The organism is Acinetobacter variabilis (assembly GCF_000369625.1).
GTDB lineage: Bacteria > Pseudomonadota > Gammaproteobacteria > Pseudomonadales > Moraxellaceae > Acinetobacter > Acinetobacter variabilis.
The window spans coordinates 850,293-904,158 of sequence record NZ_KB850113.1 but is presented as its reverse complement, the minus strand read 5'-3'; the positions used below and the strand labels follow the sequence as shown (position 1 = coordinate 904,158).

The following is a 53,866-nucleotide window of genomic DNA, read 5'->3' as shown; positions in this document are numbered from 1 at the left end:
TGTGCAAACTGCTCATCTCGTGCCTGACGACCGATCACCAGCATATCCCAACCAATAAAACTGGCTGCCGCATCCAAATGGACGATTGTTTCGGAACTGGCATTAGCCCCATCAAATAGCATAGTTTCTTGAGGTAGCCATTCAAAAATCGCATTGTCATTTAAACGGATATGAATGTGCTGAAAAGCCTGCTTGCCATTGGTTCTGTACCACTTACCCGCACCCGGTGTAGTCACCAAGGCATGGGCATTCGCATCCACCTGCATATCAAAAGTGAGATGATCTCCACCGGCGATCCCTGCTGGCGGATGCACGATAATGGCATGGCAAATCCCATTGGCTTCTGGCCATAACATTTTCTGGATGCGTACCGGTCCATGATGCTTGCGATGTTGCAAAATGGTTCGCGCAGTCTGTTGCTGCGCCTGAAATCCCATTTCCAGACGTGCATACCATAAGTTCTGCTGTGTGCTTTTTTCTGCCAGTTCGTGCATCAACAAATCAACTCAATTTCATCTGCGAATAATTAACGAAGCATTAAGCCAGGCCAATGACAGCAACAACTGCAGCTAGACCACCAACGATCTGCTTGCCATAAGGCACATATTTTTTTACGAATGCACCCAGAGCCAAGCCTGCACCATAAATCAAAGCCATTGCTGAAACCATGCCAACAATTAATAGGGATACATGTCCGCCTTGTCCCAATTCACTTCCATGCGCCACGCCGTGGAAGCTGGCCAATAAGATTGCAGCGACAGGCAAAACCTTATTCGATTTAGTCCACAGCGCAACAGCTAAAATGACCAGTGAAGCGATGATGCCTGACTCAGCCAGTGAAGTTGAAAGCAGACCCTTGCTACCGAGCACAAAGCCTGCAACCATCGCTACTGCCAGACCGATGAGACCCGTGATTTTCCAGCGCTGATTTGTAGTCCACATCAATACACCAAAAGCAATTGCCATCATCAGGTGATCTAAACCGGTAAAAGGATGGACAAAGCCAGACCAGAATCCATTGTGATGGTCATGTCCCGCGTGAGCCATTGCCAACATAGGTAAAGCAGCAATACCTGCGACCAGTAACTGTTTGAATAGACGCATGATGAATTTCCCCTTAAGACTTAAATAAACCTTGTTTTTCGATAAAGCTGATAATCTCGTTCAAGCCATCTTGTGTTTTCATATTAGAAAATAAAAATGGTTTATCGCCACGCATCCGCTTCGCGTCCTGATCCATCACCTCCAGGCTGGCACCGACCATTGGCGCCAAATCTGTTTTATTGATAATCAGCAAATCCGACTTGGTAATTCCAGGACCACCTTTACGTGGAATTTTCTCGCCACCGGCAACATCGATCACGTATAAAGTGAGATCAGATAATTCCGGGCTAAAGGTTGCCGCAAGGTTATCGCCACCACTTTCAATAATGATCAGCTCCAGCCCATCAAACTTTTCACACAAATCATCAATCGCAGCTAGGTTAATGGACGCATCTTCACGAATCGCAGTATGTGGGCAACCACCTGTTTCTACACCCACGATACGGTCTGGCGACATCGCTTCATGACGGGTTAAAAAGTTCGAGTCTTCTTTGGTGTAGATGTCATTGGTCACCACTGCCATATTGTATTTTTCACGCAGTGCAAGACATAAATTCAGGGTTAAAGCCGTTTTACCTGATCCAACCGGACCACCAATTCCAACGCGTAATGGACTACGTTCTGACATGTTGATTTCCTTTTTTACAATTTCTTGGCACCAGTTTTAATGATGCTTTTCAATCTTTTTACTGCTGCTCTGGTCTGAAGATTACGACCGAAATAAGCGTGAATACTGGGTTTCATGCGACATGCTCAACATGGCATATTGCGGTAATGCGCTGCTGATTTCATAATCGTTCAAAGCTAATGCAGCCTGTACAGCTTCAGGAATTTCCTGATGTAATTGCCAAATAATCCGCTGCCCGCTCATTTGCCCGAGTGGAATGGTTTTTACTGCTGCCAGCACCTGATTTTCCAAAACTGTAAAGCTATAAGCAGTTAAGACATCGGCAAGATCTAAACCCAACTCACCACATAAATGTGCGTACACCGGCACAAACCCTAATTGCTTTTTTACGCTCGGCGGCTGTTTTAAAACATCCCTAATCCATGCATTCAAGGAAAATGCCAACTGCTGTGATTCAGCCAGTAATTCTTTGGATTCTCGGCTCGCGCGGTATAGCTCTGCCCAATACTGAAACTGTTCAGGATTATCAAAAGACTCCACCAGACGCTTGAGTACTGGAAGCTCAAAACGCACCAGCAGCATTTCCAATACTTCCTGAAAATAGCTCACACAAGAGGCTTCATCATGTACCATGCTTTTTTCGATGGCGCTTTCCACCCCTTGCGAATAACAGTACGCTCCAATCGGCAATGCCGTTGAAGATAAAGTCAGCAAGCTGAGCAGTTGAGACGCATTAGTGATGGACATGATGCAAAGCCTTAATTGGGCTTAAACGGTGGTCATGCTGATGCTGTGCATAAGCACCGCTTTCTGGTTCAAATGGGTGCATGACTTCCTGAACTTCAAGGCCTAAACCCTGCACCATTTCAGCCAGTACATGATCCGGTTCAAAGTACAATGCAGTAGGTGTTAACATGAGAGGAACATGACGGTTCCCTAGGTGATAGGCTGCTTTTAATAAGTCAAAGCTATTGTTTGTAGTCACCTGCATCAATTTTTCAGGTTTCGCATCGACCCGAAGAATGTCACCCTGTTCAGTTGCTATAAAAGAACCACTACGCAAGATTCCAGTACGTGGTAAATCTGCACCAATATCGACACCATTTTTTAAAGTTGCACGAAAACGGCTCTTTTGTCGTGTATCGAATGTGAGTTCAAGAGACTCAAAATCACTTTCTGGTGCAATGTTTTCCAAACGTTGCGTATAAATTTTCATAACTACCCTACTGATGCTGATAAATCCTGTATTTGTTCCAAATTGAAACCAAATAATTTTTAGCATTTAAAATTTGCATCAAAATAAAGCAGTTATCGTGCCAACTTGGTTTTTTAAAGATTCTAAAATTGAATGAAAGATAAAATCTCAAATTTTTTTGTTGAGCTAATACGTAAGTTAAATTATTTTCTTGATTCAAAAATTTAAGCTAATATCTCTACAATGATTAAATAAGAATATGAGAAATAAATGGCAAAATTTTTAAACACAAGCGGAACAAATTTCTTTCTAGAAGAACTTATTAAAAATGCCAAAGAGCGTTTAATTTTAATTAGTCCATATTTGCGTCTCAATGATCGTATTAAAGAGCTATTGGAAGACAAAGATCGGCTAAAAATTGATATCCGTATTGTTTACGGTAAAAGTGATCTGCATCCTGATGAAATTAAATGGATGCAAAAACTGGATTATGTGCGTCTAAGTTTTTGTAAAAATCTACATGCAAAATGCTATTTGAATGAATCAGAGTGCATCATTTCAAGCTTGAATCTCTATGAATTTAGCCAAGTGAATAACAATGAAATGGGGATTCTAATCCGCAAGTACGAAGATAATGATGTATTTAAAGAAGCTTATGAAGAAGCACAACGGATTATTCGAATTAGTGATGAAGTCCGTATTACTTTAGATGAGGTAAAAGCAGAGACCATCCCAACTGAAGAGAATAAATCAGAAGAAAATACAGCGTTCACGAAGCTGACCACAGCGAAGCTTGCAGCAAAACTAGGCTTAAAAACAGCAGACACTTTTGAGAAATTGATTGCCAAAGGTTATCTAACACTCAATGAAAATGGAAAGCATTTTTTAACAGATGAAGGTAAATCTGCAGGTGGAGAATTCCGAACTGGACAATATGGCATGTATTTTTTATGGAGTGAGAATACAGAGATTTAATTATATTTATAAATCCCTCCAAACCTCCCTTTGTAAAAGGGAGGCTTTAAAAGCAGTATGACTAAATTGCTACCAGATCCCGAATACCTTTTTCCGGCATTTCACTTCCAATACCTTGAGCAATCACTTGCCCACGTGCCATGACGGTATAACCATCTGCCAGTTCTTCAGCAAAGTCATAGAACTGTTCCACCAGAACAATTGCTATTTCACCGCCATCAGCCAGCTTACGAATTACCCGACCAATATCTTTAATGATAGATGGCTGAATCCCCTCAGTCGGTTCATCCAAAATGAGCACACGCGGTTCAGATGCCAATGCGCGAGCAATCGCCAGTTGTTGTTGCTGGCCACCGGATAAGTCACCGCCGCGTCGATACTTCATTTCTTCTAATACCGGAAAAATCTCATAAAGATGTTCCGGAACTTTACGGGTTTTGGCTCCTTTAAATTTCGCCATGCCAATCAAAATATTTTCTTCTACTGTTAGGGTTGAAAAGATATCTCGTCCTTGTGGCACATAAGCCAAACCTGCCCGTACTCGCTGTTCAGGACTCAGTTTGGCAATATCTTTGCCATCTAAAAGGATCTGACCTGATTTGATGGGCAATATCCCCATCAGACATTTCAGTAATGTCGTTTTACCAACACCGTTACGACCCAAAACCACTGAGCACTCACCGACAGGCGCATTGAAAGACACATCACGTAAAATGTGACTACCGCCATAAAACTGATTTACATCTTTAACTTCTAGCATCAGTCAGCCCCTTAACGTCCAAGATACTTTTCAATGACCTCTTCATTGGCCTGTACTTCTGCCAATGTGCCCTCAGCCAGAATCGCCCCTTGTGCCAGCACCGTTACTTTTTCACTAATGGTATCGATGAAGCTCATATCGTGTTCGATGACCACCAGCGTATGATTCTTTTTCAGTTCCAGACACAGTTCAGCAGTCCGTTCGGTTTCGGCATCGGTCATCCCTGCCACTGGCTCATCCAGTAAAATGAGTTTTGGACGTTGCATCAGCAGCATACCAATTTCCAGCCATTGCTTCTGACCGTGCGATAAAAGCCCTGCAGGTTTGTGAATAAATTCCTGCAAGCGGATTTGCTGTAACGATTCATCCAAGGCATTTTGTGCATCCGGATCGAGCTTGCTGAAAAAGCTTTTTTTAACACGTTTATCTTTAGGTGCAGCCAAGAGCAAATTTTCCATCACGGTGAAATTTTCAAACACCGTTGGTTTCTGGAATTTACGCCCGATGCCAGCTTCTGCAATTTCTTCAGTACTCATTTTCGCCAGATTATAGGTTTGGCCAAAAAATGCAGAACCTTCAGTAGGACGGGTTTTCCCGGTAATGACATCCATCAACGTGGTTTTACCCGCGCCGTTTGGCCCAATGATGCAGCGCAATTCACCTTCTTCGATATACAGCGATAAATCATTTAAGGCACGGAAAGCATCAAACCAGACACTGACTTTTTCCAGATAAAGTGCGATCCCATGGCTAAAATCTGGCCCTTGCTCTTTTGGTCGGCCATAGCCTTCAGAAGCATGGCCGCCATGAGGTTGTAAAATTTCACTCATTCGCTACGCTCCTTTTTAAAACCGTCAAATAATCCAATCACACCTTTAGGCAGGAAGATGGTGACCACAATAAATAATGCCCCCAGAATTAATAACCATGCTTCTGGATACGCCACAGTAAAGTAAGTTTTAACTGCATTAATTAAGCCTGCACCCAGAATCGGCCCAATTAAGGTACCTCGACCACCAGCCGCTACCCAGACTGCCATTTCAATCGAGTTCACCGGATTCATTTCGCTCGGATTAATAATCCCGGCTTGTGGTACATACAGTGCACCAGCGATACCTGCAATCACAGCAGATAATACCCAGGCTGAAAGCTTGTACCATAAGGTGCGGTAACCTAAATATTGCAGACGGTTTTCACTATCACGAATCGCGCCAAGCACACGACCATAAGGTTTATTCATTAAATGGCGTAGACCAACAAAGCACAGCAATAACACCAGAGCCGTGATAAAACATAGGCTGGCACGCATCGGTGCTGATGTGATGTCCATGCCTAAAATGGTTTTGAAACCGGTAAAACCGTTATTCCCGCCAAAGCCTGTTTCATTGCGGAAGAATAAAAGTGCTGCCGCAAAAGTCATCGCCTGAGTAATAATCGAGAAGTAAACGCCTTTGATTTTTGAGCGGAAAGCAAAGAAGCCGAAAATAAAGGCAATTAGTCCTGGTACCAAGACCACAAGTATCATGGCCCACCAGAAATGATTAGTCCCCACCCAAAACCAGGGTAATTCAGTCCAGCTCAGAAAACGCATAAAGTCAGGCAAACCATCACCTGCTGATTGACGCATTAGATACATCCCAAAGGCATAACCACCCAAGGCAAAGTACAGGCCATGACCTAAACTTAAAATACCGGCATAGCCCCAGACCAGATCAAGTGCTAAAGCCACCAACGCCAGGCACATGATCTTGCCGATCAAAGTGACCCAATAAGCAGACAGATGCAGGCTCGAATCCGCTGGTAATAAATGTAACCATGGCAAGGCTAGTAAAATAACAAAACAGATCGCAATTGCGAGTGCGCTATAAGGTTTATCTGAAAGTAATGATGTGATTTTCATAGGCTTACTCCACAAAGCGTCCTTTAATGGCAAACAAACCTTGTGGACGTTTCTGAATAAACAAAATCACAAGAACCAAGAGAATAATTTTTGCCAATACTGCACCCATACCAATTTCCAGTACGGTACCACTGACACCCAGTCCCAAAGCGGCAAGAACTGCACCCCATACCTGACCAACACCACCGACAACAACCACAAGGAAAGCATCGATAATGTAGTTCTGGCCCAAATCTGGCCCAACATTACCCACTTGAGCCAAGGCACAGCCGGCAAGACCGGCAAGACCTGAACCCAGACCAAATGCCATCATGTCAATCCGGCTGGATCGGATACCGACAGCACGAGCCATTTGACGGTTTTGCGTTACGGCACGGACAAATAAACCAAAACGGGTTTTATTCAGTAGATAAACAAGTAGCAGCAAGACAGCTACAGTAAAGACAATAATTGCAATACGGTTATAAGGCAGCATCAGGCTTGGAGTAATCGAGATCCCGCCTGAAAGCCATGAAATGTTAGAAACTTCGACATTTTGTGCCCCAAAGATCATCCGCACCACTTGCATCAGGATCAGGCTCACCCCAAAGGTTGCCAATAAGGTTTCCAGTTGACGGCCATATAAAGGACGAATCACGGTACGTTCGATCAGCATGCCAATCGCTGCACTGACAATAAATGCCGCAGGAATCGCTGCGATCAGATACCAATCTACCAAACCACTAAAATGCGATTTAAAGAAACTTTGCACTACATAAGTGGTATACGCCCCGATCATGATCAGCTCGCCATGCGCCATATTAATGACACCAAGCAAGCCATATGTAATGGCTAATCCTAAAGCCGCAAGCAATAAAATACTGGCAGTACTTAAACCGGAAAATACATGTCCAGCCCATTCACTGGCCTGAATTCGGGTTTTGATACTACTTCTGGCATCGACCAGCGCAGCTTTTAAATCAGGATGCAGATTTGGCTGAGCCAGTTCATTTTGAACCAGTGCAAGAACGTCTGGTCTGTTGGAATCTTTTAAAACTTTTGCCGCTTCTATTTTGGTCAGGACATTTTCAGATTGATAATCCAGACGTGCTTTTAACTGGGCAAAACGTGATTTAACCGTATTGTTTTTTTCATTTAAATACATCTGATTGATGGCTTTAGCATCAAGTTCGGACAAGTTATTTTCCAGAATATCAATCGCCTCAAGTCGCTGAGAGGCTTCTTCTGAATTTAATTTCTTTTTTGCTAAACCAAAGGTCAGTGCTTTATTTAAGGTATTTACCAGCGTAATTTGCGATAAATCAGATGGCCAGGTTTCCACGGTTTTTCCGTCAGGATAGCTAACCAGTTTGTCTTCTGCTTCCAGAATATAAGTATTGCCTGAACTGTCAGTATAAAGCTGATCTTTTTCAACAAACTCTGCCAGCTGATCAAGTTGTTCAACACTGGCAGGCCACTGGTTTAATAAAGCACGACGAGTGGCAAAGTCCCCACGAACAAACTGCTGAATAGCATCAAGTGACTGTTGAGATGATTGCGATACGGTTGTTTCGCTAGATTGAGTTTCCGCATGCACCATATTGAGACACAAACACTGACTCAAAATTAAAAAAATGGCCGCGAGATTTAGGCGAGTGGACATGAGTGCCCTCCCTATTTATATATTTAACGCTGTCCCGTCCGGGAGATGAAAAACCAGAAAGGCCTACTGCCGGAGCAGCAGGCTTTGGAGGAAATTATTTAGGAATGTATGGGCTCCATGGCTCAGCAGCGATGGTTTTCGGTGTCTTATAAACCACATCAAACTGACCATCACCACGAATCTGACCAATCATCACCGGCTTATGTAAATGATGGTTATTAGCATCCATTTGTAACTGATAGCCAGATGGTGCATCAAAAGTCTGACCTGCCATTGCTTCACGAACTTTATCCACCTCAGTAGAACCGGCTTTTTCTACCGCCTGTTTCCACATATTGATACCCACATAAGTCGCTTCCATCGGGTCATTGGTCACAAACTTGTCTGCATTAGGCAATTTGTATTCCACAGCATACTGTTTCATCTTGCCGCTGAATTCGGTATTTTTCGGATTTTTCACGGACATGAAGTAGTTCCATGCCGCTAAATGACCAACCAATGGTTTTGTATCAATACCACGAAGCTCTTCTTCACCTACAGAGAATGCCATAACTGGAATATCAGAAGCTTTAATGCCCTGGTTACCCAATTCACGATAGAACGGTACGTTTGAATCGCCGTTGATGGTTGAGATCACCGCAGTCTTTTTGCCTGCAGCAAATTTTTTCACATTGCCGACAATGGTTTGATAATTACTATGACCAAATGGTGTGTACTCTTCCATGATGTCAGCATCAGCGACGCCTTTAGATTTCAGGAAAGCACGGAGAATTTTGTTAGTCGTACGTGGGTAAACATAGTCTGTACCTAATAAGACAAAGCGTTCTGCTTTACCGCCTTCTTCACTCATCAAATATTCAACAGCCGGAATCGCTTGCTGGTTAGGTGCAGCACCGGTATAGAAAATATTTTTAGACTGTTCCTGACCTTCGTATTGGACTGGATAAAACAATAAGCCATTTAACTCTTCAACCACTGGCAATACCGATTTACGTGATACCGAAGTCCAGCAACCAAAGATGACCGCAACTTTATCCTGAGTGATGAGCTGACGTGCTTTTTCAGCAAATAGTGGCCAATCAGATGCTGGATCAACGATAACCGGTTCAAGCTTTTTACCTAAGACACCCCCATTGGCATTGATTTCATTGATCGCCATCAACGCTGTGTCTTTTAATGAAGTTTCAGAAATGGCCATCGTGCCAGATAAAGAATGCAAAATACCAACTTTAATCGTTTCCCCATTAGTTGCAGCTGCTTTCGGCTCAGAGGTAGCGGCTGTTTTATCTTCAGGCGACTTTGAACAACCTGTTAAAGTCAGTATTCCCAACATTGCAGCAACAATTAAATTTTTAGAAAACTTTTTTTGTTCGACTTTCATGTACTTCTCTCCAACCTTAGTTAGGCTTTTTTAGAAAATTTGAGAGAAGCTATTCAAATACTGTGCCACTTTTAATTTATAATTTTAACCCACTGAATTTCATTATGATTATCTATTTAAAATAAAAATAGAGATTAAATTTTGCACCAATAAATACATGTTGCCCTAAAATAGAAAATAAATTCTGAGGCGAAAAATCAATTAATTATCCTAAAAACACATCAAAATAGCGCAGGCTTTTAAATCAAAATATTAAAATGCTTACTAATGATGCATAAATAAAATGAGCAGAAAATACATCTGCTCATCAATATAATTTATTTTTCATCAATAAAATTTTGCATATGCTGCAAAACTTCCGCCGTCTTTTCACCATGTAGCCAGTGCCCTGCACTTTCAATCACTTCAACCTGTGCATGAGCAAACTGCTGATTGATGGCTTCAAAATGTTCAGGTGTAGAGATATACGATGAATTTCCACCTCTTAAGAATAATGCTGGAAGTTCATTTTTTTCTATCTTATTCCAAGCAGTAATATCTTCATAATGATCAAACAGTGCTTGCACATTAAACAACCACTGCCCTTTATTAAATGATTTTAAAAGAAACTGGATGACCATTTCCTCTTGAATATATTCACGCATAATTTTTGCTGCTTCATTTCGTGAAGCGACTTGCGCCTGTTGGACTGCAAACAAGGCTTTAAATATTTCAGAATGATGATTTTCTTGATATTGAATTGGCGTGATATCTAATACAACCAGTTTTTCAATCAGATCAGACGCCAGGTCTGCCAGCTTCATGGCAATTTTTCCGCCCATTGAATGCCCGACTGCAATAAATTTTTTAATATTTAAACTGGCTAAAGTTTCTAAAATATCTTCGGCCATGATTTGATAATTCACTTCATCAGAATGGCCAGATAAACCATGATTTCTGACATCAATTTGAATCGTAGTTGCCTGCTCTGAAAAATGTCGGGCTAACATACCTAAATTACTTAAACTACCAAATAAACCGTGAATAAATACCATTGGGGCTAAAGTTGATGTTTCATGGGTTTGTATTTGATAATTCAGGATCATTTGAGAATTCCGTGATTTCCTATGTTAGGTGTTAATAGTGGAGTTATATTGGAAGTTAATCAATTGCCAATGACATAATTTAAAATTTTGCTTAGGCTATTTTTATGGAAATAAAATATGCTTAGGCTAAATTGCAATATCTGCTCATAATTGAGTGTCACACTAGATCATTAATAAAAAAAATATTTTAAAATTTTTAGGAAATATACGAGTTTTAGAGGTTTATTTGGTATTAAGTTTTAATTATGGGATATAGATTTTGCGAGAATAAATATAAAGTAGAAAATTGCTTAGGCTATTTTAGCGTGCAATGATTTTACCGCCCTTCTTTTGAGTAAAAAAGAAACACATAAATATTTAATATTTCTTAATAAATTTCAAAAGTAGCTGATATATACCCGGTAAAATTTGTATATAAATAGATTTTTATAAAGTTTATTTAATGAGTAATTTAAAAAGCACTGAAATCCTTATGCTACGTATCAGAGTATTTATGCATTTTATAAGCAAGCTGAGAGTCGAAAAAACGAGCTAATTTTTTGGCCCTACCCTTTTGATTCATATACCTTCATTCAGGCCAACATCCCTAAATAAGATATGAATATTTAATTTCATTAGCTTCTATATACTTCATATCTGATAGTTTAAAGTAGTGTATAAAATGTATTCTAAGGCTATCTTATGAACAATTTAGTTAAAAAAAGCATTGAATTCTTAGTGGAACAAGACGTTGTTGAATCAGCTGAATGTGTAATAGCAGAAACGGGTTTAACTCCAGCAGAATTGATCACGATAGTTTATGGTGAAATTGTTCGAACAGGTCAAATACCTATTATTCCTCAAGTAGGGACTAAGGATTTCAATATAGCTCGATTAACAGCAGCGAGTTCCTTTATTCCAACTGTCAAAGTTTCCACTCCGGAACAGAAGGATGCATTTTTAAATGATGATGGTGGCTATTAAAACTCAAGACGATACTCTTGCTTTTATAGCTTAATTACACTTCCCTACTCTTACAAAATACTGCGGTGGTCATACCTGAATTATTCATGCTCTGTGCTTGTCGATCCAGAAAGCTTTTAGCAATCATCGCCATTGTGGACGCCATATTGAGTTCATGATTTTCTTCAGAAACTTTTTGAATATCTTCATAAGCCGTTAAACGCTGGCAGAATGCCTGACGTTGACTTTGTGCATCAGCATTCTGATCTGGCTCATCTAAAATATGTTTGGTTTCATTGACTATTTTTGTTTGCGTAGCAATAAACTGATCATAGTCCGCTTGTGAAAGCTTTTCGGCAAAAGCCATATTGTTCAATTGCATGCAAATAAAGAAAGTACATATTAAAGATGAGGATTTGATCATTTCGAAGGTCTTCTTTTAGTTTTCTTCTTTCCAGACATCTTCATAATCATCTGCATCAATCATGAAGCGGTAGCCCTGCTCTAAAGCCAGATAAGGTAAAACTTCAGGGGCGATATCCTGTAACTCACGCACAGTCATGGTTTCAAAAGCATCTTCATTTGAAGCCAGTTCACCACCATAAATATACCAGCTAATATTTTCTTCTGTCTCAGGCTTTCTACGGATTCCGACAATTGGATCCTGCTTCAATGTATGTACAGCCACTGCAACGACATCACCACCACTTACTTCTATATAGGCAGAACCGACCTCTTCACACAGCAATTTCTGCTCTGCAATCAGTTCCTGTAATGGTGATAATTTCTGCGTGTTTTTCGACATTCGTTTTGACTCATTAAATTCTTTAAATACCGCTTTAGTTTAGCCTAGTTTTAAAAAATCTAATGCGTATTTTTATAAACAACCTGAAGATCTGTCCTTAAAAAGGATTAAAGACAGATCGGAAATTAAGCTTATTGGAAAACTTTGAAGCGTTGATCATCTTCCAGATAATCTTTCGCACGCGCTTCGCCTTCAACTGAACCAAATACCAGTTGAGCACGAAGTTTCCAGTTTTCTGGAATATCCCACTCTGCATGAACCTGCTCATCTACAATCGGATTATAGTGTTGTAAAGATGCACCCAGGCCTTCAGTATGCAAGGCAGTCCAGGTAGAGAACTGAGCAATAGCAGTTGAATGTTCTGCCCAGATTGGGAAATTCTCGGCATAAGATGGGAATTGCTCTTGCAAGCCTTTTACTACATTTTGATCTTCAAAGAATAAAACTGTACCCGTACCAGCAGCAAAGGTTGCCATTTTTGCAGTCGTTTTTGCAGCACTTTCTTCATCTTTGGCATAGCTTTTTAATTTATCAGCGACAAAGCCCCAGAATTTTTCATGTTCGCCATTGAATAAAATAACGGCGCGAGATGATTGCGAGTTAAAAGATGACGGACTTTGCTTGATCGCATTTCGAATCAAATCAGTTAAATATTCAGGAGACTGTTCTACATTTTTACCAATGGCATAAATAGTACGGCGTTTTGTAATTAAATCTAAAAACTGATTCGACATTCGGTTAAATCCTTGGATATATCTTCGGGAAAACTGGAACCTTCACTTATTTTTATGAAGGAATTCTAATGAATAAGAATTCTGTGATTCATTTACTCACAAGTACTGATAGCTTAAAAAAATATGACTGAAATAGCTATATTATTAAAGTAATATCTTTATATATTCTTTTGATAAAGAATATTTTTTTAATTTATTTTTTATCAAACGATAAAATAAATGCCCTTTTCTGAGCCAATTTCTGTTTTAAAATAAGTCACCATGTTCAATGATGTAGCAGAAAATTGTTTTGATGATAAATATAGAAAATTGCTTAGGCTATTTATTGTCATAAGGGAAATGTCAATTCTTAGAAATCGCTATAAAAAAATCATCCCCCAATTTGGAGGATGAAATTGAATGCATCAGCTTGAATTTACTTAGAATTTGGCATTAAGCACTTGAGCAGAGACTTTATTTTTCCAAAGATCACGTAAGGTTGGTAAATAGAATTTTTCACCGAGTTCTACCAGTTCAGCATCAATCAAGCCATGCACATCATGCATAAATAGATAATCCAGATCCACACTAGAAAGCTTAAGATGTTTCTTCTGATATTCTCTGCGTTTTTGCTGTGCCTCTTTCACCAACTGATCTGCAAATGTCTTATCTTTATACTGGGTGATCGCATTTAAACGCAATTCAATAATGCCCCACCCTGTTAATAACATCTGAAATGTCTCAAAGTCCTGAGTGGTTGATTCCCAGGTCATTTCATCAAGATTTTCATTTTCTGGGAGAACAGGTAAAAGAAGTTCCATTACGCTTGGAAAAATCTTTTTAAAATTCAGAATAAATTTAACAGGATGCTCACCTGGATAATCCTTGAATTGAACCTTTTTTTGAACATCTGTTAAATAAATATCAAGCATTAAATTTTCCTTAAACAACCTGCTATTTTATGGATGTTTATTCATAAGCCCTAGAAACTCATGCTGAATAAACGATAAAACAGCAGTAAAAACGAACTGCATTTTAGCAGCTATATACGCTTATTCAATGTTAATTCGGTATGAGAAGCCATGAGGATAAGCTTTAGCACTAAAAAAACTTCAATAGTTATCTCTAAACATCCTTCTAATACGATTTCACCCGTAATTTTAAATTCTTTCTTTTATTTGCTCATGAATCTATAAAATTAAGAACTCCTGATGAAGAGAATAAAAAAGCCCACTCATAGAGCAGGCTTAATAAACAATTATGAGTTGAGTTAATCTATCTCACCAGTTTTGCCGGTTCCCATACATTCGATACACTGTTTAGCTTCCACAACGTTATAGCCGGTACCGCTACAGCTGCTACACTTCTTTTTTGTATAATCTGGATATAAATCCTCATCTGGATAGGGTTCGTCCAGATCAAAATCATCATCAAAGTCAGTCATCACCCTTACCTCATTTTTCTAGTTATCAGGGAATTTCTATTAGTAATCCTTCATTGCATATCTGTCAAAACCTGAACGATAGATGGTTCATAACATTTAAAAAACAAGCTCAATTGAATGAGAATTTTCCAGCAAAAACATGTGCTTGTTATTTTATTAAAATTTGTATGAATAATCCTTAGATATTATAAAGCCCTCATTTAGAGGGCTTTATTACTTAACCATATTAGAAAAGACTTATTTTACGTTTGGAGCCACCATATTTTCAGGACGAACCACCTGATCAAACTGTTCTGCAGTCACCAATCCAAGTTCTACTGCGACCTGTTTTAAGGTTTTACCTTCTTTATAGGCAGTCTTGGCCACTTTAGCTGCATTCTCATAACCAATGACTGGATTCAATGCAGTAACCAGCATTAATGAATCATGCAGGAAGTGTTCAATCTTGTCACGATTAGGTTCGATTCCGACTGCACAATTATCGTTAAAGCTGTTACATGCATCGCCAAGCAGTTGGATAGACTGCAACAGGTTATAAGCAATTACTGGCATAAAGACATTTAACTCAAAATTTCCTGATGCACCGGCCACATTAATCGTCGTGTCATTTCCTAGAACTTGAGCAACAACCATGGTCATGGCTTCACTTTGGGTTGGATTCACCTTACCCGGCATAATACTTGAACCCGGTTCATTTTCAGGAATACGTAATTCACCAAAACCACAACGTGGTCCGCTCGCCAGCCAGCGAATATCGTTGGCGATTTTATTCAGGCTAACCGCTAAAGTCTTTAAAGCACCTGAAGCAAATACTGCTGCATCACGGCCGGCCAAAGCTTCAAACTTGTTAGGAGCAGTGACAAAAGGCAAACCTGTTAATTCCGCTAGAGTATCCGCGGCCTTAACAGCATAGTCTGGATGGGCATTCAAGCCTGTACCGACGGCGGTTCCACCCAGTGGCAATTCATATAACCCTTGCAAAGCCTGATACAGACGAATCATGGCATGATCCAGTTGAGAAACATATCCACTAAATTCCTGACCTAAAGTTAAAGGTGTGGCATCCTGAAGATGGGTACGCCCAATTTTTACAATCTCAGCAAATTCCTGGGATTTGGCATGCAAGGTATCACGTAAACGTGTCACTGCCGGTATTAACAGTTCATTAATCTGTAAGCTGGCTGCCACATGAATCGCGGTCGGAAAAGAGTCATTGGTCGATTGAGCGCGGTTGACATGATCATTTGGATGCACAGGCTTTTGTGCGCCTAAAGGATTGCCCAGTTTCTGGTTAGCAATATTGGCAATAACCTCATTGCAGTTCATGTTACTTTGCGTGCCCGAACCGGTTTGCCATACAACTAGCGGGAACTGATTATCCCATTGACCGCTAATCACTTCATCCGCAGCACCGATGATATAGGTCGATAACTCATGAGGAATCTGGTTTAACTCGGCATTGGAGATTGCAGCTGCTTTCTTGACCAAGCCCATGGCACGAATCATGGCGCGCGGCAGATGCTCATTGCCAATCTTGAAGTTTTGTAGACTACGCTGTGTTTGTGCGCCCCAGAGTGCTTCACTCGGTACAGCGACTTCTCCCATCGTGTCATGTTCAATACGTGTTTGCATGCTCAACCTCAATTGTTATTCCATGTTTTACTCATTTAGACAGCAGCTTCAATGCTGTACCCTATTCATTCATCTTAATGAGTTTGATTAATTTTGCAAATGATAATTATTATCAATAATTAGCTTATAGGATTTTAAATCACTGCCCTCTTAACGCATTCTGATAGAACAACCATTCATCCTCTAACATTTTCCTTAAGGTATAGCGTGGCTGCCAATGTAACAACTGTTGGGCTTTATCCGTATTAGCACCCAGTTGATCCATTTCGGCATGTGGATATGGCAAAGCATCTACTGTAGGAACAGCAGATTGGGTGACTTCTGTAACCTGATCCAGCAAAGTCTGCATTGAGATCAGCTCTCCAGCAATATTAAAGGCTTCGCAAGTCCATTGTTGCTGTTGAGAAAGCCAATGTAGTGATTTGAATACCGCATCACAGACATCCATCACATGCAAAAAGCTGCGTTCTACCGTATAGTCTTCGGTCTTGGCCTGACGGCGCAATTCCAGATATTCACGCTGCTTCGCACCCACCTGCATGGCCAGAGGCACAATATTCTTTGGTAAAGGTGGCACCCATTCACCTAAAATGCCATTTTCAAAAGCACCCGCGACATTGGAAAGACGTAACATCGCAATACGCCATTCATTATCTGTCTTGGCAGTATCCCGGATGATTTCTTCCACCATCTGCTGTGATTTAATATAAGGGTTTGGATAAGTGTAATTGAAAGCCTGATCTTCTTTTAAATCTGTTCCGGAATGGCCATATACAGCCAATGAAGATAAATGTACCAGATTGCGCACTCCGGTACGCTGCATGGCACGCATCAGGCTCATGATACAGCTGACATTATCATTATAGTATTCAAGTGGTTTTAAAACTGATTCTTCTAATGATTTAAAGCTTGCAGTATGAATGACAGCCTGTACCGAATTCTGTTCAAAAACTTTATTTAGTGCTGGAGTGTTACGGATATCAATTTTGACAAAAGGCACATAGCGGCCAGAAATAAATTCAAGGCGTTCTAAGGTCTGGAGACTGGCATTGGCCAGATTATCGACCACAATGACCTCTAGTCCTTGTGCCATCAGACTTAAAGCAATATGTGAGCCTAAAAAGCCTAAACCACCCGTCACTAAAATCATTGTTTATCAACTCCATATACAAATCAATTACTTATAATTGTTTGGTGCAAATTTGGTGTTTACAATGACTTATCCACAGACTCTAAAACATAAAAAACCGACTCAAAATTTCTTCTGAGCCGGCTAATCTGCTCAATAAGTATAATTCATATTACAGAGTGGATAAACCGTAATTGTTGGTCTTGTGAATAATTAATGTATCCTTAATCTGTCCACTAATTGAAAAGTCCTCACCGAGAGGACTTTTCTACAATTGATACAATCGCTTTATGTCTGTTTTTGCAATCTACATATTTTCGCCGGTCATCAATCATTACCCGGATGATTTCTTTTGCTTGGCCAGATTTAAGTTCCAGCAGATCAGGGCATTCAGTTTTCAGATTTTCCGGAATCACCAGCTGCGTTGACCAAATGCACCCCGTCATCATCGAAACAAGTATTGATATAAACAGGACGCTCAATGACCGTTTGCACTTCACGTGTAATGGTTTCTGATTTGGATCGCTCAACTTCTTTTTGTTGTTCATAATTCTTTGCTGCCTCGTTTGCATTTTTCTGCCCCTGTTTTTCAGCATCAAGGTATGGCTTCAGTTTTTTATCGATCTTGTCCTGACAGATAATTTCTGCATTCAGTACCTTGTATTCTGCCTGGGTGCGTTTGTACTTCTGCCAGCCACCCCATAAACCAAACCCAATCAGCATTGCTAAAAGAAAATAAATAATTAGTTCATAAAACTTGGCGATAAAGGCTGACATCAGTTCACCCCCATGCACTTGTTGTAACGCTCAACTTGTCGGGTCCACACGCCATAGCAATTGTTAGAACGAATACTGCAGTCGCGCTTGGCCACATACTTCCATTTCAAAAGTGATTTACACGCCTGGATATATTCACGCGCTTTCAAATGACGAAGCATTGACGATCCAGACCAGGCACTTGTGCCGTATTGATATGTGAAATCTAGATACAGATCATATTCAGGCTGTGAAATTGGAATATTTAAGACGGTTTTGTTGAAGCGTTGCGCATCTTTATCCATATGCAACTTGAGATATTCAAACGCCTGTTTGCGGTCAATTGCTGGATCTGTCATTTTGACGCGCACACCATTTGGATAAACCGTGGTGCCGTGGCCAATGGTCGGCACATCACCCTTAACAGGAATCACTGGCTTAGGTGTATAGCCTTCTTTTATTGCTGTGGCTTGCACCTGTTCATCACTTGGACCAGTGATCCACATCCCGGCAGCAAGCACCAGAGAAGAACCAATCACGTAATATTTAGTTTTATTTGACATTATGCTTCCTCTCTCCACTGCTTGATCCGGAGCTGGTGAATTTCATCAGCACGTTTATTCTCCAGTCGCTTGTAATACCAGTTCACAGCAAAGCCACCCAATGCAATAGCGATACCCAGCCATGCCAGGACGTCGATTGATGCAAGGTATGCCACGAAACCAGAAGCGGCCCCTGCATATGTTGTTTTTGAAGCAGCGGAGGAAACGGTTGCTGCCATCTCCATTACTGCTGATTTCTGATCGGACATGCCGCCCCCAATTTTTGACATTAAAAAACCCTGATCTAATTAAAGATCAGGGTTGATAGTGATTTGTTGTGTGGAAAACACTATATTTATTTATTAGGCATCAATAGCTCCGAATGCTTTCCACACTCCTGGACTGCCGCCTGTTGTGCAAACCCAACCAATTTTCCCGCCATTGGACGGAGATTCATTCCAAACAATATTTCCTTTATCCCATGTGCCTGTAGTTGGTGCAGCAGCACCTACAGTTTGATAGTGTGTATTACCCATTGTTAAACCATTATTAAACCATGGACGGCTAACCTTGAGCGTGGTGTTAAAATCCTCTAGGAAGAATACAATACCACCCCCATCATTGACGCCCATTACAATACGGCCACTTACATTTGATAAAATACCAAATGAGGCTGTCTTGACTATATCGCTACCGATTTTAATTCCGTTTAAGCCAACTTTCGTGAACGCTCCACCTTTGCCATCATAGATATGCTGTGCGGATGTTGCTGCTGAAATTTGTTTTGTCACTAATCCAACGATTGTTGGTAATAAATGGCTTTCTGTATCGGATAACGGTTTACCACCTAGTGCGTTGATAACTAGCGAACGAGCATTAACACTATATGTTGAGTCGCGTTGACCCTCCGCATAGCATCCGTTGTATAAATTATTTGCGGGTGTCTGTGGTAGTCCGCTATTATCATGCAACCCACCTTGCATTACATAATCACCCAACGTATTAACATGGGCTTGGCAGGCTGTATAAACACTACCGAGCAAATTACCACCATAAAAACCAAATTCACCATTATAAGCTGCGCCACAAGTGTCATAATTAATCACATTCGAGTCGTCACCGTATTCGGCAAATCCGCTTTTACCATTCCACCCTGCCACACATTGTACGTTTGCACCTTGATTTGCAATACCGTCTATACGACCACCGTACACTGTTGCAGCAGCATTAACATTGGCGGCAGTTAAAATACCATGTTTTGCATTGTGCATTGCTGCAACACCAAAGAAGTTACATGGGGCATTTTTGATAATACCGTGTTCACTTGAGTTAATGACTGCAATATTTTCTAAAACCGCACCTGTACCTGAGACAACAACTTGACCAGTCGGCTTATTAATAATTCCGTATTGTGTATCACTCCATGTAAAAGCATGTACAACAAAAATAGCTGCCTTATATGTAGCTGTACCAACAGGGGTTGCACCAGCAAAATTAAAGATCGTTTTACATTGCTCACCTTGGCCAATACCTCGAATTTGGTGTGGTCGTGTTATATAAAACCCTTCTGAGAAATTATATTCCCCAGCAGGTACAAATATATCCAAAGCCCCACGCTCAGGAAAGGCATTATTTAATTTGAACCAGTTTGATGAATTTAACTCTGGTGAGTTTGTTGGAAGAATACCCCAATCCCGTGCGTTAATCTGATCCTTGTTTCGTTCAGCTTGAGCTGCGTTTAGGTTTTCTTGGTGCTCAAGAACTCCCTGAAGGTTTTTATCTTTGTACACAACAAAAGAGGCGTCCCATCCCTTATTAAAGAAATCCACGAGAATAAAAGCGCCATTTCTATTTTTAATCGCAATGGAGTGTTGTGCTGTCTTTAAGTAGACCTTAGTTGGGCTTCCGTTGCGCACTGGGTAGCCATTGCGCGTGCGGATTGGGTGTGTGGCAGGCACAGTAAAGTCAGCATCCCAAAACACCTCCACTGGAAAAAGTTCTGGGTCTTTTCCGTACTCCCCAAAAAACAAAAAACCCGCATCAAGCGGGCTTCCATCAATATCAGCAATGGCTGTGTATGGTGCTAAAAACATGGTCATAGCGTAAATTCCATTATTAAAATTTTGGCAATAAAAAACCCGACCTTAATGGATCGGGTTTGATTGATTTGTTGAGTGGCTAGAACTTGCCTGAGCCTCCGGCTGGCTTTTCAAATTGCTTTATGATGGCATGTGCCCTTGCTACCTCTTTTTTACCTTTCATATGCTTCACCGCCTCTCGCAATGCAAGCGTTACAGGTACAGGCACAGGCATTCCGGTGAAAACCGTTCCAATAGTGGCATCCATCATCGTTGCTATCAGTGTCCCCGTGTTTGACCAGTTGACACCAGTGCCTTCAGGAACGGTTTTGATGATCTTGGCAAGTTCTACAGCATTGCGAATCTTTTCAGCTTCCTGTTTTCCAAGGAGCGTATCGAGTCGCTGTGTAGTGCCATCAAGAGTCTTAACCACCTTTTCCATTTTTGATGCAAGTAAAGCATTATTACCCTGGGCGTCTTGAGCACCTGAGAAGGCTTCGTTACGGATCTTGTCGATGATCGATGCTTGCAAATCATTCCAAGCCTGCTCACCACCTTCAGACTGCAGAATCTTTTTCTTAACAAATTCTAAGTCTTTTTGTGAGGTGGTTGGCTTGATGATTCGATTCACAATATTTTCATCAATAATCTTCCGGTCTCCACTGTTAACACCTTTCTTCATTGCAACCAGATCAGAAAGAACGGCTCGCCCCTCCCAGCTTTGTTTAAACTGAGAATACTCTTTGCGAACTGCACGGAAAGCATTACTGCCGCTGTTATCTAGAGAGTTATCTATCAGTTTTTTAAGTCGTGTTTTGATGCGAATATCACCATCATCTGAGTTGCTGCCCAACTCATTGATAAGCTGGCGCCATTCTTCAACCTGATTAACGTTTGGCTCTTGTCCTTTAGGTTTAGGTACTAATCTCCCATCTACTTCATCAGCAACGCCAAGTCGCACTGCTGCGCGTTTTGCATCTCTATAGATTGCAGTAGTCTCAAGATCAACATTTTCATTAATTAAATCCAGTACGGACTGGCTATCTAGTTGAATACCACGCTCATCAGCTGCCTTGATATCGTCTTCTGCCCACTTTGGTCCATTACCAAGATTAACTTTTGTTTGTGCGCCTTCAGACTCGCGAACTGCCTGGTATTTTTTATTTACGGCAGCTCTCTCCACTTTAAACTGAGTTCCAAGCACATCATTTATACGATCACCAACTTCGGCTGCATTGGTTGTTGTTGCACCTTTGCTATAAATCATGTCATCAATAGCACTTCCAAGAGCTTGCTGCTGTGTATTCAAGTGCTCTTGAATGATCTGGCCAGCCTCACCACCTTTACGCGCTAAATTGTGCATTTCTGCCAAGTCTGTAGGGTTGCGTGATACCTGGGCTGTTGTAGAAGGCACATTGAATTCATCAAACAGAGCCTGACGAGTGGTTTCTATTGGCACCGCTGCAGCACCCATGCTACCACCGGTATCGGCAGTACGAAGACCGGCAGCCTCACTAACTTTATTAACAGTGCTCTTAGCCGCTTCTGTAATTGCGGTTACAGGTCGTTTAGCCTGCTCTACAGCTTGAGCAATTACAGGTTTAGCAGCTTGTGCCACTTCCCTAGCTGCTGTGGTCGCCACTGGAACAGATGCACGTCCTAAGGTTGCAGTAGCAGTACCAACACCACCCCCCAAGACAGGCGGCAAGGTATCAAGACCACTGTCTTCAATAAACTCACCCACTGCACCTACAGCACGCCTACCGCCTGCCGTGTTTGGTTCATAGGTTAGAGCATTAGAAAACTGTGTAGCTCGATTTACGGCATTCTGTGCGCCTTGCTGAGTACCAAACGTGCCATCAACGACAGATTCAGCAATACCATGTAGACCACCAGCAGCCTGACCAATCGCCCCACCGATTGCACCAGTTGCCAGAGTTGCACCGGCTTCTAGGCCACCAATGATTTTATCCATAGTGCTGAGCGGCTTTTCTTGTGGTTTTGGTTGTGGTGGCTGATCTTCTCGAATCACGCCATTTTCATCAAAATCAGGTAAGCCAGAAGGCTGTGCTTTTTGCGGATTCTGTTTGTCGAAAGCGTCTAGCAATCGATTCACATTAGCTTGTTTTTTCTGAGGATCAATCTGTTTTTTGGTGGTGCTGGCTTTGGCCTGTTTGTCATAAGCAGCAACCAGCTGATTGATCCGGTTTTGAGCTGGTTTGCGATCCGGTGCCTTTACTTCACCAACCATATTCTGGATATCCCTCCAAGACTTCTTTGGTTGTGCATAAGGTGATGATGGCAAAGACGCCCATTCATTGCCTAATTTACCCACAGCTTTAGTGAAGTCACCTTTCATAACATCACCCAAAGCACCACGGCCTAAAATCAAAGCCACTGCTGCCAAGTCTTGGTTTTTCGGTGAGAAGTCTGTTAATCCGTATTTTTTGGAAACCTTGTCCCATGTTCCCTTTAAAAACTGGTAGCGGCCAGCTGCTGTGGTTGAGTTCTTTTTGCCATCAGTCTGGGTGAATTCTTTTTTGACATTCGGATGGGCTTTTAAATCATCAGAACGCTCATTACCAAATATGGTGTTATACCCATGCTTTACGCCTTCAGCATTCGCAATAACATCCAGCATTTTTCGAACATTCGGATTGCTCAGAGCTTTTTCAAGTTCTTGACGTGTAGCCATACACTTTCCTTTGGGTAATAAAAAACCGCCCGAAGGCGGCTTGTTTGTTAATTCATATCTTACATACTACAACCTTTACTCTCGATTGCATGTCTAACAGCTTCTTTTTCGCCTCTAACATTGGCAAGTTCTGAAGCTTCTACGCCATCACCTTGACCATATCCCCACCACATTGCTTGCATTGTGCTGGTCTTTATCCTTTGCTCTTGAGCTATTACAAGTTGGTTTTCTCTTCTTGCTAATGAGTTCACTTCATTTGCTAATTGTGAGCAATTAAAATTCTCATAACGCAATCCAGATGTATAGGATCCAGTTATTTGTGAAGGTTGAGTTGGCATATTCATGCAACCAACAAGAGTTAAAGCAAACCCAGATAGAATAATATTTTTCATGTGACACCCCTACTTATTATAAATAAAGGTTATCACAAAATATTTAATCAATCCCTAACTGATTAGCAATCTGTTGCATTTCTGCTGGAGATACACCACGCGCTTTTGCAGCCGCCACCACTTCAGCAGAATAACCTTTGCCTTTGGTTGCATAGATCTGAGATTTCTTATTTGCAGTCTGAGCAGCTTTTGAAAGTTGTTTAGCAACTTCCGTCAAACTTTCCTGCACTGTTTTTGGGTCTTGGTTTGGGTTAATGGATGCAATGGATGCTTTTAATGCAGCACCTTCTGATTCTGTTAAAGCACCAAGGCCACGCATCTGATCAACTTGAGCCAGGAAGATTTTAGACTTCATGGTTTCTAGCTTCTGATCAAAGGTGTATTCAGCAGTACCTGGAACATTACGCATTGCTCTGTTCCAGTAGCCACCAGTCGACTCATTAAGGGCTTTCGCATCATTAGCAAGCTGAGCTGCCAATTTGGCACCTTCGGATGCATTTCTGGCTGCTGTCGCAAAGCCTTCAACCTTTTCCAGTCGTTCCATGCGCTGCTCAGGTTTTTCTTTCACATTAAATACAGTCTGGGCAATCTTTCGCTCTTCCTGATTCAATTTTTCATAGAACTGCTGCTGATCCTGGTCAAGCTTTGAATAAAACTGATCGTTATCTAACTGCATTTTTTGCTGTTCAAGAACACGACCTGTTTTACGGTCCTCAATTTGAGACTCAATATTATCAATCTCAGCCTGAGTTTTATCACCGTACCAAAGCGTTTCAGTTTCGGTTTTTTCGGTTTCAGCTTTAGCTTTACCAGTCTGAGCTTGTTTGTTTTCGATCTCAAATGGCGTTAAATCATTTTGATTTAATGCACCCAATACATCTTTAAACTGGCTTGGATTGGTTGAGGCAAGGGTAAGTCCGGTTAATGTTTGCAGCCCTTCAGGGTCTGTTTCAGCCATAGTTGCCATCTGACGCAAATAACCAGCCGTTTCTTTATCACCAGAATTCTCATAACCAACCGCTTCATTTTCCAGAATTGATTTGGCCAAGTCAAAGCGCTTACTTGCTGTCGCTGCATAAATACGTGACGCTGTTTTAAAGGTAGCTTGTTGTTTACCTGAATCCAGAACATCATAAGATCGTTTGAAATCTTCTGCTAAAGCCGGGTACTTCGCCATGATGCTTGCATAGTCATCATGGGTTTTATTCGGTTTTGACGCAAAGGCTGATAGCTCCTGTTGCATCTGCTGCTTCTGAATGGCTTCACGTTCAGCTTGCTCTTTGGCTTGCACAAACTGGCCGATCTGCATGCCTTGAGTAAGACCGGTTACTGCAGTTTGAACAGGATTTTGCACATCAAGCATATAATTAATAGGTTGCATAATTAAAACATCCCCATCATCTTCATACCGCCGATCTGACCAATCGCACCAGTTAGGCCATTCCACATGTTTGCGCTAGCTTGGCCGCTTGCCAAGGCTGCGCCAGCTTGTGCGGCGCCAGACTGTTGATAAAGGTTTGAAATATTACTTGCAGCCTGCATGCCCGCGTTACCGGTTCCAGCTGCTGCGTTCTGACCAAGTGAGGTCATGCCTGCTAGATTTTGATAGCGCTGGTTAATCAATTGATTGAGCAGTTGCGGCCTAAATTGAGCCAATGCAGCCTGAGTGTTGCCACCACGCAGACCACCGGTAGCGGATGCATTTTGCAAAATAGCGTTTTCGCCCTGTTGTAAGTAGGTTTGCATTTCAGCGCTATTATTGATGTTGTTAATCGCTGCTTGTTGGGCTGTATTACCATTGATTCCAAGCAAATCTTGCTGACCAGTCAAACCGCTAAGGCCTGCATCCGCATAAGGTTTTAAGAGCTTCTGAACTGCATCAAATTGTCGACGCTGTTCTTCAACGCCCATTTCAGATGATTGGATCTGAGCATTGGTTGCTGAGTTCGCTGCCTTCTTTTGAGCTCGGCTTGAAAGTACGCCACCAACAACCCCTGCGCCAACTACTGCTGCAACTGGCATAAATACTCTCCTTTGGTCAGTCCGACCACCACTTGATCAACCAACACGCCATTTTTTAAGAATGATTGAGTTAAAACACCTTCTTTTTTAAATCCAAGCCGAAGCGCATAAAATAGAGCTTTTTTATTGGTCGATGGTGTATAAGAAATTGCTTTTTGATAATTACTGAATAGGTAATCAAGCAGTAATTGCCCTGCCTGAAATGCTTCTTTGCCACGCAGCAATAAACAGGTGTGAATTTCTGCAGTTACTGCATTTTGTGGAACAAGCATAAATAGGCCTTTGATTTCTTCATCCTGGTAGATTCCAAGGCACTCAAAGGTGTGAGGTAGTTGCTGTAATTCGTGATTTTTAGTTGCATCATCTGAAATATCATCATTCACTGCAGCATCTAAAATCACACGGTTTATAAGGTTCAGATCATTCAGAGGCTGCAATGTAATCATGTGACCTCTCGACCTGATGCACGAATCGTGAGTGAATCCGCAACACTTGCAATCATGCTAATCGCATCGCCAGATTCAAGAACATGGCCAACTAACTCAGGGCAAACATAGGTTTCGCCAGTTGCTACCGCCTTATCCTTAATGATTGCATTGCCATCACCTACAGCACCACCAGACGGCACCAGATTACAGCTAAACGTCACTGCTGCGCCTGTTGTATTAGTCACCGTCACCTTGTCAATCATGGTTTTAACCGATGCAATGTGCTGGTTGGTTTGTGCGGCTTCCAGACGTTTAGAAGGGATTATATTTTTTACTTTGACAGCCATTAGATCAGCTCCAATGAGTTAATTTCTTGATATTGAATTTGGGTGGGTTCGATGTGGTCTGGTGTGACATGCTCATAACGTGGCGTTAAGTCATCATGCTGGCAGTTGCATTGATGTGCTGGCTCCATGGCCTTCACTTCTGCCAGTGCTTCAACCGCACCAATGAGTGCGATAGCCAAAGCCGCCTGAGTGGTTGCGCTATCTGCAGCAAACAACACTTCTTCAATGTCATCGTCTTGTCGGTTAAATTCACCGGGCACCACATCAAACACTTGCTCAAAAGCTTTTAACACCCGCGGATCTTTAAAGATCTTGGCAAGCTCTTCACGGCTTGGTTTTTTAGGTCTAACTAACATTTAAACCCCCAGTGGCTCTACTTTTGCCTCTAGTCGTGCAACTGATAAGCGTGCTGCCGATGTGCCTGTAAATCGCTGTATGCGCCAGTTTTGCATATAGCCTTGCTGAAACCACACAAGGCGCTTTGTGCGCTCTCCACGCTTACCTACACTGATAAATTTAGGCATGGACCACTCAATACCATCAACAGAGTACTGCGTATAAATACGGGTTTCTTTATTGAAGGCATTACGACCAGTTAAGGCCACCAATTCGAGCTGATGGAAGATTGCACCGCTGGACTCGTTATAAACAATCGCCGTGCCAAACTGCCACTCAACTTCATTCCCCCAGTGTTCACCGGTTTCATCAGTTAGAGTGCCAAGCTTCGGCTCAGTGGTATGACCTACGAACCATTTGTTATAGGCATGAGTCATGTTTCGTGCCGTGTAGCCGTTACCACTGTTTAGAATAAACCAGGTTGGTTGACCAGTGGCCTGCGAAGCTAGTGAGTCATAAACCAAAGTCTGATTTGGTAGGTGGATGTATAACCATGAATGGCCGTCGATCTGACGTGATTCAATCAAACAATCCGCTAATTGTGCTTCAGTGTAATTCGAAAGGATCTGCTCAACTTCACGGGTTGCTACCTTTTGAGTCGTTCCAGATCCAGCAACGTAAACACTGATTGCTTCATTTCGCCCACTACCAAGCATAGCGATTGCATCCATATAAACACATGCAGTCTTTTTGCTTAGTGTACCTTTCATAGTTTGAGCGCCATCAATGCGCTGGAATGGGAAGTATTCACCGCCGACGTTATCAAACACTTCAATAGTGTGTCGGTTTAACACATATACTTCATTTCGAAGCTTGATTAGACCAACGATAGGATCGGGATCGACTTCTGAAGAACCATATTTAAGCGGATTCACTTCAAATGGGTTATTTAGTTCAGTGACAACAATGTTGTTGCTGTCGCTTGTCATGAAATAACCATCCACCCAGATCACATCGCAGACTGTACCTAAATTTGGGTCTGTTACTTGCTTAAGTGTGCCGTTATATAAGTACAAGGCACTCCCTGCATTTATGGCTAGATAATCAAATGAGTAGTCAAATGAACATAGCCCGCCTGATTGCACATCACCCAACTCAACAACCTGACCAGATGCTGTGATTTTTACAAACTTGGTGCCGCAAACTCGATAATGCTCACCACGCCAAACAATTCCACCACGATCTACACCAGGCAGGTCTGCGACATGATTAATACCCTCGGCTGGCCGTAAGTATCCAGCGGAAATCCCCTGCCCTTTTGGTACCGGAATCAGGTTGACAGGATAAGCTGTGCGAAAATCAGAGTTATTGTCAGTATAGATTCCATCCAAAATAGGGATTTGCATATTTACCCCACTCGATACCAAGTATTAGAGAGCTTGTCGTACTTCAATTTAAAGAAACCGTTTGCAGCTAAGGCATTTGGCGCACCAATCACAAGTGCATTATTCCCATCAACCGAGAAATTATTCACTTGTTGAGAACAAGCAACCAATAAGACTTGCCCATCAGTCACAGTGTAACGCTCAGGCAGTTTGATTGAGCCTGTGGTTATGCTTACCGATGGGTTTAAAATCAGATAGGTACCAACCTCATGGTTTTCGATGTCGAGTGTGAAATCTGCATTCGGGTTAAAGTGTTGAATGTTGATTGGTGGATAATCAACTTTCTTAATACTTTCCTGAATTTTCTCAATTAGTAACTCAGCCGGCACACCACGAAAGTCACCATTGTCACCACTCCAAATCACCACAGAATCACATGGACCAATACGATCCGTATTACTTAATCGTTTATTCATTCGAGAAACTCACAGAGGTATCAGGTGCAAAAACTGTTTTGGTTGGAGTGCTTTCGATGAAAGGCAGACAACCGCCTTTATGACCAGCACCACGCGGTAAAGAAGGGTTAAGCCGAACTCTAGGTGGATTACTAAGCATGGCTAATTGAATCGTTTCAAACGCATCCTTCGCCATGGCTTTTAACTCAACCGGCACAGCCTTGCCAAATGATCCAGCCAGCCGAATCGCCAGATTTAAGCGAACTGCTTCAACTGCATAATCTGGAATATGAGTTTCTTCATCCAGATCGCCACTCTTGGCACTTGAGCCCAATGGATAGCCAAAGCGAATATCTTTGGCATCCCATAGGCCCATCATGTTGTCGAGCTTGAGCTTTGCGCTTTCAACCTGCTCCGGCTGCATATCGAACACATAAGATGCAAGTCCTAGTTCCTCAAGAGCCTGCTCAACGATTTGTCTTTTAGTCCAGGACATTTAGCACCTCTTAATTATTCAGAGTCTTTAGACTCATGATCCAGTACCAATTGAGCTAATTCTGGCTTGCCAGCATTGGCTTTGTATTTAATTTCAGCTTTATCAAGAATGGCTTTAAGCTCATCTGCTGGCTTATCTTCCAGTTCCTTGAAACGGATCTTTTTGCGTAGCTCTTGGTTTTCTTTTAGAGCTTCAACCAGTTCTTCTTTCAGCTTGGTGTTTTCTTTAATTTGGGCGTCCAATTGCTCTTGTAGCTCTTTATTTTGTTTGGCTGTGCTAAAACCATCTGCACTACCTGATGCATATTTCATGTCTGGTGATGCATCTGGCAATTCACCAAAACCCACCCAGCCAGAATCAAGCAGCTCTTTTTCCGATTCTTCATTTGATGCGGTTTGGTGTTCGTATTTAGCTTTATTGCCCTTGTAGAGCATTTTTGGATAATTCGACATTTCACTACTCCAAAAATGACGACGCCCGCATATAGCGGGCATTTGTCGTCACGGTTTTATTGTTAGGTCTGATTTTCCAGCATGATACCGGCTAATTCAGGGTTAAGCACTTCCACGTTCGCCCACACAAACAAACGGTAGTTAGCCGCCAATGTATCGACGTTGGAATCGGACAACATCACAATCTGAATGCCGCTGTCAGTGGTTGCTTTACGAACACGCTTACCAGAAGCTTCGAACGGTTCTGTGTTGAAGTCAGCATGCACAATTTCAATCGCTGATTTTTCATAGAACACGCTTGCTGCAGAGGTCTTTTTGTTCAGGATGGTGATTGCCGCATCAGCTGCCGCGCCAGTGGTCACGTTTGCATAAGCCTTTTGAGCTGCTGCCGCGCCATCAGCCGGAACAATTGCAGGTGAAATTGTCCAGTTATTGCCGCTAATGCCGATAATACGGAAGGTTTTAAGCTGACCAGTAGACTGCTTGTTGATATGACCAACTGCGTATACACCTGCAATTGTGAACACATCGCCAACCGCAGCACCTGTACCAGTTTTAACTGCTAAAGTTTGAGTACGGTTATCAGCCGGGATGCCATTCGCATCAGCAGAAACTGGCGTGTAAGACTGTGCACCGCTGACAAGGTAGCCAGAACCCGCAGAGCCAGCAATAGCGCGGCCATAGTCAACACGGAAAGTATCAAAACCTGCAATCGGTGGCAAAGTTGAGCGTTGATATGCATTCATTTGTGCTGTATTCATGGTTTGACGCGCAGCCAAGTTACCAGCAAGGTTTTTCGCCATACGTGGATTTAACAGCATGATACGCTCGCCACGAGTCGCTTGTTGCTCAAGCATCAGGGCATCAGCTTCTGCAGCATCATCGTAGGTATCAATCGCACCCGAATTGATCACTGCTAGAGTGCCGCGCTCTGCAATACGGTTAGCAACCAAAGTATCCAACTTGTTAGAAAGCAGGATGTTTGAGGTTTTAACAATATTGTCAAAAGCATACGGGTTGTTCAGATCCACACCGGTCAGCTTCACCGGTACGTTACGGATATGCGATTCAGTCAACGTTGCTGGAACGGTAAGTTCTACCAGATCCTTGTACTGGCCAGAGATATCGCGACCATCAACGATTTCTGTCATCAAAGGCATTGGACGGTGGAAAGTCTGACCATTCAAAGCAAGTGCTTCAGCAGGTGCTTTGTATTGAGAAACGTTTTTAGAGCTAATGTTGGTCGCATCAAAGCCAGCCACAACATCATCAAAGAAAACATCAATTTTTTTAGCAAAAGAGTTTGGCATATAGAATTACCTTATTTCTGTAGAGATTTTTTGTATTTGATCAGTTCGGTACGATCACCAGTTTTCGCTGCTTTCGCTTCGAGTTGCGCTAACTTTTGATCTACCGCACCAGCTAATCCAGCTGAACCGCTTGGTTTCTTTTCTGGTTGAGTGGCTGGCTTACGTGTCTGAATTTTCATTTGAGAGTCCAGTTTTGCAGCTGCAAAGGCGAATAGAACCGGGTCAGTAATCGCTGAAAGCTCCTGGGCTTTCTTCGGGTTTTTGCCCAGGTGATACATGATCAGTTCAGGGTTTTCGGCCGCATGAATCAAGATGCCCTGCTGGGTTGGTGTGAGCTTGTCTTTTGCAGCTTCTTCTAATTCCCCAAAGTCTTTAACTTTGGATGCTACATTTTGACGACGCTCTTCATAGCTTTGCATTTTCTGCTGCCATGCCTGCTTAGCTTTTTCTTCTTCAGCCTGTTTTGCTGCCTGTTGCTGTTCAACTTGGCGTTTTCGCTCATGCCATTGTTCAACTGCGCTTTCGAATTGATCTTCGTCATAATCAAAGTCGGCAAGCTTTGGTTTAGGCCCAACTTCAATCGGCTTATCAGCCGGTTTAGCCTGTTGCACCTGAGCCTCTAGCTCCTTGATGCGTTTTCGTGCTTCCCGCTCTTTTTTGCGAAGTTCTTTTACCCATGTCGGTGCTGGTTTACCGCTAAAATCATCATCATCGGATGGTTCAGGTTCTTCATCACCCACCGTAATGACAAATTCTTCATCTTCAGACGTCTCATCCTCGGACTGGTTTGATTCATCTTGGGTTTCTTCTGGATCTTCTTGGTTTTCATCTTCCTGGTTGTCTTCAATCGGGTCGATGTTGTCTTCTTCATCCAGTTCTGTACGCAGGTCTTCAATTGACATATTGCATTTCCTCGTTCTGTATAGGCTGAACGGTTGCCTGTTGTGGTTGCATACCTAGCTGGCCGATTGCTTCAAGCACTGCTTGCCGCTCGTCCATGTCCAGGCGTGTCATTAAATCGATTGCTTTGGCTTTGGTTTCTTCTGCTCTTGCTATCGCGAGTTCAGTGTCTGCCTGTGCTTTAATTGCGAGTGATTTATTCTTTTCGGCTTCTGACTGCAGATACAGCGTATTTGCATCAGGCTCTTGATTTTGAGCTTCTTGCGCGAGTTGCTGAGCTTCTTCCTTAGTCGGCTCTACAACGCCCATACGCAGCAATTTCTTGCGATAATAGTCGCGCACTTCATTAACACCTTCGCCTTCCATGTTCATCATAATCATGGATGACAGCACTTGTTGGTCCATTGGATCAGATACCAGTGGAAGCATGTTTGTTAGTGAGCGTACGGTTGCATTTCGCTTGCTAGTCGATGTTGGTCCAATATCAATTGAGACATCGAACTTGGCTTTGGTTAAGTCGTTTGTGTGCTCAACTTCACCTGAAGTCGGGTTATAAACAGGTTTGAATAACTCAATGGAGTCAATCTCGTCCTGGTTCCCCACGGTCTTCATGGTTCGACCATCTTCAATATAGAGTTCAGAGGCCATGGACAGCCAAATTTCACCAGAGCGACGCACTGCTTTGGCAAAGTTCGAAATGTAGATGAAAGATTGCATGCCAAGCTGGTTTTGCACCAAATCAATAGCTTCTGCACTCACATTGGAGCTTATCTTTTCACCCTGCTCTTGATTCCCTAGAAGATCTTTAATATCCACTTCTGTTAATTGAAGTAACGCACCCATTGCTGGCGGTACGCTTGGCGGTTTGGTGTAAGCTACTGGGCCTTGAGCAACAACATTACCCGCCGCATCTTTGAGTGGATGAGCTAACAAGTACGGATAGTTTTGAATATTGTCATTCGCCCACATGTGCGAAACGCCAGCGACCTGTTCAGGCGCTAGAATCGGCTTCTCAACGCTCGAAGAAGCACTGATTTCACCAAGCTTGGACAGCTGCATGTTCTTCAGTCGCTGAGCATCTTTGCAAAGCCGGACATGGCCCATGCAACGCTCTACGTTGTCGATGTACCAGCGCTTGCCATATACCGGCACAATCGGGATATGACGACCAGCGATATAGCCGTAATCCTCAAGAACACCCAGACCAGACATAAGAAGCTTACGAACGCGCTTACGTTCAAAATCACGTACCCGGACTTGTTGTGCACCAGTTGCATTCAGTTCATCAAGAATGCTTGGATCCTCTTCAAGCTGTTCCGCTGTATAACGTTCTTCAGAGCCATCGATTAAACGGAAGATGTGAATCTTTTCCTTAACCTTTTCGACCTTGTAGTATTCAGCGACGTAAACAGAGTCTTTTGAAGCCCAATCAAAGTGACTATTGGTAATAGTCTTATCCCATGAGGATGGATCTTGATCTTCACCATATTCCTCTTTGAATGCATCGCATGACATTGAGGTCAAAACAAAGCAGTATTTGGCATCTGCTTTATCCTGGCGTTTAGCGTCGGGATCAAAGAAAACGCATGTATCAGCATCAAAAATAGGTTCTATTCTGATTCGCTGATGCTCGTTCTCTTCATCATCCTCATCTTCATATTCGGCACGTAAACGCCAAGCACCAAAGCCACCACCTACCGCTTCTTCAAACGCATTGTCATAAGCTTCATCTGCGCCTGAGTCCTGCTCATCTGCACGATAAAGCTTTGCACAGGTATCGGCCAGATCGTCATTACTCACACCGTCTTTGCTAATGAAGTTCACACCGATGCGGTTATTGCGATACTCATTGATAATACGAATGACAGCCAGGTGAATCTTATTGACTTCAAATTTAGGCTTATTTTCAAACTGCTCGCCTAACTTGCCTTCCCACTGAGCCCCAGCAATAGAATAAAATCGACGATCCTCCAAGCACTGCTGACGTTCATCAGCAACAGCACCTTGAGCTTTATCAAATTGTTTCTTTGCGGTTTCGTGGATTTTGGCAAGTCGATCTGCTTTATCAGTCACGACTTGACTCCATTTGATTACCAACGATTGACGGTTGGGATTGGGTTGATTATTGGTGTATTTTGTTTTGGTATGTCATCAACAGCGAAACACATAGATAAAGCATCAGCCATGTTTGGCGATGGAATACCTTGTTTTTTCATTTCCGCTTTACTGACCAACTGAATTAATCTTGAGCCTGATGTTCTTTTTCGTTGCTGTCTGATTAGCTCTGATTTAAGTTGCTCTAAATCTTTTTTATCCATGCTTGCAGATGAAATACTAATCAGTAGTCGTGGGTCTATATATTCACCCTTTACAACAGCCTTATAAGTATTCTCAAAACGATCTCGAAGCAACCACCAATATTGAGCGCGCTTATTTAAAAACACATCCTGATTGGCTTTGTCATCCTTGTAGATACCTGGTGTTGGCTTATCACCACCACCAAAACCATGAACAATGATTGATTTATTTGCTATACGCTCTTTTAGCCCGACCTTGACACCAGCACCTACACCAACAGAGTCGTAAACAAGGATTTCAGAGCGGTTCTCAAATGCCTCATCAAATGCCCAAGCGATAGCATCATCAATATCACCATCTTTTTTTTGCTTAACACCCAAAACAACTGAGCCATGCCTAAACGCAATAGCTTTAGAATCCTTGCCCTCATCGGCTGGATCGAATGCTGTTACCAGCTCGCCACGTGGCTGTAAGTGTTGAAGCTTTAAATGTGCATCAATGGCAGCGTCCACCCACTCAGACTCAATGATTGAGTCATCAAAGGCTGTTCTAGGCTCACCACACCAGATGTTTAAATATTCTTTGTAATTGGTCGACTTACAGCGTTCCATTTCTGTTTTTAATGGGTCTGCAAAGTAGGGGTTGTGCCAATAACAGACTTTTGCTGTGTAGATATATTCATCTTCATAAAAGCCATTCTGATTGATTTCATCAATGTAAGGCGCTGCTAGCAATTGATAGGTATGACTTCCAGTGTCACCAGTGTTCCAAGTGGCGATGATTTCAGAATCTTCTTCACGGATCGTAGGAATCAAAGTGTCCCAACTAAGCTTAGAAACAGTTTCCGCCTCTTCAACCCACATGCCGTTATAACCAAACTTTGATTTAAACGACATAATGTTTCGAGCAAGACCTACAAAATCGAACTTACCACCATTATTTTTGTGCAGGATTTTAGTTGCCTGAATCTCGAATTGATCCTCAATTCCGAGTTCATATATCTTGTGAACAAGTAGTGAGTAGCTTGAATCCTCGATAGAGTTTTGAAACTCACGAGCACACACCCATTTTTCACCAAAGAAAGCCACTTTATAAACTAAATGCTTAGCCACTTCTTGCGACTTTGCTGCACCACGACCACCAAAGAATGACTTGATACGTTTAGGTGAATACAAAGGCACAAAAGCCTCAATCACACTTAGTTCTATCTCCATCAGGTTTCACCACTTTAATTGTAAGTGTTGCCTTTGTTGCAACTTGAACAGGACCACCATCAGGACCAGAGTGTTGCACTTTCTCGGTAAACATACCCAAGTGCTTGCCAAGATGCGCCCAAGCAGAAACACGTGCTGATTGTGTAGAGCCTTCTGCATAGTCTTGAGCTTCTTTAAGTAAGCCATTCACGACCATTTCAACAGTGACCTGAGCTTTATTTGAGAGTTTTTCCTGAGCCTCGGCAATGGCTTTTGCAATGTTGGGTTTTGCTAGGTTTTCACAACCAATGTCTCTTGCCGTCTTTTCGCTATACCCCGCACGAATCGCGGCTTGCGTTGCATTTAGGTCTATCAGATATTCTTCGACAAACCGCTGCTGTTTAGGCGTTAGGTTCGCCATATCTTTACTCCTGATAACACCACTTCAAATCATCCGGCACAGTCAAATGCACATGCAACTGAGTCACAGCAAAGTCATGCACATAATTCAAATACTCGGTCATTTGCTTAACTGTCGCCTTGGTTGTACTGCAAAGCCTGATGACCTGTTCACCGATAGCCTTATACTCATCTGGTTCGGTTTGCTTTACCTTGGCAATGGCATGACACATTTCACCAAACTGCTGGTCATCTCGACGATAGATATAAATCAGAAACTTCTTCTTGAACTCGTAATGGAGTGAATCTTCATCCTGACCAATCTTTCTTCTAATCTCACCAATCCATTTCCAGTAAAGCCTATTCTGCGCTGCTGACCGCTCATCTGGTGTTTGATTGATCCTCACCACCAACGGCTTACCCTCATTAATCGCTTGGTTGTAGTGGGTATGCATGTAGTTAATGGCTTTAGTGATGTCGGCATGCGATTGGATAGGAAACACGGCTTTTTGCATTTCCTATCTCCACTAAATTACTTCTTTGGTAGTTTTGGTATTGGCATCCAGTGCGTTGCATTTGATGTGAAGCCAGACCAGTATTCGGTTGTTAGGTCGCCACGCCCACCTTTGCAATAACGCTGAACTTCCGGGTCCTCATCGCCTCCTGATTCCACCGTTAAAACAGGTTCACTCCAACCCGTCACCCGACCATCTTCAATAATAATTTCAGGCTTTTGCTTTTTGATACTAATCCACTTCATCAAAACACCTCTTTATCTTCCACTACCAACATCCGATTCACTTTCACCAACCACTGATCAAACATTGCTTCACTCTCTGCCCGATTACCCAATTGAAAGGTATCAAACTGGAAATGACAGGAATGGCATAAAGGAACAGTGAACTGATCTGAACTTTTGATCGACCTGCCCTTACCATGCTTAGCATTATTTGAATGAGCAGCCTGGCTATTGGGATTACCGCATCGAATACATGGCAGCTTTCTGATTGCTGCTAATCGCTTTGCATCACGCATACAGCGCTTCACGCAAATTCTTAATACGCTCTTTCAGCTTAATCATGATGCCGTCAATTGCCAGTAGCTCATTTCGTGTCAATCCCGATCTACTGAGGTTCTGATACTTAGACAGCTCAGCACTGCAAAATTCTAAGTCTTGTTTAGCTTGTACTTTGTCTGTCATGAGTACCACCAATAAGAAAAGAAAAACCCCTCAACATCTAGAATGCGAGGGGCTTTGTTTGCCGTAATACGTCCGGCGATTTTGAAATAAAAAAGCCCGCTTAACTCTCTCCAATTAAACGGGCTTGACTTGCATCACAACGTCTTTCTTCTTTTGCAGAGCAACTATATTGCTTAAATATTGCAGCTTTATGAAACAGCTCTTTGCTTGAGTGATTGTTATTTAACTTCTTTCAAACAATCACGACACACCTTGATTTCTTCATCATCAACCGTGTAGTCGATCTCAGTCGCACCGTGTAGACCGAATAAACACATTAAGAATCGGAGCATGCTTTTCTCCAGACAAAAAAATACCTCCTTTATGGGAAAAGGAGGCAGAAACTTGAAAAAGAAACTACAGCGATAGAATCTGGGCTGAATTATATACTTTAAAATATTATATACAAGACCATGTTATTAACTTTTACTTTCAAATAAAAAACCTGCTTAGCTGGAGGGCTAAACAGGCAGGATTTAAATCATCTTTTATTTGTTTTCGTAAGGTTCTAGGAATGAACACAAGATATCATTTGCTCATCACAACTAAGTATAAGAAATATATGCAGAATGTTTTAACACGTAATAATTAAGTTATATTTATTAATAACTTGATCATCATTTACTCAAAAAGATCACTTAATAATCAATCTTGTCTATCTGGCACGCCATGCAGGACTCGAACCCACACCACCGATTTTGGAGACCGATGCTCTACCAGTTGAGCTAATGACGCATTAAGAAAAGCCCTCTCCGCGGGGCTAGACGCTACTCATTAATCCATCATCTCGAAATGGGCTATCAATCTGACTTCTTAACTTTCGTTCTGTATGGGTCGGGTTGTCATCCCAGATCTAGTATTTCTCTTAGGCCCACTCAGCACGTGACTAAATCATGCTGGATTCAAACCACTTATACGGCTGGTTTCTGCATCACACCGTTTGTGCTGATAGTTGAGCAAATTAGTGCACAACGTCACAAATCCAAGTTACCTAATGGCTAACGTTATTTCATAAGGTCACCAATGAGTCAGGTTTAAGAAATTTTAGACAACAAAAAAGCCCACCATTTGGCGAGCTTTCCTTGATGCTTAAACCTATTTTTGACATTTCACGTTAAACTGGTATTCGTCTTGAGTGACCTTAATTTTAATATTTTTATATTTTCGTTTGTTTGGATCCATTGCCGAGCCAGCCACTTCCTCAAAAAAACTACGATCATTCATTAGCTCGCCATACGCTTTATAGCCTAATAAAATCTTTACAGGCTTTTCGCCTTCAGTCACTAATTTACAGAGAGTATCTTCTAGTTTTTTAACAGTTAAAATCGCCATTTCAATTAGAGCTCAAAAACAAAAAGGCATTATCACTTAATTTTATGAATAAATAATGTCAAAAAAGCCCACCTTTCGATGAGCTTTAATGACTTGGTCTCGGTTGAACCGTAATACGACCAGTATAGATAAACTATACCTTGCGTCCATATAGGATGTCAAATATTCGTTTTCCTTAAATTTTTCCGATATTCTCCTGCGTAATGTTCCACCTCATCACGCAATTCATTGAGTAGCAATTCAACCGCATTGCCTAACCATGCATAGCGCTTCGAGTAAGTATTTGGCTCAATATAATCAATTCCTGAAAATACCAAGCGGCCTTTCAATGTGTGATATTCACGCAGCTTTGGACGCAATGAATAGAACAGCTCCATACGTGCAATGTGTTTGCAGAATTGCTGCATATCAAAACTTTCACGCTGCTTATCCATTTCCTCCTGCACCATGCGCCACAAATAATCAGAAATGTATTTTGTGACCACGGAATAATTATCTGTATTGTCCCGGTAATCACCCCATACCAAAATTGACGCATAAGCCTTGGTTTCGTCATTTGGCATCAGAGCAATTGCACCACAGCGATCTTCCCAATTGACAGGGATTTCATTTGTTGGTGGTGTATCTGCTTCATAATTCGCAGTCTTTGCTCTTAACTGCTGCCCCAACCATTCAATGTTTGTCATCTTTTCAGCTACCATCGCATTCATCCCTATTCCCTCTTAAATCACATTCAATGCTTTCAATAATGCAAAAATCAGCAGACCCTGAAGACCTAAAGCACATGCCGATGCAATCTTATGTATCCAGACTTTTTCACCACGATTAAGTTGGTTGTATTGGTTTTCGTGGTACTCCATGCGCTTTTTAACCTGCTTGCCCCGATATATCGTGTAATACAGCGGGTCAACCAGACCGATGCAGTTCAAGAAAAATTGATATGCAATCGACAACACCAAAACCCATAATGCTATTTGCTCTAATTCCATCCCATCCACCCTCAAACCCTTAACTTTTCAACTTGAATAATCAGCTTCCCGCCTTTTTCTGATGGCAACCGCTTCACAAGCAATTCATCCACCTGAGAATCATCCAGAATCAATCCACCTTTCGATAAAGCATCAAAGCAGGGCTTCACGATGTTATCGATGTCGCGTATTTTCGTATCAGGTGGCGCGTATTCGATCTTTACGCGAACTCTGCCCTGATACCCTGCTGGCTCAATAAAACGCTTCATAACGTCAATAAAGTGGATTGCACGCTTACTTAATCGATTGGTCTTGTTTGCCCCACGAATCCAATAGTGATTCACCGAAGGAGGTGTAATTAAAACTTCACACCAAAGCAATTCATCATTCATCACACCAAATCCTTTCCCTTCGACCAGATGAGCCGGAACCTTTGGCATTGGATCTGGATTGGATTTCTTTTTCCCCGACTTGGTTGTTACACCAAATCGAGGACCAATACCGGCTTTTCGTGCCTGTGCTGCGGTGATACGGAGATTAGTCATTAGCACCTCGCAGGGCTTTCTTGATCTCACCAATGCAATATCGAATTGCAAAAACTCGCTCGGATTTTCCAGACTTCTTGTTCTGCTCTAATGCAAATTCAAGCTGCTTGATTAAGCTCGCAGAAGAAGTTCTTAAATTGTCATTTTCCTGCTTAGCCTGGTGAAGTTCCTGAGCCAAACGATCTACTTCTAAAATAGCCTGCTCTCTTGTGAGTTCCTGATCCGCAAAGCACTTTCCATCAGCATGACAATAACCATCACTGCCACAATAACCAGAGCCATGCTTGCATCTCATTACAGCATCTGCCCAGACATTGTGGTTCTTGCTTAGCAAGTCATGTTCACACGGTATTTTTATTGCTTTCATGACCTACCTCGCAGAATTTCTCTCGCACAATTAATTGGTCTAATGTCGGTTCTTGTTAGCCAGGTTAAAGCTTCATCAATCCGTTTCTGCTGGTCCTCAACCTGCTTCTTCTTCTCGATATAACAAGCCTCCATGTTGTTGAGCTGCTCTTTCAGCCCCTCAATCTGCTTCTCATACTTCCGCAGGTCAGCATCCTGCAGCTTGATTACTTCATCCATTTCTTGGATGGCAGCTACTTTAGCCTTCAACATGTCGAATAGCTCAGCTACAGTCTTATGTGCTACATCTTTAAAATTCATCCCACTCACCCCGAATCAAATCTTCATACGCCTTACTTTCTTCATCTGCCGACTGGTGCATCATTTCAAACTGCTGCTGAAGCAATTCCTTTTCCTGTAGATCAGTCGTCCGGTTGATCTGGTCTCTTAATTCTGTGAATCCTGTCATGCTGTTCTCTCCATCCGTTTTTTATAGTTTTTGACTGCCGATGCCTTGTTGCATGAAAAACAGCTATTTGTACTGGTATAGCGAAGCGTTCCACCACAACTCACACATGTAGCCCCATGAAAATGCTTTTGGCCTTCCTCTCTGGCCTTGTTGCGAGCAATCACATTCGGGTTCTTGCGTCTTGCATGTGCGGCTGCTACAGATGCAGCCATCACATTACGCATACTTTTTTGAGCACCACCTACAGGTCGACCATTGAATTGCGAAAACTCACCTGAATAACCTTGTGGCAGAGTTTCCACCTTTCCACCATTTTTTAAGAAAGCCTCAAGGTCACTATCAAGCTGCTCACGTAGACTGCGCTTAGCCTCAATCTGAGCATGAGTTATGTTTTTGCCAGCTTGTACCGACTCGATTCTTTGTTGAAGTATTTCGTTCACGCTGCACCTCCGAATAAATCCAAAGTCCATTCATCACGCGCTGGCTTAGCCTTTGCTTTCGGTTGCTTTACGGGCTCTGACTTAACCGGTTCCATTGGTGGTGCATACTCAAGTTCTAGCGATTCAGGTGCTGGAAATGCCTTATTGAATTCCTCTTGAGTTGGCGCCCAATCAACCAGCTGCCAAAATTCACATCCATGTCTCAAGCCTGCACATACTCGACCCGCCTCAGCATGAAGAAACCAAAAGCTGATAAGAGATGTTTTTTGAGCTGGATTCATGTACTGACAGCGATCTTCTTTTTGCTCTTTAAAAGCTTTAACAAAATAGGTTTCTAGCTTCTGATCAGCTGCGACCTCAATTTCATTTTCACCAATCAAGTCAAGCCAGATTTTGAAGTCGATATTTTCCTGCTCATTCAATCCGGCAAACGCATGATCAGTAAGCGGCGCTGGATAAGTTGTAAGACCGCTTGAGTCTTTGTATTCAGAAATTACACTCACACCCCACCCCCTGCGCTTTCATCAGCTCGTACCGATGCAAAGCGACAAATATCCAAACGATCCATCACCCGAACTACGCCTTTCTTGCCATGACGGTTTTTAGCGATAATGATTTCTGTAATACCACTCGGCATTTCGTCATCACTGTTTACGATTGGATGGGCCAATAAAATCTGATCCGCGTCCTGCTCAATCTGGCCAGACTCTTTCAGATCAGATGCCTTTGGACGTTTACCTTTTTCGGATTCACGGTTGAGCTGTGCCAGTGCGATAACCGGACAATCAAACTCTTTTGCCATGGCCTTTAAATCACGACTGATTGAACTCACTTCCTGATAGCGGTCTTTCTTCGTTGGATCACGTACCAGTTGCAGGTAGTCGATAATGATGCAGCCTAATTTCTTGTAATTGCGCTTGGCCTTGCGTGCATACGAATGAATCTCTGCAATGGTCGGCTTTTGCTTGTCTTCGATATGGATCGGTAGTTTGCTAAAACGATCCTGAGCGCCTGCAAATTCCTGAATCATCCCGTCGTACAGATCGGCATTGTGGATGTTGTCGTATGGGATCTGAGTGAGTGCTGAGATACAACGATTCGTGAATGTCTCTACATCCATCTCGGCAGATACGACCAGTACCGCTTCCTTGAACTGCATAGCGGTTTGAATCGCCACCATTTGCGCTAGAGTGGACTTTCCTGATCCAGGTCTACCACCAATCACACAAAAATGGCCGCGCTGAATGGTGCCCACTACGTTGTCCAGATGAGGCAGATTAAACTTAACGCCTGTGTACTGCTTATTGGCCTTGGCCTCTGCTTTCTGGATCAACTGATCACCAGAGCGCTTTAGTGCTTCAGCAAACGTAAAACTAGACTTCTCCAATTTCTCATTCGTGGTTGCCTTGTTCAGGATATTTTCAGCAGCGTTATGCACATCAGGTACGGTTAAATCTCTTGCCACTTCCTGAATGCTTCGGCCCATCTTTTCAACTTCACGATGCGCTTTCAGCTTGTTGAGTTCAGCAACATAAGATTCCAGGTTGTAGAAACTCGATGGTGCATCTGCCATCAGTGTCATCAGGTATTCAGACGGACTTACACCAACCAGTGAATTTTTCTCATTCAGTTTCTGTTCAACAAAAACCACATCGTACGGTTTGTTCTCACTGGCAAGATCGGTAATGGCCTTGTAGATTTCCTGGTGACGAGTTGCGAAGAAGCAATTTTCATCCAGATCGTTCATCACGGTTTCAAGTGAGTTCTGAACGGTCATCAGTGCAGCAAGTACACATTGCTCGATTGAGTTGCTGTGAAGTTCAATCATTACCAGTCCCCCATGTCAGCTTGAAGGTTTTGGGTGTCGATAGGTTGTGATTTCACAGCCTGTTCAAAAAGTTTCTCAACGAGCTTGTTGTCACGCTTAATCCACTTCACAAAATTTGAATACATCTGGGTGTCATCCACTCCACCGGTGATAATTTTGTTTTTGTAGTGAGGATTAATTTCAAGCAAAATTTCTTCAGCTTGGTCTTGAGTGATTTTTGGTAATCCAGAACGCTGTAACCAAGAATTCAGAAAATGTAAATCTGGTGTCCAGAGATTCAGAATCTCATCCGGTGAATTTTTTGCGTTTGCGCTCTCTTTAATATTTTCTTTAATATTTTCTTTTATAGGGTACGGTTCAACCGTACTACCCCCATGCGGTTCAACCGTACTACCCCCATGCGGTTCAACCGTACCAGTATCGTTTGTTAGTACTACGGTTGTTTGGGATGGGTTTGGGAGAATAGTGATCTGATTTGTTGTGCCAGTTGTACGGGTAACAGAGATTAATTTAAGCTGTTCAAGTTCACGAATACGAGCGTAAACAGTTTCATCTCTCTTGATGCCGCAATACTTTTTAAAGGTATCTGTAGCAATCGATGTCTTGCTGCGATTAAAGCCCACAGTTTGACGCAGAATGAACATGTAGCACTTGAACGCCTTATCACTAAGCTGCGCCATGTACATATCATCAATGACGAAATTAGGCGTTCTAGAGTACTGTTCCGTCACAATGACTGCCTTTTCTGTTAGTTTTTCAAAATCCAGTCCAATGTTCATGACACCACCTGCATTGTGAATTTGCATAATTCATTTTTCGCTTTGGCTACAGCCTGAGAATTGGCAATTGTTTTTTCTGCCATATATCGCTCGACTGGATTTTGAAACAAATAAATCTTTCTGTTTACTTCGATTTCGGTTAAAATTTGATTGTTCATAATTAATCTCTCCGATGAGTTTGAACACAAAGCCTGATCTGAACCATCAGGCTTTTTCTTTACCTGAATCCCCGTGAATCCCTTCCGATCCCTCATGGAATTGAACCTCTGTACTTAAATCCCGCAATAAAGCTGCGACTCCCAAGCGCTCAAAAGATTTTGCTTGTAAATTAAGAACATGCCATTCACCGGCGATTTCCTTTTCTAGGAGATAAGCCAGATATTGGGCTAAGTCTTTACCTTTGATATTTGAGAGAACCTTTGCCCGTTCATGGTTCTCGGGAGACAAGCGAACATGTGTAGATTTCTTTTCAAGACTCATAATTTTTACCTACTTAGGAAGTCCGACTCTCAGAAGTATTTCTTTGGAAACCTTCCCTTTTGTCTTCTTCTCAATAATTTCTGAATAGTTTGTTTGCCCGGTGTACTCGGTACGTGGTAGTGAGCCTTTCTCAATCCACTTGTACATAGCTCTTGGGGTTTTTCCGATCCAAGCGGCTACTGTGTAGACACCGCCAGCATCATCAATACATGACTTTAGGTTCATTTTAACCTCCAATATGAACTTATGGTTCAACTTTAACAAGAACTGATACTTCTTTCAAGAAGTATTAATATGAACCTATGGTTCTTAGGTAATTAAAAATGACTGATCATTTGACTGAATTCTCAGATCGACTTAATGAAGCGCTCGAAAAGAAAGGTTTGCCAGTTCGCGGGAGAGCGACTGAGTTAGCTAACTTTTTTAAAATCACACCTAAAGCTGCTGGAAAGTGGATCAATGGCGAAGCTTTGCCTGACACAAAAAGAATTATTGATTTATCAAAATGGCTGGGTGTTGGTGTTGAGTGGCTTCTCACTGGGAAAGAACCCCCAATAAAGCTAGACAATAATGTTGATCTGTCTCAAAAGATTTCTCTTGATGGCCGTCCTGTTCCTGTTATTTCATGGGTAGCTGCCGGATCTTTTGATCCAATTGAAACCATCCTAAAAGACACAAAGATTGATGAGCATCTTCCTCCACTCAAGGAGTGCGGCAAGAATGGTTATGGTCTTATTGTTGTTGGGAATTCCATGAAACCCGAGTTTAAGCCGGGCGACCGAATCTATGTAAATCCTGATATACAGACTTTTGATTTAAAAACCGATGATCTGGTAATTATTGCTTGCAGCGGAGATACGGAGGCAACCTTTAAGAAGCTAATCATTGAAGGTGGTGATAAATACTTACAACCTCTTAATCCAGATTGGCCTGAGCAGATTATAAAACTAACAGAAGACTGTCGTTTGGTTGGTAAGGTTGTTGGCCTACATAGAAAGTTTTAAGAAATAAAAGCCGCTATATGCGGCTTAGGTATTCAGGACGACTAATCCTGAATTGCGGGCTAGTAATCCGCTAAAGGTGAGGATGAGAGTAGCGAATGTTTGGCGTATAGGTAGGGCCTAGCGACCAAGCAGGTGTGAGATGCACTAGCAAATCATTTAAGCTGAACGCCCCTCCGGTGTGGCCACACCTTCAGGGCAAGCGCCCGGCATGGCGCTATATAAATACACACACCAATATAAATATTGGTGGGCGCCCGCCAGTGAATTACAAGGTACATGCCATGTTTTCATTGACGTTGCAAAGGACTAAAGATGGCTATACGTTAAGTCTGAAAGTGGATTTCCACCAACTGGCTTTAGCGTTAATAGCGGTCGGATCGTTTTTTGCATAAACCGAGGGGGTGTGATAAGCACCCCCTCACCCATATTTAAAATACATAAAGTTAAAACAGAAAACAAATGCCGCATACCCGAGCGGACCTTGGATCGGGTGGAGGGGAATATGAGTACTGTAGTAAAAGAAAAGGTAGTGCATTATAAAAAGGTGGACTTTCTAAAAGGAGCAAATTTAGGACAATTGTTAAAAGCACAGCTACTTGAAAAAGAATCTTTTTTCTACAAAGCTGCCAATAGACAACAATTTATTTCCGCAACCAAAGATGATTTTATTCTTATAAATCATGCTAGCTCACATCAAAGTATGTTTTTTGGTGAATTAATCATAGTTGAGTCTGGAAAGGCTCAGGCTGTCCTTAGAATTGAGGGAGATGATGCGTCAGAATTTTCAATCAAGACGTATTTAACAGAAGATCTCCCTGATGATGAGGGAGATGAAACGATTGGTGAAACCGTAAGAAAAGAGTTTATTGATAGCGTTCTTTATTTTGGCGTAATAGATAATCATGTAGCTATTATTCAATCAAGGTCGCTTACAGCCCGCACACTGGAGTCGTATTTAGGATGGCTGCTTGGTGAGGCGGCTAAAGTTTTACCTCAAAACAGCGCTCTTATTTTAAAAGACTCTCCTAACCCTGCCGTAAAACAAAAACTTGATTCAACTCCAGCAAAATCAATAGCAATTTCCTCGGGTATAGGCTCTTGTGAAATGCAACCTATACACAATATTGAACAAAACCTTCCAGCCAAAATAGATTATAAAATCGAGGATAATGTGGTAGATGTTCTTAAAACTGCATTTGGCGTGGATTTAGATAAATTAAAACTCGAGGAGAGTCTTGATGATGCAAACCTTAAGCTCAAATTAACACTTACATATAATCGACGGACATCTAAAAGTGGTCAGAAGGTTATTGATTCTGTGGCTTCATCTATGCGTCACAATGATGATTATGTAATCACTCTGGAAGATGGGACAAAAGTTACTGCTGATAACCTGAAAATGAGTGGAAAAATCCCAGTCGAAACAATCAATGATAAAATTTATAACGAAGGTTTGAAGGTTCAGATGTATAATTGGATGACTACCAATATCAACTTTGGTGATTAACATGGCTAAACGCTACTTGCCTTTTTATAATAATGCTAGATTTATATCTCTGGTATTGGTAGCCCTTTTTGCTATTTTTTCAATTACATTCAAATACTTAGATTTAGATATCAATATCAGCATTGCACAGTTTTCTTTTGTTCTGGTGTTACCTTTAAGTCAAATTTTCTTAGCCTATAAAGGCATGTTAGATGCTATGAAGCTTGATGGGTTAAATCAGAGCGAACGAGATAGATTAACCTCAACAATAGATATTCGAAGAAAATCATCCCTTTATGTCGCTATGCTTTTTATCTTTATAGTATTTTGTATGTATATATCTAATTCTATGGGTATTTTGTCTGATAAGTTTTTATTATCCTTAATACTTTCGGTTGGTTTGACTTCAATATTGAGTTGCTTCTTAGCATGGAGTGATTTGCATGAGATATCCCTATTAGAGAAAGACCTAAAAAGCCGTAAAGAATCTAGGGAGGCTAAAGCTAAGGTTTTAAGCAATAAATAACTTTAGTAAAAGATCCCAAACAACCCATCCCTGTGATGGGTTTTCTTTTGTCTATTAAAACATAAAGATGAACAAAAAGTTCAAATAAATGTACTTTTGGTACTTTACATATATGTACTTATGGTTCATTATTGTCTCACAAACAAAGAAAAGCCCCAGCGTTGCAGCAACAACCTGGAGCGTGACCCACAACCAACCTGTGAGTGAGATAAGTATGACAACTAAATCCAATATTCTCAAGTCTGCTATTGCAGCATCAGTCACCGCAGCACTGGTCGCAGTTTATGCGTTCCAGCCTGCTAAAACTGCTGATGAATTAGCGGATCCGCAAATCAACATAGCTGCAAAGCAATACGAAGTTCAAAGCGTGAATTGCAATCAGATCTGTGTCGCTACTGTCAAAGCTGACGATTACAGCATCTATGTCGAGTATGCGTTAGATGATGGCTCGGTCGAGTTCCTGGACATTCTCAATGTCGTACGTCATGAGGAAGCGGTTAATGCCTATGTTGATCGTTATGAGATTGAAAAGATTAATGCTGCGATTGTTGGGGGTGTGAAGTGAAAAAATGCACCTTAAATCCACGCCATAAGTGGTCTTTTATTAAGAATGTTGAGGTTAAAACAGGCTTTATTAGCGCAACAAGGCAGTCAATAAGAATTAGCAAAAAAGGGTTGTTTCGTTGTGAGTGTGGTGCTCGCAAGTATGGTGAATATCAACACACCCCAAAACCCGCAGGAGAAACAGCATGAACACTTACGCTCAATTCTGTGGATGTGGTGCGGCAATGCGTCCTATTCATCACATCGGCAACCAGTCTTTATTCCTGTGCCGTGATGGTCATAGCACTAAGGTAATTGACTGCAAAGTAAATGAAGATTTCACCCGTGATTTGTACTTTTCAGACCTGCCGAGTTTCAAAGTGGATCTGGATATTTCGATTGAAGATAACGTGCTGACTTTTGGTTTGTATCGTCAGATTAGTGAAAACCTGTATGCAACGGCTGATTGTTCAATGGCTGTGTTACCTCACACGATGACGCAAATGCGTAGTCAGAATGGTGACATGCGATATGCCGAGCCGGTGGATATTCATTCTTGGCTTGTGGTGAAGGATACACCTGTGACCTTGCTGGATGTTTGGAATTTTGAAGCCGAGGAAGGTCAGACATTTGCGCTGACCGATGAACAAATTAAAGAATTACAGCGACTTGTGAGTGAGTACGCGGAACAACTATTTGAAGAGGTGGCTTGAGATGAATGCACCAGTAAAATCAGAAAATCAGGTTGCTGAACATGATCCTAAGTCGATCAAGGCTTATGTATCAGATGCAAAGATCCGTCAAAAATTTGAAGAAGTTCTAGGCAAAAAAACTCAAGGCTTCTTGGCCTCAGTGATGCAGGTAGCGAACCAGCCACAGCTTAAAGGTGCTGTTCCGGCAACTGTAATTAATGCAGCAATGATGGCGGCAACGCTTGATTTGCCAATTAACAATAACCTTGGCTTTGCTTACATTGTTCCATACAAGCGCAAGTTTAAAGATGCTCAAGGTAAATGGTCTGAGTCTTTAGAGGCTCAATTCCAAATGGGATACAAAGGCTTTATTCAATTGGCCCAGCGTTCAGGTCAGTTTGCACGTATTGCAGCAACACCAGTGTATGAGGGCCAGTTAATTTCAGCGAATCCCTTGCTTGGTTATGAGTTCGACTGGACCATTCCAAATCAAGGTGAGGCCATTGGTTATGTGGCTTTCTTTAAGCTGTTAAATGGTTTTACAGCTGAGCTCTACATGAGTGCTGCTGATGTGAAAAAGCATGCTGGGAAATATAGCCAGTCATTTAAATATGGCTCTGGTGTTTGGAAAGATAACTTTGAATCTATGGCTCTTAAGACTGTGACCAAGCTGCTGTTATCCAAACAAGCACCACTTTCAATTGAGATGCAGACAGCACAGCTTGCAGATCAGGCGATTGTTCGCGATGTGGAAACTAATGATTTTGATTACATCGACCACAACGAAAGTGTTGGTGCAATCGAAACCAAAATGACCGTTCCAGATGCCGAATTCCCTGTGCTTCTTGAGCAAGTCAAAGCAGGTGCGTTCGAGAAAGACTATGTGTTGAGTGAGTACGCTCTGACAGATGCACAACGTCAGGCTGTGGAGGTGCTGCCATGAAACTATTCCGATGTTCTTCTCTACACAAACTCATTGGTGATGGTCGCTCTAAAGCGGCTGTCATTAGTGACACAGCAAAATCAGCTATTCGCGATGTGGTGAAAGAAGACCTATATGGCTTCCGCTCATTCACTGGCAACCAGTACACAGCCAAAGGCAATCTGCTTGAAGATTTGGCAATCGAAATGTCTGGAAAGATGCGATTCAAGAAGTTCAAAAAGCATGAAGGCCGAGTGAATACAGACTTGATCACTGGTGAATGCGACATCCTGGATTTAAACACGCCAACTATCGGTGACACGAAATGTACATGGGATATTGGAACCCATCCTTTCTTTATGGATGAAGCAATCGAGAAGGTTAAAAAGGCTGGATATGACGTGCAATTGCATGGCTACTTCATGGCTTATGAGGACTGGCACCTAAAGACTTTTGGTAAAGAAATTAAGTTTGAAAGCGGCTTTATTGATTTCTGGCTATTCCCCTGCCCACTTGAACTTACAAAGGATTGGGATGATCGGGAGCAATTAATCGATATGGTTGAAGCCATCGACATTCGCGAGCGCCTAACTACTGTGACCATTGAGCGTGATGAATCAATCATTCAGAAGATCAAAGACAAGATTCCGCACTGTCAGGAGTATTACGCAAAGCTGATGGCTGAACGTAGTAAGGGAGTGAAAGCAGCATGAAATTCTTAAAAATTGAAAACAAGATTTTGAATACCGCTCAGATCGAATCGGTTTGCATAAACAAGGAGACTGTTCGAGTTGATTATCAGGGCGATGAGTCTTTTGGTACGGATGTTAAGGAAGATCGCGGGATTCGGGTTTATATGGTTGGTGCTCATGAAAATTCTTACTTTGTCTTTGAAAGCGAAACCATTGAATCATTCTATGAAAAATTGGTGGCAGCATGAAAATTAAAGAAGGTGGTGGGATGGAAGATAACAAATTATGGGCAGTCAATATTCCCGAAGAACCTGATTCAGAAGCAATTTTATACCCTGTTCCATCAAAAGAATTGGGTGAGCAAGTTGTTCAACGTTTGCGTAAAGAGGCTATTGAGGCATTTGAAATAGTTGGTGAATGCATTGCTGAGGCGGTCACCCTGGAGGAGTGGGATCTTTCCGCTGATGAACATTCTAGATACTTAGAAGAAAACCCTAATTGGTGGGATGAAACTACCTTTTTAGATGATGGGGTGGCGTGATGGATATTGAAAAAATTAAGGAATTGGCTTTAGCAAATGGCTTCAAATTAAAAGAGCAAGCAAGCCGGAATCTGGATTTAAACGCTTATGTTTATGACTTTGCAAACGCTATTGAGCAAGAAGTTAAAGCCCAAGAACATGCAAAATTGAAACTGTTGCTATGTGATGAACACTTGGAAAAATGCGAATCACCTACTGGTATTTTTAACTCCCAATACCCTGAAGAAGAACCTTGTTTGATTTGCTTGGCAAAGGAAGCCAAAGCCCAAGCGGTGCCGGAATGGATTTCAACTTCCGAGCGCATGCCGGATGAAGGTGAGGAAGTATTTGTGCACTACTATGGGCAAATATCTCAAGCAACCAGAGATAAAAAATATTCAGGTGGATTTAAACAAAGAAATTGCTATGGCTGGGAAGCTGTTAGTTCTTATATATCTCACTGGATTCCAAAAAGTATCGAATTGCCTGAGCAATACCATTTTTATTATGAAAACGATGTAAAGCAAAAGGCCATGATCGAAGCAGGAGCCAGCCAATGACTGAAATTCAACAAGCAAATGTCGACAAAGAATTAGAGATCGATAAGCAAGTAAATCTGATGGATCAATTCATTGAAAGTGGTGAATTCGACAAAACTCTGAATGATTTTTTCGAGTTACCCGAATCAGTAAAACAAAGTTTGAAGGAGGTGTTTTGAATGGCTCGTTACACCATCACTGTTGAAGCCGAAAGACCACCTCAAATCATGTTGGGTCAGACTATTGGCGGTGCAACAGTGAAGGAGTTAAAGGAAGTTGAAGTCGAATTGGTTTCAGCTTCTCACTTAGCTCAGAAATACAACTTGTCAGTAACCACGATTCGGGAAAAGTTAGCCCAGATCAATCAAGGTACACAAGGCAAGGCGCTATACAATCCACGCCTTGCACATGACTTGCTGACCACAAAAGTTAAAAGAGGCAGACCGAGAGCGAATTAGCTCTCACTGTCGTTGAACATTTCCACCAGATCTTGAGCGTCTGGATTGTAATAAGTATTCACCAGCATCGAGATGGTTTTATGTCCTGTAATCTTGGCCAACACTTCTACCGGTAATTTCCTCACTTTCACCATTCTTGTAATAGCTTCATGCCGCGAGTCATGGAAGTTGATATGCGGCAGTCCTGCTCTTTTCTTAGCTCGAACCCATGTGGCGCAACATTGATCTTTATCAATTGGCAAAAGTTGATTATTGGTTTTAGGCAGTAATGATAAAAGTCGTTTCGCTTCCTTGGATAATGGAACGTTTCGGGATTCACCATTTTTAGTCATCGGTAAATGCACAAAGCCTTCTTTAATATCCTGTCTTTTCATGGCAAGGATTTCACCCTGACGCATTGCAGTTTCCAAAGCAAACAGGAATGACCAGGCTACATAATGGCGTGATGTTTCAGGTGTCGTAGTTCCGTCCCAGCTTAATGCCTTGAGCATTAAAGCCTGATCTTCCTCAGTGATACGCTGACTTCTTGATTTTTCCTTACCTGGCATCGTGACTGAATGCCAGACATTCGAATCAATCAAAAACAATTCTTTCATGGCATACGTAAACACGGCTGAATAAATTGCGTGTTCATTTCTAAGCGTGGCCACCTTTACTTCTTTTTTTCTATTGTTCCGCCACTCTGCAATATCAGCAGGCTTAAAGTCATAAATAGACTTGTCTGCTAAATTTGGTGCAATTCGATCAAGGTTTTTTATTTTGAAATTGATTGTTCGTGCGGATCGCATGTGTCGACCATGCTCTTGATAGTATTTGGCGCATAGATCCCTAAATGGATAAGCAGGCTTTTCACCTTGTTCGATTGCTTTTTTGTTAGATCGAAGCTCGGACAATTTATCCATCGCCCAAAGCTCACATTCTTTTGCAGAGTCTTTAGTGGTCGAATAACGCTTATTTTGATAAGTCACAGTGATGCGCCAGCTGTTGCCGCGCTGAATCGGTTTGGGTAGTTTCATTTCTTGGTGCAGATTTGGTGCAGATTGCTTTTTATTCTATCTATAAAGTAAAAAAATAAAAGGAAATAGAGGGGATTTTGTGCAGATATGTCAGAGGTTTAGTGATGGTATTTGATTGATACATAGTTTTAAATTATTGTTTTTATTAGTTTAATTTTATTTTTACTTTTAATTTTTGTCTTATTTTTAGAAAAGATCATCTAAAATCATTGTATACTACCTACTTTCTTTGTAGCCAAGATCATCATCCCGCGTTGATCAAGCCTGTAGTGAATTTCGATGAGCACCTTAATTCTTGTTACCTCCGCACCGACTTCTATTTATGCCTGGCATGCGCTTGGACTCGCCCAAGCTTTACAACGTAAACAGGAAGCTTTCCGTGTATTTTTCTATCAAGATGGCGTGTCGGTCGCAAATGCATTGCAATGGGTGCCCGACGACCAGCGTCATCTCACACGTTCCTGGCAGGATCTGAATATCCGCTTACCTGTTTGTGTCAGTGCAGCCTTAGCGCGTGGGATTACAGATCAGGAAAATGCTCAACGTCACAATATTCAGCAACATAATCTTGCTGATGGTTTTGAATTGGTCGGTCTAGGCGAGCTTGCTGATGCTGTTCAGTCCTCACAACGTCTAATTCAATTCTAGATGCTTCATTTTTCAGGATGTGTTGCTTTTAAAAGGAATCTTGTGTGAAATCTGTACTTGTTATATTAACTCAAGCCAACCTGAACAGCTTGCAGGTGCATGAAAGTCTGTCTGCCACGATGGTACTGGCGACCTTCGGCGCTGAAGTTAAAGTATTACTCCAAGGCGCAGCCTTGAGTCTTTTACGTTCTGAACTCCAGTTTGACCAGCTTAAACATGCCTTTAAACTGGCTTCAAATCTGGTGGATAGTTTCGAATTTTATGACCTGACCCCAATTCTGGTTGAACAGAAAAATCAGGACTCTCCTTTTGTAAAGCAAAGCGAACAGGAAATTGAATTAATTGAACTCAATTCAGAATTCGTTCAAAAATTTGATCACGTATTGTATTGGTAAGGACGAAGGATAAATAAATGTCAGATCAAACCCTTTACCTGATCCAGTCAGATTATGCAGCGACGGCGCCAGTCCTTGATCAGTTAGCACAGCTCCATGCTTCAGATGATCAGGTGGTCCTGATGGGAGAATCTGTGCTGTATCTGGATCATGCTTTCGTACAGCAACTGCCGCAAGTTT

74 protein-coding genes and 1 tRNA gene (2 of these 75 only partly in view) are annotated in these 53,866 nt (G+C 42.0%); 17 read left to right on the top strand and 58 right to left on the bottom strand.

Annotation, left to right across the window (positions count from 1 at the left end):
• The 5 genes from F897_RS10105 to ureE form a co-directional block, all read right to left on the bottom strand.
• Window positions 1-494, bottom strand: partial view of an urease accessory protein UreD gene (locus F897_RS10105; RefSeq protein ID WP_005235569.1) — the 5' portion only. Its footprint begins 382 nt before the window's first position; the window shows 494 of its 876 coding nt (coding positions 1-494); its start codon is at window positions 492-494; the stop codon falls past the left edge of the window.
• Window positions 495-537: 43 nt separating this feature from the next.
• Window positions 538-1,104 (bottom strand): HupE/UreJ family protein, encoded by a 567-nt coding sequence (locus F897_RS10100; protein ID WP_005235567.1) that lies wholly within the window; start codon window positions 1,102-1,104, stop codon window positions 538-540.
• 13 nt (window positions 1,105-1,117) lie between these two features.
• The gene (gene ureG / locus F897_RS10095) at window positions 1,118-1,732 is read right to left on the bottom strand and encodes an urease accessory protein UreG (RefSeq protein ID WP_004785864.1); all 615 of its coding nucleotides are present in this window, start codon (window positions 1,730-1,732) and stop codon (window positions 1,118-1,120) included.
• Window positions 1,733-1,813: 81 nt separating this feature from the next.
• Complete coding sequence (locus F897_RS10090; protein ID WP_005235565.1) at window positions 1,814-2,479, bottom strand: urease accessory protein UreF; 666 nt, start codon at window positions 2,477-2,479, stop codon at window positions 1,814-1,816.
• Window positions 2,466-2,948 carry an urease accessory protein UreE gene (ureE, locus tag F897_RS10085; RefSeq protein WP_005235563.1) on the bottom strand — a complete coding sequence of 161 codons (483 nt, stop codon included), beginning with the start codon at window positions 2,946-2,948 and terminating at the stop codon, window positions 2,466-2,468. Before ureE ends, F897_RS10090 begins: the two co-directional genes overlap by 14 nt.
• 249 nt (window positions 2,949-3,197) lie before the next feature.
• On the opposite strand from ureE, the gene F897_RS10080 reads away from it, so the two are divergent.
• On the top strand, window positions 3,198-3,902 hold the full coding sequence (locus F897_RS10080; protein ID WP_004785869.1) for a phospholipase D family protein: 705 nt from the start codon (window positions 3,198-3,200) through the stop codon (window positions 3,900-3,902).
• 61 nt (window positions 3,903-3,963) lie between these two features.
• Here F897_RS10080 and urtE read toward each other — a convergent pair whose 3' ends face one another.
• The 6 genes from urtE to F897_RS10050 all read right to left on the bottom strand — a co-directional run bounded on the left by urtE (window position 3,964) and on the right by F897_RS10050 (window position 10,670).
• Window positions 3,964-4,662 carry an urea ABC transporter ATP-binding subunit UrtE gene (gene urtE, locus F897_RS10075; protein WP_005235561.1) on the bottom strand — a complete coding sequence of 233 codons (699 nt, stop codon included), beginning with the start codon at window positions 4,660-4,662 and terminating at the stop codon, window positions 3,964-3,966.
• Between the two features lie 11 nt (window positions 4,663-4,673).
• The gene (urtD, locus tag F897_RS10070) at window positions 4,674-5,492 is read right to left on the bottom strand and encodes an urea ABC transporter ATP-binding protein UrtD (protein ID WP_005235559.1); all 819 of its coding nucleotides are present in this window, start codon (window positions 5,490-5,492) and stop codon (window positions 4,674-4,676) included.
• Entirely contained in the window at window positions 5,489-6,562 is a 1,074-nt protein-coding gene (gene urtC / locus F897_RS10065; RefSeq protein ID WP_005235557.1) for an urea ABC transporter permease subunit UrtC, read from the bottom strand. The genes urtD and urtC overlap by 4 nt, the downstream gene beginning before the upstream one ends.
• Window positions 6,563-6,566: 4 nt before the next feature.
• A complete protein-coding gene (gene urtB, locus F897_RS10060) occupies window positions 6,567-8,204 on the bottom strand; it encodes an urea ABC transporter permease subunit UrtB (RefSeq protein WP_005235555.1) in 1,638 nt (545 codons plus the stop codon).
• Window positions 8,205-8,298: 94 nt separating this feature from the next.
• Window positions 8,299-9,585, bottom strand: coding sequence for an urea ABC transporter substrate-binding protein (gene urtA / locus F897_RS10055; protein ID WP_005235553.1), 1,287 nt, complete (start codon window positions 9,583-9,585; stop codon window positions 8,299-8,301).
• Window positions 9,586-9,902: 317 nt separating this feature from the next.
• Window positions 9,903-10,670, bottom strand: a complete 768-nt coding sequence (locus F897_RS10050) for an alpha/beta fold hydrolase (protein WP_005235551.1) — start codon at window positions 10,668-10,670, stop codon at window positions 9,903-9,905.
• Between the two features lie 681 nt (window positions 10,671-11,351).
• Between F897_RS10050 and F897_RS10045 the strand changes: the two genes are divergently transcribed.
• Entirely contained in the window at window positions 11,352-11,633 is a 282-nt protein-coding gene (locus tag F897_RS10045; protein ID WP_005235550.1) for a type II toxin-antitoxin system RelB/DinJ family antitoxin, read from the top strand.
• 34 nt (window positions 11,634-11,667) lie between these two features.
• Here F897_RS10045 and F897_RS10040 read toward each other — a convergent pair whose 3' ends face one another.
• From F897_RS10040 to F897_RS09835, 45 genes are all read right to left on the bottom strand, one after another.
• Complete coding sequence (locus tag F897_RS10040; protein ID WP_005235548.1) at window positions 11,668-12,036, bottom strand: hypothetical protein; 369 nt, start codon at window positions 12,034-12,036, stop codon at window positions 11,668-11,670.
• 15 nt (window positions 12,037-12,051) lie between these two features.
• Window positions 12,052-12,417 carry an immunity protein Imm33 domain-containing protein gene (locus tag F897_RS10035; RefSeq protein WP_005235546.1) on the bottom strand — a complete coding sequence of 122 codons (366 nt, stop codon included), beginning with the start codon at window positions 12,415-12,417 and terminating at the stop codon, window positions 12,052-12,054.
• A 131-nt stretch (window positions 12,418-12,548) separates the two neighbouring features.
• Window positions 12,549-13,151, bottom strand: coding sequence for a nitroreductase family protein (locus tag F897_RS10030; protein WP_005235545.1), 603 nt, complete (start codon window positions 13,149-13,151; stop codon window positions 12,549-12,551).
• A gap of 419 nt (window positions 13,152-13,570) precedes the next feature.
• Window positions 13,571-14,062: a hypothetical protein gene (locus tag F897_RS10025; protein ID WP_005235543.1), complete on the bottom strand. Its 492-nt coding sequence runs from the start codon at window positions 14,060-14,062 to the stop codon at window positions 13,571-13,573.
• 338 nt (window positions 14,063-14,400) lie between these two features.
• The gene (locus F897_RS17725) at window positions 14,401-14,574 is read right to left on the bottom strand and encodes a hypothetical protein (RefSeq protein ID WP_005235541.1); all 174 of its coding nucleotides are present in this window, start codon (window positions 14,572-14,574) and stop codon (window positions 14,401-14,403) included.
• Window positions 14,575-14,811: 237 nt separating this feature from the next.
• On the bottom strand, window positions 14,812-16,206 hold the full coding sequence (gene fumC / locus F897_RS10020; RefSeq protein ID WP_005235540.1) for a class II fumarate hydratase: 1,395 nt from the start codon (window positions 16,204-16,206) through the stop codon (window positions 14,812-14,814).
• Between the two features lie 139 nt (window positions 16,207-16,345).
• On the bottom strand, window positions 16,346-17,356 hold the full coding sequence (locus F897_RS10015; protein WP_005235539.1) for an NAD-dependent epimerase/dehydratase family protein: 1,011 nt from the start codon (window positions 17,354-17,356) through the stop codon (window positions 16,346-16,348).
• 369 nt (window positions 17,357-17,725) lie between these two features.
• Entirely contained in the window at window positions 17,726-18,112 is a 387-nt protein-coding gene (locus tag F897_RS16805; protein ID WP_005235538.1) for a hypothetical protein, read from the bottom strand.
• Window positions 18,112-18,654 (bottom strand): glycoside hydrolase family protein, encoded by a 543-nt coding sequence (locus tag F897_RS10005; RefSeq protein WP_005235537.1) that lies wholly within the window; start codon window positions 18,652-18,654, stop codon window positions 18,112-18,114. The genes F897_RS16805 and F897_RS10005 overlap by 1 nt, the downstream gene beginning before the upstream one ends.
• Window positions 18,654-18,923, bottom strand: coding sequence for a holin (locus F897_RS10000; protein ID WP_005235536.1), 270 nt, complete (start codon window positions 18,921-18,923; stop codon window positions 18,654-18,656). The genes F897_RS10005 and F897_RS10000 overlap by 1 nt, the downstream gene beginning before the upstream one ends.
• 72 nt (window positions 18,924-18,995) lie before the next feature.
• Complete coding sequence (locus F897_RS09995; RefSeq protein WP_005235535.1) at window positions 18,996-20,732, bottom strand: hypothetical protein; 1,737 nt, start codon at window positions 20,730-20,732, stop codon at window positions 18,996-18,998.
• Window positions 20,733-20,811: 79 nt separating this feature from the next.
• Window positions 20,812-23,406, bottom strand: coding sequence for a glycoside hydrolase family 24 protein (locus tag F897_RS09990; protein WP_005235534.1), 2,595 nt, complete (start codon window positions 23,404-23,406; stop codon window positions 20,812-20,814).
• 59 nt (window positions 23,407-23,465) lie between these two features.
• Entirely contained in the window at window positions 23,466-23,798 is a 333-nt protein-coding gene (locus F897_RS09980; RefSeq protein ID WP_005235533.1) for a hypothetical protein, read from the bottom strand.
• A 43-nt stretch (window positions 23,799-23,841) separates the two neighbouring features.
• Window positions 23,842-25,179, bottom strand: coding sequence for a hypothetical protein (locus F897_RS09975; RefSeq protein WP_005235532.1), 1,338 nt, complete (start codon window positions 25,177-25,179; stop codon window positions 23,842-23,844).
• Window positions 25,180-25,181: 2 nt separating this feature from the next.
• Window positions 25,182-25,820 carry a hypothetical protein gene (locus tag F897_RS09970; RefSeq protein ID WP_005235531.1) on the bottom strand — a complete coding sequence of 213 codons (639 nt, stop codon included), beginning with the start codon at window positions 25,818-25,820 and terminating at the stop codon, window positions 25,182-25,184.
• The gene (locus F897_RS09965) at window positions 25,802-26,266 is read right to left on the bottom strand and encodes a GNAT family N-acetyltransferase (protein ID WP_005235529.1); all 465 of its coding nucleotides are present in this window, start codon (window positions 26,264-26,266) and stop codon (window positions 25,802-25,804) included. The genes F897_RS09970 and F897_RS09965 overlap by 19 nt, the downstream gene beginning before the upstream one ends.
• Window positions 26,263-26,595: a hypothetical protein gene (locus F897_RS09960; protein WP_005235527.1), complete on the bottom strand. Its 333-nt coding sequence runs from the start codon at window positions 26,593-26,595 to the stop codon at window positions 26,263-26,265. Before F897_RS09960 ends, F897_RS09965 begins: the two co-directional genes overlap by 4 nt.
• Window positions 26,595-26,951 (bottom strand): hypothetical protein, encoded by a 357-nt coding sequence (locus F897_RS09955; RefSeq protein ID WP_005235526.1) that lies wholly within the window; start codon window positions 26,949-26,951, stop codon window positions 26,595-26,597. The genes F897_RS09960 and F897_RS09955 overlap by 1 nt, the downstream gene beginning before the upstream one ends.
• Window positions 26,952-28,337 (bottom strand): packaged DNA stabilization protein, encoded by a 1,386-nt coding sequence (locus F897_RS09950; protein ID WP_005235524.1) that lies wholly within the window; start codon window positions 28,335-28,337, stop codon window positions 26,952-26,954. It abuts the gene before it with no gap.
• Between the two features lie 2 nt (window positions 28,338-28,339).
• Window positions 28,340-28,792 (bottom strand): hypothetical protein, encoded by a 453-nt coding sequence (locus F897_RS09945; RefSeq protein ID WP_005235522.1) that lies wholly within the window; start codon window positions 28,790-28,792, stop codon window positions 28,340-28,342.
• Window positions 28,785-29,267 (bottom strand): packaged DNA stabilization gp4 family protein, encoded by a 483-nt coding sequence (locus F897_RS09940; protein ID WP_005235520.1) that lies wholly within the window; start codon window positions 29,265-29,267, stop codon window positions 28,785-28,787. The genes F897_RS09945 and F897_RS09940 overlap by 8 nt, the downstream gene beginning before the upstream one ends.
• Window positions 29,268-29,281: 14 nt before the next feature.
• Window positions 29,282-29,719 carry a hypothetical protein gene (locus F897_RS09935; protein WP_005235518.1) on the bottom strand — a complete coding sequence of 146 codons (438 nt, stop codon included), beginning with the start codon at window positions 29,717-29,719 and terminating at the stop codon, window positions 29,282-29,284.
• 62 nt (window positions 29,720-29,781) lie between these two features.
• Window positions 29,782-31,029 (bottom strand): P22 phage major capsid protein family protein, encoded by a 1,248-nt coding sequence (locus F897_RS09930; protein WP_005235516.1) that lies wholly within the window; start codon window positions 31,027-31,029, stop codon window positions 29,782-29,784.
• 11 nt (window positions 31,030-31,040) lie between these two features.
• Window positions 31,041-31,931 carry a hypothetical protein gene (locus tag F897_RS09925; RefSeq protein WP_005235514.1) on the bottom strand — a complete coding sequence of 297 codons (891 nt, stop codon included), beginning with the start codon at window positions 31,929-31,931 and terminating at the stop codon, window positions 31,041-31,043.
• Entirely contained in the window at window positions 31,921-34,002 is a 2,082-nt protein-coding gene (locus F897_RS09920; protein ID WP_005235513.1) for a portal protein, read from the bottom strand. Before F897_RS09920 ends, F897_RS09925 begins: the two co-directional genes overlap by 11 nt.
• A gap of 17 nt (window positions 34,003-34,019) precedes the next feature.
• On the bottom strand, window positions 34,020-35,441 hold the full coding sequence (locus F897_RS09915) for a phage terminase large subunit (RefSeq protein WP_005235512.1): 1,422 nt from the start codon (window positions 35,439-35,441) through the stop codon (window positions 34,020-34,022).
• Window positions 35,416-35,841, bottom strand: a complete 426-nt coding sequence (locus F897_RS09910; RefSeq protein WP_005235511.1) for a terminase small subunit — start codon at window positions 35,839-35,841, stop codon at window positions 35,416-35,418. Before F897_RS09910 ends, F897_RS09915 begins: the two co-directional genes overlap by 26 nt.
• Before the next feature lie 4 nt (window positions 35,842-35,845).
• Entirely contained in the window at window positions 35,846-36,334 is a 489-nt protein-coding gene (locus tag F897_RS09905) for a recombination protein NinB (protein ID WP_005235510.1), read from the bottom strand.
• Between the two features lie 17 nt (window positions 36,335-36,351).
• Complete coding sequence (locus F897_RS09900) at window positions 36,352-36,579, bottom strand: DUF551 domain-containing protein (RefSeq protein ID WP_005235509.1); 228 nt, start codon at window positions 36,577-36,579, stop codon at window positions 36,352-36,354.
• Window positions 36,579-36,854 (bottom strand): DUF968 domain-containing protein, encoded by a 276-nt coding sequence (locus F897_RS09895; protein ID WP_034580955.1) that lies wholly within the window; start codon window positions 36,852-36,854, stop codon window positions 36,579-36,581. The genes F897_RS09900 and F897_RS09895 overlap by 1 nt, the downstream gene beginning before the upstream one ends.
• Window positions 36,847-37,020 carry a hypothetical protein gene (locus tag F897_RS17720; RefSeq protein ID WP_004731361.1) on the bottom strand — a complete coding sequence of 58 codons (174 nt, stop codon included), beginning with the start codon at window positions 37,018-37,020 and terminating at the stop codon, window positions 36,847-36,849. Before F897_RS17720 ends, F897_RS09895 begins: the two co-directional genes overlap by 8 nt.
• 699 nt (window positions 37,021-37,719) lie before the next feature.
• Window positions 37,720-37,794 (bottom strand) — tRNA-Trp (locus tag F897_RS09890).
• Window positions 37,795-38,154: 360 nt separating this feature from the next.
• The gene (locus tag F897_RS09885; RefSeq protein ID WP_005235506.1) at window positions 38,155-38,391 is read right to left on the bottom strand and encodes a hypothetical protein; all 237 of its coding nucleotides are present in this window, start codon (window positions 38,389-38,391) and stop codon (window positions 38,155-38,157) included.
• 158 nt (window positions 38,392-38,549) lie between these two features.
• Window positions 38,550-39,101: a hypothetical protein gene (locus F897_RS09880; RefSeq protein WP_005235505.1), complete on the bottom strand. Its 552-nt coding sequence runs from the start codon at window positions 39,099-39,101 to the stop codon at window positions 38,550-38,552.
• 12 nt (window positions 39,102-39,113) lie between these two features.
• Complete coding sequence (locus tag F897_RS09875; RefSeq protein ID WP_005235503.1) at window positions 39,114-39,380, bottom strand: hypothetical protein; 267 nt, start codon at window positions 39,378-39,380, stop codon at window positions 39,114-39,116.
• Window positions 39,381-39,391: 11 nt separating this feature from the next.
• Window positions 39,392-39,904 (bottom strand): RusA family crossover junction endodeoxyribonuclease, encoded by a 513-nt coding sequence (locus F897_RS09870; RefSeq protein ID WP_005235501.1) that lies wholly within the window; start codon window positions 39,902-39,904, stop codon window positions 39,392-39,394.
• Window positions 39,897-40,271 carry a lysis system spanin subunit gene (locus tag F897_RS09865; RefSeq protein WP_005235499.1) on the bottom strand — a complete coding sequence of 125 codons (375 nt, stop codon included), beginning with the start codon at window positions 40,269-40,271 and terminating at the stop codon, window positions 39,897-39,899. The genes F897_RS09870 and F897_RS09865 overlap by 8 nt, the downstream gene beginning before the upstream one ends.
• A complete protein-coding gene (locus tag F897_RS09860) occupies window positions 40,268-40,570 on the bottom strand; it encodes a hypothetical protein (protein WP_005235497.1) in 303 nt (100 codons plus the stop codon). The genes F897_RS09865 and F897_RS09860 overlap by 4 nt, the downstream gene beginning before the upstream one ends.
• Window positions 40,560-40,718 (bottom strand): hypothetical protein, encoded by a 159-nt coding sequence (locus F897_RS17715; RefSeq protein ID WP_005235495.1) that lies wholly within the window; start codon window positions 40,716-40,718, stop codon window positions 40,560-40,562. Before F897_RS17715 ends, F897_RS09860 begins: the two co-directional genes overlap by 11 nt.
• Window positions 40,715-41,158, bottom strand: a complete 444-nt coding sequence (locus F897_RS09855; protein WP_005235494.1) for a hypothetical protein — start codon at window positions 41,156-41,158, stop codon at window positions 40,715-40,717. The genes F897_RS17715 and F897_RS09855 overlap by 4 nt, the downstream gene beginning before the upstream one ends.
• A complete protein-coding gene (locus tag F897_RS09850) occupies window positions 41,155-41,661 on the bottom strand; it encodes a hypothetical protein (RefSeq protein ID WP_005235492.1) in 507 nt (168 codons plus the stop codon). The genes F897_RS09855 and F897_RS09850 overlap by 4 nt, the downstream gene beginning before the upstream one ends.
• Window positions 41,658-42,986, bottom strand: coding sequence for a replicative DNA helicase (locus tag F897_RS09845; protein ID WP_005235489.1), 1,329 nt, complete (start codon window positions 42,984-42,986; stop codon window positions 41,658-41,660). The genes F897_RS09850 and F897_RS09845 overlap by 4 nt, the downstream gene beginning before the upstream one ends.
• Window positions 42,986-43,765 carry a replication protein gene (locus F897_RS09840; RefSeq protein ID WP_005235487.1) on the bottom strand — a complete coding sequence of 260 codons (780 nt, stop codon included), beginning with the start codon at window positions 43,763-43,765 and terminating at the stop codon, window positions 42,986-42,988. The genes F897_RS09845 and F897_RS09840 overlap by 1 nt, the downstream gene beginning before the upstream one ends.
• Complete coding sequence (locus F897_RS17710) at window positions 43,762-43,923, bottom strand: hypothetical protein (RefSeq protein ID WP_164071343.1); 162 nt, start codon at window positions 43,921-43,923, stop codon at window positions 43,762-43,764. Before F897_RS17710 ends, F897_RS09840 begins: the two co-directional genes overlap by 4 nt.
• A 46-nt stretch (window positions 43,924-43,969) precedes the next feature.
• Complete coding sequence (locus F897_RS09835) at window positions 43,970-44,245, bottom strand: hypothetical protein (protein WP_005235482.1); 276 nt, start codon at window positions 44,243-44,245, stop codon at window positions 43,970-43,972.
• A 323-nt stretch (window positions 44,246-44,568) separates the two neighbouring features.
• On the opposite strand from F897_RS09835, the gene F897_RS09825 reads away from it, so the two are divergent.
• Window positions 44,569-45,249 (top strand): LexA family protein, encoded by a 681-nt coding sequence (locus F897_RS09825; RefSeq protein WP_005235479.1) that lies wholly within the window; start codon window positions 44,569-44,571, stop codon window positions 45,247-45,249.
• 156 nt (window positions 45,250-45,405) lie between these two features.
• Here the strand turns inward: F897_RS09825 and F897_RS18045 are convergent, their stop codons facing one another.
• A complete protein-coding gene (locus F897_RS18045) occupies window positions 45,406-45,540 on the bottom strand; it encodes a hypothetical protein (RefSeq protein WP_265596764.1) in 135 nt (44 codons plus the stop codon).
• A 211-nt stretch (window positions 45,541-45,751) separates the two neighbouring features.
• On the opposite strand from F897_RS18045, the gene F897_RS09820 reads away from it, so the two are divergent.
• The 11 genes from F897_RS09820 to F897_RS09770 all read left to right on the top strand — a co-directional run bounded on the left by F897_RS09820 (window position 45,752) and on the right by F897_RS09770 (window position 51,627).
• Complete coding sequence (locus tag F897_RS09820) at window positions 45,752-46,756, top strand: hypothetical protein (protein WP_005235474.1); 1,005 nt, start codon at window positions 45,752-45,754, stop codon at window positions 46,754-46,756.
• A gap of 1 nt (window position 46,757) precedes the next feature.
• On the top strand, window positions 46,758-47,261 hold the full coding sequence (locus F897_RS09815; protein ID WP_005235472.1) for a hypothetical protein: 504 nt from the start codon (window positions 46,758-46,760) through the stop codon (window positions 47,259-47,261).
• Between the two features lie 214 nt (window positions 47,262-47,475).
• Window positions 47,476-47,826: a hypothetical protein gene (locus tag F897_RS09810; RefSeq protein WP_005235470.1), complete on the top strand. Its 351-nt coding sequence runs from the start codon at window positions 47,476-47,478 to the stop codon at window positions 47,824-47,826.
• A 184-nt stretch (window positions 47,827-48,010) separates the two neighbouring features.
• A complete protein-coding gene (locus tag F897_RS09800) occupies window positions 48,011-48,517 on the top strand; it encodes a hypothetical protein (RefSeq protein WP_005235468.1) in 507 nt (168 codons plus the stop codon).
• Window position 48,518: 1 nt separating this feature from the next.
• Window positions 48,519-49,439, top strand: coding sequence for a recombinase RecT (locus F897_RS09795; RefSeq protein WP_005235467.1), 921 nt, complete (start codon window positions 48,519-48,521; stop codon window positions 49,437-49,439).
• On the top strand, window positions 49,436-50,131 hold the full coding sequence (locus F897_RS09790; RefSeq protein ID WP_005235466.1) for a PH domain-containing protein: 696 nt from the start codon (window positions 49,436-49,438) through the stop codon (window positions 50,129-50,131). The genes F897_RS09795 and F897_RS09790 overlap by 4 nt, the downstream gene beginning before the upstream one ends.
• A complete protein-coding gene (locus F897_RS09785) occupies window positions 50,128-50,358 on the top strand; it encodes a hypothetical protein (RefSeq protein ID WP_005235465.1) in 231 nt (76 codons plus the stop codon). Before F897_RS09790 ends, F897_RS09785 begins: the two co-directional genes overlap by 4 nt.
• A complete protein-coding gene (locus F897_RS09780) occupies window positions 50,355-50,651 on the top strand; it encodes a hypothetical protein (RefSeq protein ID WP_005235464.1) in 297 nt (98 codons plus the stop codon). The genes F897_RS09785 and F897_RS09780 overlap by 4 nt, the downstream gene beginning before the upstream one ends.
• Window positions 50,651-51,190, top strand: a complete 540-nt coding sequence (locus tag F897_RS09775; RefSeq protein WP_005235463.1) for a DUF551 domain-containing protein — start codon at window positions 50,651-50,653, stop codon at window positions 51,188-51,190. Before F897_RS09780 ends, F897_RS09775 begins: the two co-directional genes overlap by 1 nt.
• Window positions 51,187-51,348, top strand: a complete 162-nt coding sequence (locus F897_RS17705) for a hypothetical protein (protein ID WP_005235461.1) — start codon at window positions 51,187-51,189, stop codon at window positions 51,346-51,348. Before F897_RS09775 ends, F897_RS17705 begins: the two co-directional genes overlap by 4 nt.
• Entirely contained in the window at window positions 51,349-51,627 is a 279-nt protein-coding gene (locus F897_RS09770) for a hypothetical protein (RefSeq protein ID WP_005235459.1), read from the top strand.
• Here the strand turns inward: F897_RS09770 and F897_RS09765 are convergent.
• Entirely contained in the window at window positions 51,624-52,643 is a 1,020-nt protein-coding gene (locus tag F897_RS09765) for a tyrosine-type recombinase/integrase (RefSeq protein ID WP_005235452.1), read from the bottom strand. The two genes, F897_RS09770 and F897_RS09765, sit on opposite strands and share 4 nt — an antisense overlap.
• Window positions 52,644-52,922: 279 nt before the next feature.
• Between F897_RS09765 and tusD the strand changes: the two genes are divergently transcribed.
• The 3 genes in view from tusD to F897_RS09750 are tightly spaced (at most 44 nt apart) and all read left to right on the top strand, a layout consistent with a single transcriptional unit that may run on beyond the window.
• On the top strand, window positions 52,923-53,291 hold the full coding sequence (tusD, locus tag F897_RS09760; protein ID WP_005235450.1) for a sulfurtransferase complex subunit TusD: 369 nt from the start codon (window positions 52,923-52,925) through the stop codon (window positions 53,289-53,291).
• A gap of 44 nt (window positions 53,292-53,335) precedes the next feature.
• Window positions 53,336-53,686 (top strand): hypothetical protein, encoded by a 351-nt coding sequence (locus F897_RS09755; protein WP_005235449.1) that lies wholly within the window; start codon window positions 53,336-53,338, stop codon window positions 53,684-53,686.
• Window positions 53,687-53,703: 17 nt separating this feature from the next.
• Window positions 53,704-53,866, top strand: partial view of a DsrH/TusB family sulfur metabolism protein gene (locus F897_RS09750; protein ID WP_005235447.1) — the 5' portion only. The gene runs 122 nt beyond the window's last position; only the first 163 of its 285 coding nucleotides appear in the window; its start codon is at window positions 53,704-53,706; its stop codon lies off the right edge, out of view.

Excerpts from the sequence above, each read along its gene's own strand:
- F897_RS10100 (WP_005235567.1), bottom strand. The coding sequence starts at position 1,104 with ATGCGTCTATTCAAACAGTTACTGGTCGCAGGTATTGCTGCTTTACCT.
- ureG (WP_004785864.1), bottom strand. The coding sequence starts at position 1,732 with ATGTCAGAACGTAGTCCATTACGCGTTGGAATTGGTGGTCCGGTTGGA.
- F897_RS10090 (WP_005235565.1), bottom strand. The coding sequence starts at position 2,479 with ATGTCCATCACTAATGCGTCTCAACTGCTCAGCTTGCTGACTTTATCT.
- ureE (WP_005235563.1), bottom strand. The coding sequence starts at position 2,948 with ATGAAAATTTATACGCAACGTTTGGAAAACATTGCACCAGAAAGTGAT.
- F897_RS10080 (WP_004785869.1), top strand. The coding sequence starts at position 3,198 with ATGGCAAAATTTTTAAACACAAGCGGAACAAATTTCTTTCTAGAAGAA.
- urtE (WP_005235561.1), bottom strand. The coding sequence starts at position 4,662 with ATGCTAGAAGTTAAAGATGTAAATCAGTTTTATGGCGGTAGTCACATT.
- urtD (WP_005235559.1), bottom strand. The coding sequence starts at position 5,492 with ATGAGTGAAATTTTACAACCTCATGGCGGCCATGCTTCTGAAGGCTAT.
- urtC (WP_005235557.1), bottom strand. The coding sequence starts at position 6,562 with ATGAAAATCACATCATTACTTTCAGATAAACCTTATAGCGCACTCGCA.
- urtB (WP_005235555.1), bottom strand. The coding sequence starts at position 8,204 with ATGTCCACTCGCCTAAATCTCGCGGCCATTTTTTTAATTTTGAGTCAG.
- urtA (WP_005235553.1), bottom strand. The coding sequence starts at position 9,585 with ATGAAAGTCGAACAAAAAAAGTTTTCTAAAAATTTAATTGTTGCTGCA.
- F897_RS10050 (WP_005235551.1), bottom strand. The coding sequence starts at position 10,670 with ATGATCCTGAATTATCAAATACAAACCCATGAAACATCAACTTTAGCC.
- F897_RS10045 (WP_005235550.1), top strand. The coding sequence starts at position 11,352 with ATGAACAATTTAGTTAAAAAAAGCATTGAATTCTTAGTGGAACAAGAC.
- F897_RS10040 (WP_005235548.1), bottom strand. The coding sequence starts at position 12,036 with ATGATCAAATCCTCATCTTTAATATGTACTTTCTTTATTTGCATGCAA.
- F897_RS10035 (WP_005235546.1), bottom strand. The coding sequence starts at position 12,417 with ATGTCGAAAAACACGCAGAAATTATCACCATTACAGGAACTGATTGCA.
- F897_RS10030 (WP_005235545.1), bottom strand. The coding sequence starts at position 13,151 with ATGTCGAATCAGTTTTTAGATTTAATTACAAAACGCCGTACTATTTAT.
- F897_RS10025 (WP_005235543.1), bottom strand. The coding sequence starts at position 14,062 with ATGCTTGATATTTATTTAACAGATGTTCAAAAAAAGGTTCAATTCAAG.
- F897_RS17725 (WP_005235541.1), bottom strand. The coding sequence starts at position 14,574 with ATGACTGACTTTGATGATGATTTTGATCTGGACGAACCCTATCCAGAT.
- fumC (WP_005235540.1), bottom strand. The coding sequence starts at position 16,206 with ATGCAAACACGTATTGAACATGACACGATGGGAGAAGTCGCTGTACCG.
- F897_RS10015 (WP_005235539.1), bottom strand. The coding sequence starts at position 17,356 with ATGATTTTAGTGACGGGTGGTTTAGGCTTTTTAGGCTCACATATTGCT.
- F897_RS16805 (WP_005235538.1), bottom strand. The coding sequence starts at position 18,112 with ATGTCAGCCTTTATCGCCAAGTTTTATGAACTAATTATTTATTTTCTT.
- F897_RS10005 (WP_005235537.1), bottom strand. The coding sequence starts at position 18,654 with ATGTCAAATAAAACTAAATATTACGTGATTGGTTCTTCTCTGGTGCTT.
- F897_RS10000 (WP_005235536.1), bottom strand. The coding sequence starts at position 18,923 with ATGTCAAAAATTGGGGGCGGCATGTCCGATCAGAAATCAGCAGTAATG.
- F897_RS09995 (WP_005235535.1), bottom strand. The coding sequence starts at position 20,732 with ATGACCATGTTTTTAGCACCATACACAGCCATTGCTGATATTGATGGA.
- F897_RS09990 (WP_005235534.1), bottom strand. The coding sequence starts at position 23,406 with ATGGCTACACGTCAAGAACTTGAAAAAGCTCTGAGCAATCCGAATGTT.
- F897_RS09980 (WP_005235533.1), bottom strand. The coding sequence starts at position 23,798 with ATGAAAAATATTATTCTATCTGGGTTTGCTTTAACTCTTGTTGGTTGC.
- F897_RS09975 (WP_005235532.1), bottom strand. The coding sequence starts at position 25,179 with ATGCAACCTATTAATTATATGCTTGATGTGCAAAATCCTGTTCAAACT.
- F897_RS09970 (WP_005235531.1), bottom strand. The coding sequence starts at position 25,820 with ATGCCAGTTGCAGCAGTAGTTGGCGCAGGGGTTGTTGGTGGCGTACTT.
- F897_RS09965 (WP_005235529.1), bottom strand. The coding sequence starts at position 26,266 with ATGATTACATTGCAGCCTCTGAATGATCTGAACCTTATAAACCGTGTG.
- F897_RS09960 (WP_005235527.1), bottom strand. The coding sequence starts at position 26,595 with ATGGCTGTCAAAGTAAAAAATATAATCCCTTCTAAACGTCTGGAAGCC.
- F897_RS09955 (WP_005235526.1), bottom strand. The coding sequence starts at position 26,951 with ATGTTAGTTAGACCTAAAAAACCAAGCCGTGAAGAGCTTGCCAAGATC.
- F897_RS09950 (WP_005235524.1), bottom strand. The coding sequence starts at position 28,337 with ATGCAAATCCCTATTTTGGATGGAATCTATACTGACAATAACTCTGAT.
- F897_RS09945 (WP_005235522.1), bottom strand. The coding sequence starts at position 28,792 with ATGAATAAACGATTAAGTAATACGGATCGTATTGGTCCATGTGATTCT.
- F897_RS09940 (WP_005235520.1), bottom strand. The coding sequence starts at position 29,267 with ATGTCCTGGACTAAAAGACAAATCGTTGAGCAGGCTCTTGAGGAACTA.
- F897_RS09935 (WP_005235518.1), bottom strand. The coding sequence starts at position 29,719 with ATGTCGAATTATCCAAAAATGCTCTACAAGGGCAATAAAGCTAAATAC.
- F897_RS09930 (WP_005235516.1), bottom strand. The coding sequence starts at position 31,029 with ATGCCAAACTCTTTTGCTAAAAAAATTGATGTTTTCTTTGATGATGTT.
- F897_RS09925 (WP_005235514.1), bottom strand. The coding sequence starts at position 31,931 with ATGTCAATTGAAGACCTGCGTACAGAACTGGATGAAGAAGACAACATC.
- F897_RS09915 (WP_005235512.1), bottom strand. The coding sequence starts at position 35,441 with ATGGAGATAGAACTAAGTGTGATTGAGGCTTTTGTGCCTTTGTATTCA.
- F897_RS09910 (WP_005235511.1), bottom strand. The coding sequence starts at position 35,841 with ATGGCGAACCTAACGCCTAAACAGCAGCGGTTTGTCGAAGAATATCTG.
- F897_RS09905 (WP_005235510.1), bottom strand. The coding sequence starts at position 36,334 with ATGCAAAAAGCCGTGTTTCCTATCCAATCGCATGCCGACATCACTAAA.
- F897_RS09900 (WP_005235509.1), bottom strand. The coding sequence starts at position 36,579 with ATGAAGTGGATTAGTATCAAAAAGCAAAAGCCTGAAATTATTATTGAA.
- F897_RS09895 (WP_034580955.1), bottom strand. The coding sequence starts at position 36,854 with ATGCGTGATGCAAAGCGATTAGCAGCAATCAGAAAGCTGCCATGTATT.
- F897_RS17720 (WP_004731361.1), bottom strand. The coding sequence starts at position 37,020 with ATGACAGACAAAGTACAAGCTAAACAAGACTTAGAATTTTGCAGTGCT.
- F897_RS09885 (WP_005235506.1), bottom strand. The coding sequence starts at position 38,391 with ATGGCGATTTTAACTGTTAAAAAACTAGAAGATACTCTCTGTAAATTA.
- F897_RS09880 (WP_005235505.1), bottom strand. The coding sequence starts at position 39,101 with ATGAATGCGATGGTAGCTGAAAAGATGACAAACATTGAATGGTTGGGG.
- F897_RS09875 (WP_005235503.1), bottom strand. The coding sequence starts at position 39,380 with ATGGAATTAGAGCAAATAGCATTATGGGTTTTGGTGTTGTCGATTGCA.
- F897_RS09870 (WP_005235501.1), bottom strand. The coding sequence starts at position 39,904 with ATGACTAATCTCCGTATCACCGCAGCACAGGCACGAAAAGCCGGTATT.
- F897_RS09865 (WP_005235499.1), bottom strand. The coding sequence starts at position 40,271 with ATGAAAGCAATAAAAATACCGTGTGAACATGACTTGCTAAGCAAGAAC.
- F897_RS09860 (WP_005235497.1), bottom strand. The coding sequence starts at position 40,570 with ATGAATTTTAAAGATGTAGCACATAAGACTGTAGCTGAGCTATTCGAC.
- F897_RS17715 (WP_005235495.1), bottom strand. The coding sequence starts at position 40,718 with ATGACAGGATTCACAGAATTAAGAGACCAGATCAACCGGACGACTGAT.
- F897_RS09845 (WP_005235489.1), bottom strand. The coding sequence starts at position 42,986 with ATGATTGAACTTCACAGCAACTCAATCGAGCAATGTGTACTTGCTGCA.
- F897_RS09840 (WP_005235487.1), bottom strand. The coding sequence starts at position 43,765 with ATGAACATTGGACTGGATTTTGAAAAACTAACAGAAAAGGCAGTCATT.
- F897_RS17710 (WP_164071343.1), bottom strand. The coding sequence starts at position 43,923 with ATGAACAATCAAATTTTAACCGAAATCGAAGTAAACAGAAAGATTTAT.
- F897_RS09835 (WP_005235482.1), bottom strand. The coding sequence starts at position 44,245 with ATGAGTCTTGAAAAGAAATCTACACATGTTCGCTTGTCTCCCGAGAAC.
- F897_RS09825 (WP_005235479.1), top strand. The coding sequence starts at position 44,569 with ATGACTGATCATTTGACTGAATTCTCAGATCGACTTAATGAAGCGCTC.
- F897_RS18045 (WP_265596764.1), bottom strand. The coding sequence starts at position 45,540 with ATGAAAACATGGCATGTACCTTGTAATTCACTGGCGGGCGCCCACCAA.
- F897_RS09820 (WP_005235474.1), top strand. The coding sequence starts at position 45,752 with ATGAGTACTGTAGTAAAAGAAAAGGTAGTGCATTATAAAAAGGTGGAC.
- F897_RS09815 (WP_005235472.1), top strand. The coding sequence starts at position 46,758 with ATGGCTAAACGCTACTTGCCTTTTTATAATAATGCTAGATTTATATCT.
- F897_RS09810 (WP_005235470.1), top strand. The coding sequence starts at position 47,476 with ATGACAACTAAATCCAATATTCTCAAGTCTGCTATTGCAGCATCAGTC.
- F897_RS09800 (WP_005235468.1), top strand. The coding sequence starts at position 48,011 with ATGAACACTTACGCTCAATTCTGTGGATGTGGTGCGGCAATGCGTCCT.
- F897_RS09795 (WP_005235467.1), top strand. The coding sequence starts at position 48,519 with ATGAATGCACCAGTAAAATCAGAAAATCAGGTTGCTGAACATGATCCT.
- F897_RS09790 (WP_005235466.1), top strand. The coding sequence starts at position 49,436 with ATGAAACTATTCCGATGTTCTTCTCTACACAAACTCATTGGTGATGGT.
- F897_RS09785 (WP_005235465.1), top strand. The coding sequence starts at position 50,128 with ATGAAATTCTTAAAAATTGAAAACAAGATTTTGAATACCGCTCAGATC.
- F897_RS09780 (WP_005235464.1), top strand. The coding sequence starts at position 50,355 with ATGAAAATTAAAGAAGGTGGTGGGATGGAAGATAACAAATTATGGGCA.
- F897_RS09775 (WP_005235463.1), top strand. The coding sequence starts at position 50,651 with ATGGATATTGAAAAAATTAAGGAATTGGCTTTAGCAAATGGCTTCAAA.
- F897_RS17705 (WP_005235461.1), top strand. The coding sequence starts at position 51,187 with ATGACTGAAATTCAACAAGCAAATGTCGACAAAGAATTAGAGATCGAT.
- F897_RS09770 (WP_005235459.1), top strand. The coding sequence starts at position 51,349 with ATGGCTCGTTACACCATCACTGTTGAAGCCGAAAGACCACCTCAAATC.
- F897_RS09765 (WP_005235452.1), bottom strand. The coding sequence starts at position 52,643 with ATGAAACTACCCAAACCGATTCAGCGCGGCAACAGCTGGCGCATCACT.
- tusD (WP_005235450.1), top strand. The coding sequence starts at position 52,923 with ATGAGCACCTTAATTCTTGTTACCTCCGCACCGACTTCTATTTATGCC.